Genomic DNA, 56,245 nt, shown 5'->3' with positions numbered 1-56,245 from the left:
GCCGGCCTGCTCGACCTGGCCGGCGAGGCGCTACGGCAGGTCCGGCGGGCCAAGTCCGACCGGAAGCTGTCGATGAAGGCCGAGGTGCCACTGGCCGAGGCGCTCGGCCCGGCGGCGATGCTCGACCGGCTCGCCCTGATCGAGGGCGACCTGCGCTCCGCAGGCCGGATCGGCAAGCTCGACCGCCTGCCCGACCGCACGCCCGAGCTGGTCATCGCCTGCGCGTTCTGAGGCACCCGCCCGGGTTCCGGCAAACACCGGAACCCGGGCGGCGCCGCGGGGCAGCATGAAAGGCATGTCGATCGCGCCCGAGCAGGTCGAGGCCCCGGCCACCGACGCCGTGCTCTTCCGGTCCTCACCGTGGCGAACGTTCATCGCCATCTTCCTGCTGCTGATGGTGTCCTTCGGGGCGGTGTCGCCGATCGTGGCGCTCGCCGTCGGCGGCACCGGCAACCCGTGGTGGCAGACGTTCACCGAGGCCGGCGTGATCAGCGCGCTGGCCGCCGGCGGTTACGCCTGGTCGACCCGCGGCTCCCTGACCACCTGGGTGCGGATCTCCTCGGGCGGCCTCGAGGTCGCCGCGCAGGACAGCGACCCGATCTTGCTCACCTGGCCGGACATCGAGACCGTGGTCGTGCGCCGGCAGGGCATCCGGGCCGTGCTCGAGGTCACCCCGATCGACCTCGACCGGGTGCACCCGGTCGACGACGAGGGCCCGGGCGCCCCGGCGATGACCGACACCGGCGACGGGCCGGCCTTCACCGCCGATCTGAGCGAGGTGTGGCCGGGCCCGCGCGCCCTGCGGCGCGAACTGGCCCGGCACATGCCCACCAAGCCGGTCGCTTAGCCCGGCAGTCCGGGCCGGCACCGGCCCCGTGCCGCAGCCATCGCGGCCGCCGGGACCCCGCTAGGTGCGGCCGCCAGGCCAGCGCCAGGTGCGACCAGGGGCTGAGCGCGGCTAGAAGTCGCCGCCGTCGAAACCGCCGCCGCCGTCGAAACCGCCGCCACCGTCGAAGCCGCCGCCACCGTCGAAGCCGCTGAAGTCGTTGTCACCGGCGAGGTCCTGGCCGGCGTCCTGGAAACCGTCCTGGTATCCGTCGCCGTAACCCATGTCGCCGAAGCCCGGTGAGAACAGCGCGTCGAAGATCAGCATGCCGCCGAGGACACCGGCGCCGGCGCCGAGCGCGGTCTTCCAGACGGGCGTCGAATACCACCCCGCCGGGACCGGGCGGCCCTGCACGCGGCCACCCGGGTAGTAATACGGGGTGTCGGCACCGGGCTGCGGGCCGGCCTTGTAGCTGTGCCCCTGCACGTTGACCTCGCGCTCCTGGGTCAGCTGCCCGACGCCCTGCGCACTGGCCAGCGGCGGCAGCTCAGGGCCGGGGTCGAGGCCCATCGCGACGCGGGCGGCCCGCACGTATTGCAAACCCTCCAGCGCCGACTCCCGGGCGAGCGCGAACTGGTTGACGGTGTTGGCCTGCTGCAACTGACCGCCGGCCGCGTTGTAACGCTCGCTCGCATCGGCCAGCGCCTGCCGGGCGGCCGCGTCGTCGGCGTGCAGGTTCATCACCTGGCCGCCGAGCCGCTCATACCACCGCTGTGCGTCGGCCCGGGCGTCCTCGAGCCGGGTGGCCTGCGACGCGGCACCGTTGCGGCGGGCGAGCAGGACAACGAGGAGGACGACGATGACGATGCCCAGGATCAGCAACACACTCATGTTCCAAAGGTACCCTCGCGGTTCTTGTCGTACCGGTCTGGCAGTCTTCGATGGTGACCGTCGCAACGCTGGCTGTAGTGCTCATCTGTCTGGCGGTCGGTGTCGCCCTCGGGTGGCTGGCGGCGCGCATGCGGGCGGCGGCCGACATCGCGCGGCTCGAGGCCACCGTGCAGGCCCACCGCGACGGGGAGGAGCGGCTCGAGCAGTCGTTGCGCGCGCTGTCCTACGAGTCGGCGGCGCAGTCGCAGGAGTCGGTGGCGCTGGCCGTGGCGCCGCTGCACGAGACGCTGCGCCGTTATGAGCGCCGGGTCGGTGAGCTCGAGCGCGACCGGATCGACGCCTATGCCGAGCTGCGCGAGCAGGTGCGGGCCATGGGCCAGGTCTCCGGCGAGCTGCGCACCGAGACGAAACAGCTGGTGGCGGCGTTGCGGGCGCCGCAGGTTCGGGGCCGCTGGGGTGAGCACCAGTTGCGCCGGGTGGTCGAGGCAGCCGGCATGCTGGAGCACTGCGACTTCGCCGAGCAGGTCACCGGCGTCACCGACCAGGCCGGTGTGCGGCCCGACCTGGTGGTCACGCTGCACGGTGGCCGCAGCGTGGTGGTCGACGCCAAGGCCCCGCTGGATGCCTATCTGACCGCCGCCGAGGCGCGCGACGAGCGCACCCGTGACACGCACCTCGCTCAGCACGCCCGGCATCTGCGCGGGCATGTCGACGCGCTGGCGAGCAAGGAATATTGGACCGCGTTCGACCAGTCCCCCGACTTCGTGGTGCTGTTCGTGCCGGCCGACCCGTTCCTCGACGCGGCGCTGCAGCAGGACCCGACGCTGATGGAGCACGCGTTCCGCCGCAACGTCGTGCTGGCCACTCCGGCCACGCTGGTGGCGATGCTGCGCACGGTGGCCTATTCGTGGCGGCAGGAGGAGCTGGCCCGCAACGCGGTCGAGGTGCACGCCCTGGCGCGGGAGCTCTACGGGCGGCTCACCACGCTCGGCGACCACGTCGGCAAGCTGGGCTCGGCGCTGGGCGGGGCGGTCACGGCGTACAACCGGGCGGTTGGCTCTTTGGAGTCACGCGTGCTGGTCAGTGCCCGCAAGCTGGCCGAGATGGGCGTCTCGCGTCAGGAGCTGCCCACCCCGCCGCAGGTCGAGATCGCGCCGCGCCAGCCGCAGTCCCCGGAGCTGTTCGAGCAGATCAAGCCTTAGCGGCGGCGGCTGCGGCCTTCATGTCGCGGCGCAGCTCCTGCGGCAGCGAGAAGGTGAGCCGCTCCTCAGCGGTGGTGTACTCGGTGACCTCGCCGAAACCGCGCGACGCCAGGTGCCCCAGCACGTCCATGACCAGGTCTTCCGGCACGCTGGCGCCGGAGGACACACCGACGGTGGTGGCGCCGGCCAGCCACTCGTCCTGGATCTCGGAGGCGTAGTCGACCAGGTGGCCGGCTCGGGCGCCGGCGTCGACCGCCACCTCGACCAGGCGCACCGAATTCGACGAGTTCTTCGAACCCACCACTATGACGACGTCGCAGTCCGGGGCGATCTCCTTGATCACGTGCTGGCGGTTCGACGTGGCGTAACAGATGTCGTCGCTCGGCGGCGACATCAGCAGCGGCAGCTTGGTCTTGAGCCGGGCCACCGTCTCCATCGTCTCGTCGACCGAGAGCGTGGTCTGCGACAGCCAGACGACCTTGGCCGGGTCGCGCACGACGACCTTGTCGACCGAGTCGGGGCCGTCGACCAGCTGGATGTGCGCGGGCGCCTCGCCGGCCGTGCCGACCACCTCCTCGTGGCCCTCGTGGCCGATGAGCAGGATGTCGTAGTCGTCGGCGGCGAACCGCTTGGCCTCGTGATGGACCTTGGTGACCAGCGGGCAGGTGGCGTCGATCGCCTTGAGGTTGCGCGCCTTGGCCTGCTCGTGCACCTCGGGGGCGACGCCGTGCGCCGAGAAGACGACGGTGGACCCCTCGGGGACCTCCTCGTTCTCCTCCACGAAGATCGCGCCGGCCGCCTCGAGCGTGCTCACCACGTGTTTGTTGTGCACGATCTGCTTGCGCACGTAGACCGGGGCGCCGTAGAGCTTCAGCGCTTCCTCGACGGTCTGCACCGCCCGGTCGACGCCGGCGCAATAGCCGCGCGGCTTGGCCAGCAATACACGCTTACGAGCTTCGGTCACCCGGCCATGGTACGTGGGTCTTCCACCCAAAGACCGGCGTGCGACCGGCGCCACAGCGGGGGCCGGAGCAGCGCGAGAGGACGATCGTCGATGAGAGAGCCATACTCGTCCGGTGGCGGACGACGTATTGACTGACGAGAAAGCCGGCCGCTGGACGGCCGCGGGGCGGCTGGCCCGCTGGCTGCTGGGGGCGTTCTCCCTGGTGGGCGGCCTGACCTGGATCCTGATCACCACGCACGGGGTGACCGACCTCGTGGTCGGCCTGGTGCTGGCGGTGGCCGGCCTGGTGCTGCTCATGCCGCATCGGATCCGGCTTCCGCGCCGGCTCACCGCACTGGTGATGATCGGCTTCGCAGTGATCGGCACGGTGGTCGGCCTGATCGTCCTGACCGAGCGCAGCGGATCGTTCGCCTACGCGGCCGACCGGGGCTGGCCGTTCACCTGGATCCAGCGGTACGCCGTGGCCGATGACGCCGCGACCGCACGCGGGCTGGCCGATTCCGCGAACTGGACGGTCGACTTCGTCTCGCTGACCGCGAATCTGGTGCTATGGGCGTACATAGGCATGTTGCTCGTGGTGATCGGTGTGCTGGTGCGGCGTGGCCGGAGCGGTCGGTAGGTGCCGCAGGCCTGATTCGGCCGAATTAGGCCGCTTTTGCGGCGATACTCGGTCGCATGCGCGACGCCCGGGCCGAAGAGGATGAACAGGGCCTGCCGTCCTATCTGATCATGGCTCGGCTGCTGTTCGGCTGGGCCCTGCTGGCGCTGGGTGTGCTGAACCTGGCGATGGGCCTCGCCGACGCCCGCTACCTCGTCTTTCACGTGGTCGCCGTGATCGGCGGCGGCACCCTGCTGTCGGCCGGGATGCTGCGCAAGCGGCCCGGGCCGGCCGCCTGGCTGGTCGGCGGCGCGGTCGCGGCGGCCGGCCTACTGATCAGCGCACTGCCGCGCACCTCGGCGGCGGTCTGCTGCCTGAGCGGCTACGACAAGCGGCACGGGTTTCCGTTCATCCTGCTGGCGGAAAAGTCCGGGCACTGGCACCTGGACGGGCTGCACATCGTCATCGATCTGATCTTCTGGGCGTGCATCGGGATGTTCGCGCTGCTCGGGTTCACCGCGGCCGCGCCGGAGCGGCAACCGGCTGCGGTTCCGGCGCCGCAGCCGACCACGATCGGCCGGCACGCGGAGCCGGCCGCGACCGCCGGCCACGCCGAGCCGGCCCCGGCTCAGCCGCCCGCCACCGCCCGGCACGCCGAACCGCAGCCCGGGACGGTGGACGGCGAGAATGTCAGAGGTCTTCCGTAGTCTGGCCGGGTGAGTGACCCCGATCCGACGCCGAAGAGCCCCGAAACACCGCGGAGCTCGGCCGACGAGCCGTGGCCGGTGCGCGTCGTCAGCCAGAAGGTCGGGGCCTGGATCGCGAAGCTCGGCTGGGTGTGGGTCGACGGCCAGGTCGCCCAGATCAGCCGGCGCCCCGGCTCGGCCGTGGTGTTCCTGACCCTGCGTGACCCGTCGGCCGACCTCAGCCTCACCGTCACCGCCCACCGCGACGTGCTCGACGCCGGCGCCCCCGAGCTGGCCGAGGGCGCCCGGGTGACGCTGCACGCCAAGCCCGAGTTCTATCCGGCCCGCGGCACGCTCAGCCTGCGTGCCGACGAGATCCGCCAGGTCGGCCTGGGCGAGTTGCTGGCCCGCCTCGAGCGGGTGAAAAAACTGCTGGCCGCCGAGGGTCTGTTCGCCCGCGAGCGCAAGCGCCGGCTGCCGTTCCTGCCGCAGCGGATCGGCCTGATCACCGGCCGGGCCAGCGCGGCCGAGCGCGACGTCCTGATGAACACGCGACGCCGCTGGCCGGCCGTCGATTTCCGGGTGATCAACGTGCCGGTCCAGGGCCCGACCGCGGTTCCGCAGATCATCGACGCGCTCAAGGTGCTCGACAACGACGACACCATCGACGTCATCGTGATCGCCCGCGGCGGCGGCAGCGTGGAGGATCTGCTGCCGTTCTCCGACGAGGCGCTGTGCCGGGCGGTCTTCGGCGCCCGCACCCCGGTGGTCAGCGCGATCGGCCACGAGACCGACGCCCCCCTGCTGGATTACGTCGCCGACCTGCGCGCCTCGACGCCGACCGACGCGGCCAAGCGGATCGTGCCCGACCTCGGCGAGGAGCGGCAACTGATCGAGTCGGCCCGGCGCCGGCTCGACCGCGCGGTGCTGACCCTCATCGACCGCGAGCAGCACCGCATCGAGGCGTGGCGCTCGCGGCCCTCGCTGTCCCGGCCGGAGCTGCTGATCGATCAGCGCGCGGCCGACGTGAGCGCGCTGCGCGACCGGGCCGTGCGCAACCTCGAGCACCGCGTGCGCCGCGCCGACGACGACCTGCGGCATACGGTGGCCCGGCTGCGCGCGCTGTCGCCGGCCGCCACCCTGCAGCGGGGCTACGCGATCGTGCAGCGCGCCGACGGCCACGTGGTCCGGGCGGCGAGCGATGTGAAGACCGACGACATCCTGCGGGTGCGGCTGGCCGACGGCGAGCTGCACGCGAAGGTCGAGGAGAGCTGATGAGTGACGACACGCTGAGCTACGAGCAGGCTCGCACCGAGCTGGCCGGCGTGGTGGAGCGGCTCGAGCAGGGCGGCAGCTCGCTGGAGGAGTCGCTGGCGCTGTGGGAGCGCGGCGAGAAACTGGCCGACGTGTGCCAGCGCTGGCTCGAGGGCGCCCGCGAGCGCATCGACGCGGCGAAGGCCGCCCGCGAGGTCGGCTAGCCGTTGAGCTTGGCGTAAGCGGAGGCCGGCAGGTCCTCGATCCGGCCGGCCGGCTTGGTCTGGGGCTTCTGCTCGTCGTAACCGGAGACGGTGAAGACCCATCGGCCGGCCAGCGCGTCGCCGGCCGCCGGTGCGTCGATGTCCAGCTCGGCGAGACGGCCCTTGCTGTCCAGGTTCGCGGTGAACGGGAGCGCCGAGGCGGCCTTGCCCATCGCCTTGATGGTGGCGTTGTCGAGGAACCCGTTCGGCGACTGCACCTTGCCGCCGTCGATGGTGCCGGTGACGGTCTTCGCGTCGCCCTGCGCATCGGTCACGGCGGCGAAGAGCGCGTCCAGGCCGACCACGTCCGGGTCGGTGAGCTCGAGATCGAGGTCGCCGCCCTCCTGGATCTCGCTGGAGTCGACGTGGAACCAGGTGTCCGCGCCGGCGCCCGGCACGATGCCGGCCGACGACCGCACCCAGCGGTCCGGCTCGGCCAGCACGATCTCGAACTTCTCGTCGTGGGCGTCGATGGTGACCTTGGCGCTTTCGCTGGGCAGGTGCACGAAGCCCTCGGCGGTGAAGGCCGGCGAGGCGACGACGAAGGTGTAGTTGCCGGTCTGCAGCACGGTCGCGGCGGCGACCAGGGCGTCCATCGCCTCGGCCGGCGGCCCCGAGCTGGCGATGCTCACCACCTCGGCGTTGTTCGTGTCCTTGCTACAACCGCCCAGCAGCAGGACGAGGGCAGCTGCGGCGGCAGCCGCCCGCAACGTCGTCATGTCGCGGCAGCGTAGATCTACCCCAGAGCCGTCGCCAGAGCCTGAAGGTTGGTCATGTCGGTCTTACCGACGATCACAATCGTCCGCTTCGGTGAGGCGAGCACCAGCGCCTTCTCCCCCGGCCGGGCGTCGTAGACGGTCCACACCCCGTCGTCGGTGCGGAAGTTGCCGAGCGCCTTGGCGTCGCCGCCGAGCTCGCCCGGCAGCAGCGAGGCGGCCGGCACGCTGCTCTCCACCAGCTGGATCGGGTCCTTGTCCGGGTCGGCATAGCCGATCCGGAGCGTGGCCCCGTCGGACTGCCGCCGGAAGTTCGCGCTGGAGGGGTGCCAGTCGTCGCCGAGGCCCTGCGGCGCGATGACCGGGAAGGCGCCGGCCTGCTGGGCCTCCTGGATGGCGGCGCTGGGGTCGATGGTGACCGGCGCGTCGCCGCTGAGCAGCGTGCGGTAGAGGATCAGCAGCAGTGCGATCGGAACGAGCAGGACGGCCAGCGACATGATCATGTCGCGCGGCGAGCGCTCCTCGCGGCGACCCAGCCGCGTGGGCTCGTCCGCTACTTCCGGTTCGACGTGCGATGCGGGATCCACGCACCCATTGTTAACCATGTCGCTGGAACGGGACTTTGCGCATCCGGACATGTGAGGATCGGATGATTACCAGCCCCGCAACGTCGCGAGGAGGCGTTTTCATGCCTGCCCGGTTTCCCCAGGATCTCGACCGCAACATCGCCCTCGACCTGGTCCGAGTCACCGAGGCGGCCGCCATGGCGGCCGGTCGGTGGGTGGGTCGCGGCGACAAGAACGGCGGTGACGGCGCGGCCGTCGACGCGATGCGCAAGCTGATCAATTCGATCCAGATGCGCGGCACCGTGGTGATCGGCGAGGGCGAGAAGGATGAAGCCCCGATGCTGTTCAACGGGGAGCGGGTGGGCGACGGCACCGGCCCCGAGGTCGACGTGGCGGTCGACCCGATCGACGGCACCACCCTGATGAGCAAGGGCATGCCCGGCGCGGTGGCGGTGCTGGCGGTCGCCGAGCGGGGCGCGATGTTCGACCCGAGCGCTGTCTTCTACATGGAGAAGATCGCGGTCGGCCCGGACTGCGCCGACGTGATCGACATCAACGCCGGCACGACTGAAAATCTGCGCCGCATCGCCAAGGCCAAGCGCTCGAGCATCTCCGACGTGACGGTCTGCATCCTCGACCGGCCACGGCACGCCGCGCTGGTCGAAGAAGTACGCCAGGCCGGCGCGAACATCAAGTTCATCTCGGACGGCGACATCGCCGGCGCGATCTCCGCGGCCCGGATGGAGTCCGATGTGGACGTGCTGATGGGCATCGGCGGCACGCCCGAGGGCATCACGGCCGCGTGCGCGCTGAAGTGTCTCGGCGGCATGATCCAGGCGAAGCTGTGGCCGCTCGACGACTCCGAGCGGGAGAAGGCGCTGGCCGGCGGGCACGACCTCGACCGGGTGCTGACCACCGACGACCTGGTGACCGGCGACAACTGCTTCTTCGTAGCGACCGGGGTGACCTCAGGCGACCTGCTCAAGGGTGTCCGTTACCGCGCCGGTGGCGCGCACACCCAGTCGATCGTGATGCGTTCCAAGAGCGGGACGATCCGGGTGATCGACTCGTACCACCGCCTGGAGAAGCTCGCGCTCTATTCCGCGGTCGACTTCGACGGCCACCTGCCGACCGTCCCGATGGGCGAACCGGTTCTCTAGACCGGCCTACGCGGGCGGGGAGGGCGCGGTCGCGCCCTCCCCCAGCGCGCGCCGCAGCAGCGCCTTGAGCTGCGCGATCTCATCAGGATCCAGAGCGGCCAGGGACTGCCGCTCCGCTTCCGCGTGCACCCGCGACCCGTCGCCGAGCACCTGCCGCCCATGCGCGGTCAGGTGCACCAGGTTGCGCCGGCGGTCCGCCGGATCGGGCCGGCGCTCCACCAGGTCTTTGCGCTCGAGCGCGTCGACGAGGTCGACCATGGTGGTGCGGTCGACGCCGAGCCGGCTCGCGGCCTGCTGCTGCGCGAGCGGCTCCGGGCCGCCCAGAACGGTCAGCACGGCCAACTCCCGCCCGGTGATGCCGAGCGGGGTGAGCGCCGCCCCGGTGCGCTCGGTGAGCGACGCCTGGACGTGTTTCAGCAGATAGCCGAGCCGGTCATGAAGCACCCGCACAGAATATCGCGCTGCGCGGATAGTCAGTCCGACTGATAATCAGCTAGCCTGCGGCTATGGGGAGACTGACGTTCGGCTGGAAAGCGTCCCAGCAACACTTCACCATCGACCGTTACCGCGAGCTGTGGATCGCCGTGGACCAGAGCGGCTTCGACAGCTGCTGGGTCTTCGACCACCTCCGCCCGATGGGCCGGGACCGCACCGGCGACCTCTTCGAGGCGTGGACGATCCTGGCCGCGATGGCGCAGGTCACGCGACGGGTGCGGCTCGGCACCCTGGTCACCGGAAACGGTTACCGGCATCCGGCGCTGCTCGCCAAGATGGCGTCGACCATCGACCACCTCTCGGCCGGCCGGCTCGATGTCGGCCTCGGTGCCGGCGGCGATCCGGTTGCCGATGCGATGGTGGGCCTGCCGGAGACGCCGGCCCGGGAGCGCATCGAGCGACTCGGCGAGGCGGCACAGGTGCTGCGGCTTCTCTGGGACACCCCGGCGGCCGACTTCGAGGGGAAGCATTACCGGCTCGCCGGCGCGATCTCCGACCCGAAGCCGGTGCAGCGGCCGCTGCCGTTGTGGCTGGCGAGCAACGGTGAGCGATTCGGCATGCGGGTGGTCGCCGAGCGGGCCGACGGCTGGCTCACCGCGACGTTCGACGAGGAGCCAGGCGATCTGGTGCGGCTGATGGCGGTGCTCGACCGGCATTGCGCGGACGTCGGCCGCGACCCCGCGACCCTGCGCCGGGGCGTGCAGTTCCCGGTCGGCGCGAGCCCGGACGACACGCTGCGCGCGGCCGGGCGGTTCGCCGCGGCGGGCTTCACCGATCTGATCCTCATGCCCCGAGCGGGCGGCCTCGACCAGGCGCTCGAGCTGCTGCCGCGGCTGCGGGAGCTGGGCTGACCATCCTCAAAGGTCGGTCAGCGTGGTGGTGGTCGAGCTGGGCGTGAACGGCTGAAGCTTCACGCGCTTCGGCCGCTTGCGGCGGAACAGGATGGCCGCGACCACGCCGCCGAGCAGGCCGAGCAGGTGACCCTGCCAGGAGATCGGCTGGTCGGTCGGCAGGATGTTGTAGAGCTGGTACCAGTACAGCAAGCCGATGAACGCGGACACTCCCAGGTTCCACCAGCTGCGCTCGACCAGGCCGCGGGCCACCAGCAGGCCGAGGTAACCGAAGATGACGCCGCTCGCGCCGACCACCACGCTGTTCGGGTCGCCGACGAACCAGACGCCCAGGCCGCTGATCAGCATGATGACGAAGGTCGACCAGATGAACCGCCGCACGCCGCCGGCCAGCGCGAACGTGCCGACCAGGATCAGCGGCACGGCGTTGCCGTAGAGGTGGTCCCACCCGGCGTGCAGGAACGGGCTGAACAGGATGCCGTCGAGGCCGTCGAGGCGGTGCGGGATGATGCCGCCGGCCATGTCGAGCTGGCCGGAGCCGATGCCCTGGTCGATCGCCTCGATCAGGAACAGAATCGGAATGACGGCACACATCGTCACAAAAGCGCGCCCCAGCGAGGCGTAGAACGCATCGGTCCCGAATTTCGCCGCTTCTGACTGAGGGTCGGTGCCGCCGTAACTCATCGTTCGATGGTCCCAGGCGACGGCAACCCTCGCCAATGAAGTCAGCCCAGTTTGCGGGCGGCCGCGCGGATGTCGTCCCGGAACGTAGAGACCTGGGTGTAAACGCCCGGATAGCCGTCGCGGGCACAACCCAGGCCCCAGCTCACGATGCCGATCTGCACCCAGTCGCCGTGCGCGTCCCGGCCGACCATCGGGCCACCGGAATCGCCCTGGCAGGTGTCCGCGGTCTTGGAGCCGGCACAGATCGACTCCCGGGCCACCAGCTTCACGCCGGCCTTCTTGTACTCCGTGGCGCACTTGTCGTCGGAGACCGTGGGCACGGACGCGTAGTGCAGCCGCCGTTCCTGCTTCATCGAGTCCTCGCGGATCTGCCCCCACCCCATCACGATGAACTCGCCCTGGTCGGCGTCGGTGCGGCTGAGCGGCAGCACCGGCACGTCCAGCGCGTGGTCCAGCCGGATCACCGCCCAGTCGTCGCCGCGCGTCTCGTCGCGGAAGCCGGGCGCCCGGTACACCTTCACCGAGTGAGCGACGAGCGCGTCGGGGGACTTGAGGTCGACCGAGCCCGCGATCACCTTGATCTTCCCGGTGCTGCCGGTGCCGTCCACGCAGTGCCCGGCGGTGAGCACCACGCGGGGCGCGGTCAGCGCGCCGCCGCAGCCCATCGAGAGCCGGACCATCCAGGGGAACTTCCCGGGCGGGGCGGGCACACCGCCCACCACCTCGGTGACCGGTCGCGAGTCGCTGTCGGCGTGGGCCACACCGGCGACCGCGGCCAGCGCGGTCACGATGACACCAACAAGCAGTCGAGATGCGACATTCCGGAACATGCAGACATTTGATCACAGCGAAACGGGCCGCGCGGTTTGCCGCGCGGCCCGTTTCGTCAGACTTGTCTACTTTGTACGGAAGATGAGCAGGTCAGTACCAGCCCGTGCTCTCCGAGTGCGACCAGGCGCCACATGGGGTGTTGTAACGACCCTCGATGTAGTTCAGGCCCCACTTGATCTGCGTGGCCGGGTTGGTCTTCCAGTCCGAGGCGATCGACGCCATCTTGCTGCCCGGCAGGGCCTGCGGGATGCCGTACGCGCCGGAGCTGCTGTTCGTCGCCCGGTAGTTCCACCCGCTCTCCCTCTTGAAGAGCTTGTCGAGGCAGGGGAACTGGTCGAGACCGAAGCCGGCGTCGAGCATCAGGGCACAACCGACACCGCGGGTGCCGCTGTACTCGCTGCAGGAGCTCGGGATGTCGCCGGTGTAGGCCACCGGGCCGCCGCTCTCCTCGGCCTTCTTCTTGGCCGTCGCCTCGGCTGCCGCCTTCTTCTCGGCGATGGCCTTGGTCTCGAGCGTGTGCGCCTTGGAAGCTGCTGCCTTGGCCTCGGCGGCCGCCTTCTCGGCGGCGTCACCCTCAGCCTGGCGCTGGTACGCACGGGCCGCGGCATGCTGGCTCTGCCGCTGCTTGAGCAGCTGCATGTCGTCCACGTCCACCTGGACGACGTTCGACGCTTCGGAGCTCCGCTGCTGCGCCTGGACCACGTGGTCCTGTCCGAGGTACACACCTGCGATCAGACCCGCCACCAGCAGGCCGACCGACGCGACACGCACTCCGACCCGGCTCGCAAGCCGATTCACGAAGTATCCCTTCGTCGGGGGCAATGACGCGGCACGTCCGGCCACCGAAATGGTGGTTGGCCGTGCCGCGAGCACCGCGACCACTCGGGCCGACATCTCGATCTGCATCGATCGGGATGGTGGCCCGACGTCGATCTCCGACGAAGATGACCACGCGATGGCGCTCGCCGAACACCATGGCGCAGAGTGAAGTGGATGTGAAACGGTGGCGCGCTCTTGTGACTTTGCTCACACTAAATTTGCGCGTAAACCGGGCGATAGTTCCCCGACACGAGTGTCACCTCAAAGGGGAATTTCCTCCAGCAGATCGGTGACCACCTCGGCGATCGGGGACCGTTCGGACCGTGTCAGCGTGACGTGGGCGAAGATCGGATGGCCCTTCAAAGCCTCGATCACGGCAGTTACGCCGTCGTGCCGGCCGACGCGCAGATTGTCCCGCTGGGCGACGTCGTGGGTCAGCACGACCCGCGAGCCCTGACCGATGCGGGAGAGAACGGTGAGCAGCACGTTGCGTTCCAGCGACTGCGCCTCGTCCACGATCACGAAGGCGTCGTGCAGGCTCCGGCCGCGGATGTGGGTCAGCGGCAGCACCTCGAGCAGGCCGCGCGCCATGACCTCTTCCATGACGTTGGCGTGCACCACCGAGCCGAGCGTGTCGAAGACCGCCTGGGCCCACGGCGACATCTTCTCGTTCTCGCTGCCGGGAAGGTAGCCGAGCTCCTGGCCGCCGACCGCGTACAGCGGGCGGAAGACGATCACCTTCTTGTGGCGGTTGCGCTCCATCGTCGCTTCGAGGCCGGCCATCAGCGCCAGCGCGGACTTGCCGGTGCCGGCCCGGCCACCCAGCGAGACGATGCCGATCGACTCGTCCAACAGGATGTCCAGCGCCACCCGCTGCTCGGCGGACCGGCCGCGCAGGCCGAATGCCTCCCGGTCACCACGCACCAGCCGGACCGTCTTGTCCGGGTTGATCCGGGCGAGCGCCGAACCACGTGTGGAATGAATCACCAGACCGGTGTGACAGGGCAGATTTTCCGCCTCCTCGACCGCGAGCTCCTCGCCCGCGTACAGCGAGGCGACCTGCTCCTCGCCGAGCTTGAGGTCGGCCATGCCGGTCCAGGTCGGGTCGCTGGCCTGACCGTGGCGGTATTCATCCGCCGTCAGACCCACCGCGGCTGCCTTCACCCGCAGCGGCATGTCCTTGCTGACCAGGGTGACATCGCGCCCCTCGGCGGCCAGACCCAGCGCCACGGAGAGGATGCGGGTGTCGTTCGAGTCGTTGCGGAAGCCCTGTGGAAGCACGCTCTGATCAGCGTGGTTGAGCTCGACCCGCAGCGTGCCGCCCTCGTCGTTGCAGAGCACCGGCTGGTCGAGCCGGCCGTGCTTGATCCGCAACTCGTCCAGCATGCGCAGCGCCTGCCGCGCAAACCAGCCCAGCTCAGGATGGTGCCGCTTGCCCTCCAACTCCGAAATGACCACGAGGGGAACAATCACCTCATGATCGGTGAACCGGCGGAACGCCGCCGGGTCGGACAGCAGGACCGAGGTGTCCAGAACAAAAACACGGCCCGCTGGGGCCGGCTCCGCATCAGCGTGACGATCACGGGAGGTGCGTCCCGTGGCAGCGCGGTTGCTGGAATTGGTGCCCTCGGCGTCAGATCGGCGTGGTGTCACAGGCCTGCTCCAGGGGCGGGCGTGCAACCCGTCGACGCCCGCGGTCCGCACCTCCGGCCGCCCGTCACATACACGGGGTCGGATTGCGGGCCCCGTGGCGTACTTGTCGCAGGTCCGGGCCTACCGTCTGGCTCGGGATGACCCCGCGCCATGACTAGAACGCTAGCGGTCAACTACGAAACGCGGAAGTACGCAAAACCGGGCTCGCGGTAAATTCTCCGGCACGCAACCGGACGTACGGCAGGTAATCTGACGACGTGGCTGAGACTCCGCGTCCGAACCGTCCGCTGAGCACCGCCGACGCCTGGGCCGTCACGGCCGGGCGTGCGGCCGATACCAGCTTCTTCTTCGACTTCGACGGCGTGCTCTCGCACGTCACCGACGACCCCGACTCGTCGCAGCCGGTCGACGCCGTGCCCGGCGTGCTCGAGCGGCTCGCGAGCGCCGTCCGGCGGGTGGCGATCGTCTCCGCCCGGCCGGTCAGCTTCCTGCGGTCGCGGTTCGCGTCGCTCGAGCGGGTCGACCTCTACGGTCTCTACGGCCTGGAGGTCTGGCACAACGGCGAGATCGTGACCGAGCCGGCCGCCCTGCCGTGGATCCCGGCCATGCAGGACCTGGCCGAGCGCGCCCGCACCGAGCTGCCCGGGCAGATCCTGGTCGAGTTCAAGCGGCTCTCGGTGGCTCTGCACTACCGCACCGCACCGCAGCTCGCGCCCGAGGTGGAGCGCTGGGGTCACGAGCAGGCCGAGCGGCACGGGCTCAAGATCCAGGGCGGCCGCATGGTGATCGAGCTGAAGCCGCCGGTCGACCAGGACAAGGGCATGGTCATCACCGAGGGCGTCCGCAACGCGGGTTGCGCGTGGTATTTCGGGGACGACATGTCCGACATCAAGGCGTTCGACGCGTTGCGCGCCCGCGAGGCGGTCGACCCCGGCTTCTTCGGTGTCGCGGTCGCGGTCGCCAACCCGGAGACCGGTGCCGAGGTGTCCAACGCCGCCGACCTCACGCTCGAGTCACCCGACGCGGTGGCTCAGTTCCTCACCGACGGCCTGCAGCGACTCCAGGCCCGGTAGGTCAGGCTCCGTAACGGCGCTGGCGGTTGGCGTAGGACCGCAGCGCCCGGAGGAAGTCGATCCGCCGGAAATCGGGCCAGTTGGCGTCGTGGAAGTAGAACTCCGAGTGCGCCGACTGCCACAGCAGGAAACCGGAGAGCCGCTGCTCCCCGCTGGTGCGAATGACCAGGTCGGGGTCGGGCTGCCCGCGGGTGTAGAGGTGCTCGGCGATGTGCTCGACGTCGAGGACCTCGGCGAGCTCCTCGAGCGTGCCCCCACGGGCCGCGTGCTCCTGCATCATCGACCGCACCGCGTCGGCGATCTCGCGCCGGCCGCCGTAACCGACCGCCATGTTGACCTCGACACCGACGGTGCGGTCACGGGTCTTCTCCTGCGCGGCCTTCAGCGTGGTCGCGGTCTCGGCCGGCAGCACGTCGAGCGCGCCGACCATGCGCAGCCGCCAGGGATTTCCGTCCTCGGCCAGCTCGGTCGCGAGGTCCGCGATGATCTTCACGAGCGGGTCGAGCTCGACCGACGGCCGTCGCAGATTGTCGGTGGCGAGCAGATAGAGCGTGACGTGCTTGATGCCGGCCTGATCACACCAGGTGAGCAGTTCCTTGATCCGGGCGGCGCCGACGCGATGCCCGTCGTTCGGGTCGACGAAGCCCATTTCCTTGGCCCAGCGCCGATTGCCGTCGCACATCACACCGACGTGCTGCGGCACCGGCTTGCCGGCCAGCTTTCCGGCCAGCCGCCGCTCATAGAACGAATAGACCAACGACCGGAGACTCATCGCCCGCAACCCTAGACCCCTTATCAGGGAGCGGCGTCGTCCGGAGGGCTAAACCTTTGGTCACGGTAGGCGATGAGTTGCGGTCATTCAGATATACGGGCACAGACGTCCCGCGCCGGGCAGGCCCGTTCCGTGGCGCACGTCCACGCGAGCTTCCGACCTCGGTTGCGCTCGGTGCGGCGGGTGCGCCTGGTGCGTACCCGCCGCCTTCCGTCAGGCGTCGGCCAGGCGGGCGCGCAGGGCGTCGAGTTCGGCCCAGAGGACTGCCGGGAGCTTGTCGCCGAACTTGGTGAACCACTCCGTCACCTGGGGGATCTCGGCCAGCCACTCGTCGCGGTCGACCTTGAGCACGGCGGCCAGGTCGTCCTCGGTGATGTCGAGACCGGTCACGTCCAGGGCGGTCGTGGTCGGCACGTGGCCGATCGGGGTCTCGACCGCCTCGCCCTTGCCGTCCAGGCGCTCGACGATCCACTTGAGGACCCGGCTGTTCTCGCCGAAGCCCGGCCACAGGAACCCGCCGTCGTCGCCGCGCCGGAACCAGTTGACGTAGAAGACCTTGGGCAGCTTGGCGGCGTCGCCGGACGCACCCTTGGCCATGTCGATCCAGTGCTGGAAGTAGTCGCCGGCGTGGTAACCGATGAACGGCAGCATGGCCATCGGGTCGCGGCGCACCACCCCGACCTGGCCGACCGCCGCGGCCGTGGTCTCGCTGGAGAGGGTGGCTCCCAGGTAGACGCCATGCACCCAGTCGCGGGCCTCGGAGACCAGCGGAATCGTGGTCTTGCGGCGACCGCCGAAGAGAATCGCGTCGATCGGCACCCCGCGCGGGTCGTGGTATTCGTCGGCGAGGATCGGGCACTGCTCGATCGGCGTACAGAATCGGCTGTTGGGGTGGCTTGACGGGTTTTCCGAATCCGGGGTCCAGTCGTGGTTCTTCCAGTCGGTCAGATGAGCCGGCGGCGAACCCATGCCCTCCCACCAGATGTCGCCGTCGTCGGTCAGCGCCACGTTGGTGAAGACCGAGTTGCCGCGGGCCAGCGTGCGCATCGCGTTCGGGTTGGTGTGGAAGTCGGTGCCGGGCGCGACGCCGAACAGCCCGAACTCGGGATTGGTGGCCCAGAGCCGGCCGTCCTCGCCGAACCGCATCCAGGCGATGTCGTCGCCGACCGTCTCGACCTTCCAGCCCGGCAGCGTCGGCTCGAGCATGGCGAGGTTGGTCTTGCCGCAGGCCGACGGGAACGCGCCGGCGATGTACCGGACCTGGCCCTCGGGCGAGGTCAGCTTCATGATCAGCATGTGCTCGGCGAGCCAGCCCTCATCGCGGGCGGCCACACTGGCGATGCGCAGCGCGTAGCACTTCTTGCCGAGCAGCGAGTTGCCGCCGTAACCGGAGCCGAACGACCAGATCTCCCGGGTCTCCGGGAAGTGCGAGATGTACTTCGTCTCGTTGCACGGCCAGGCGGCATCTTCCTGACCGGGCGCAAGCGGCGCGCCGACCGAGTGCAGCGCCGGGACGAAGTCTGTCTCGTCGCCCAGCGCTTCCAGGACCTCGGCCCCCATCCGAGTCATGATGCGCATGCTGGCCACGACGTACGGGCTGTCGGTGAGCTCGACCCCGAACATCGGCGTCGGCGCGTCCAGCGGACCCATGCAGAACGGCACGACATACATCGTCCGGCCCTTCATGCAGCCCCGATAGAGCTCCGTCATCGTCGACTTCATCTCGGCCGGCGCCATCCAGTTGTTGGTGGGACCGGCGTCCGCCTCGTCGACCGCGCAGATGTAGGTGCGCTCCTCGACGCGGGCCACGTCCCCGGGGTCGGTGCGGGCCCAGAACGAGTTGGGCTTCTTGGCCGGGTCGAGGCGGACCAGGGCGCCCGATTCGACCAGGGCATCGGTGATGCCGGCCCATTCGGACTCCGAGCCGTCGCACCAGACGATCCGGTCGGGCGTGGTCAGGGCGGCTACCTCAGCGATCCAGGCCAGCAGGCGCGGGTGCGAGGTGGGGGCGTCGTCAAACAAGGCGATCTCCTTCGGTCGGCACTGACCAATGACCTGCCAGGTCACGGGAGTCACCTCAGATTAGGCGGGCTGAGGGTGCTGTTCATCGGTTGTTCCTGTGGATAACCGCACAATCAACGGAAGCTTTGCTTGCAGACGATCGATCCTTCGCCGCAAAGCGCAGATCTGCGCAGCATCGCCAATTTGACCAACCGGCACCGGGCCGTTCGGATGGCTTCCGCAAACCGGACTAAACCCCCTAAACTGCGGGTATCTGGTCTTTCCTCCCACTCCCGCTACAGGAGGCAGGAATGACGATGCCGGCCACCGAACCGGACTCGGACACCGATCTGCTGACCGCGGTCCGCGCCGGCGACACTGCCGCCTACGGGACGCTCTACAAACGGCACCGGGCCGCGGCCCGGCAGCTCGCGTACGGGCTCACCCGCGACCCGGCCGACGCCGACGATCTGGTCGCCGAGACGTTCGCCAAGGTGTTCGCATCGCTGCGGGCCGGTCGTGGACCGCTCGTCGCGTTCCGCGCCTACCTGAACACGACCATGCGGCACGTCTGCTATCACCGGGCCCGGCGCGACCGGCGGCTCGAGTTCACCGACGACCTGACCCGCTACGACGAGGGGCAGCCGTTCACCGACCCGGCGCTGGACCGGCTCGAGCGGGCGTACGCGGCGGCGGCCTTCAAACAGTTGCCCGAACGCTGGCGCGACGTGCTCTGGCAGACCGCGGTCGAGGGAAACACGCCCGCCGAGGTGGCCGGCATGCTCGGCATGACGCCGAACGCGGTGGCGGTGCTCGCCCATCGGGCCCGGGAAGGCTTGCGCAGCCTCTATCTCCAGCAGCACGTGACGGTTGCCGAGCATCCGGAGTGCCGCTGGGCCGGCGACCGGCTCGGCGGTCATCTGCGTGGCCGGCTCGCGCCGCGGGACGCCAACCGGATGCGCAGCCACCTCGGCTGGTGCGGCGAATGCCGGGGACGAGTCGCCGAAATCAGCGAAATCGACAGCCTCCGTCACCGTCCGTATCGCCAGCGTCACCACGCGGGCTCCACCGGTTAAGACTCGCCAACGAAAACAGCGGTCCGTGACTGCCGCCGGTACTCTCGGGACGTGCCCGAAAACTCGACACCGCAGCCACGCGGTCTGCGGACCAAGCTTCGGGCACTAGTTCACGAGCTGAGCAAGTTCGGCACGGTCGGTGCTATTTCGTTCGCCATCGACCTCGCGATCTTCAACGTTCTGCTGCACGCCGGCTTCGAGACCCTCTCCGCCAAGACGATCTCGACCGTGCTCGCGACGACGGTCGCGTTTACCGGCAACCGGTTCTGGACCTGGCGGCACCGCGCCCACGACAACATGGCCCGGCAATACACCATGTTCTTCGTGCTCAACGCGATCGGCCTCGGCATCGGCCTGGCCTGCCTCGCGATCAGCCACTACGGCCTCGGCCAGATCTGGCCGTCACTGCAGACGCCACTGGCCGACAACATCTCCGGCCAGTTGGTCGGCACCGCGGTGGGCACGCTCTTCCGTTTCTGGTCCTACCGCCGGTTCGTGTTCCGCGACACATCTCCCCCCGATCAAGCCGACACGGGGATGACCCCCGGCCGTCACGCGACTAACGTGGCGTCGCCTTCTCCCATCCGTGACTCGGCGTGACCGCCCTTCCCTCGTAAGGTTGCCCAAATGCCCTCAGCAAGTCCGCTGACGGAACGCTTGCGCCGTCTTGCTCCTGAAGCCATCGCGTTCGCCGTCATCGGTGCCGGAAACACGCTGCTCTACATGGCGATCACCTGGGCCGCCCTGGGCATCGGCGCGGTCAAGGCGAGCATCGTCGCGACGGTCGTGACCACCACGCTGGCGTACTTCGCGAATCGGTACTGGACCTACCGGCATCACACGCGCACGGCGCTGCGTCGGGAGTACGCGCTGTTCTTCGGCTTCAACCTGGTCGGCATGGTCATCCAGTCCGGCGCGGTGGCGATCGGCAAGTACGGTTTCGGCCTCACCGAGCAGCACGACGAGCTGTCGTTCATGGCGGTGACCCTGGTCGGCATCGTGATCGCCACGGTGTTCCGCTTCTGGGCGTACCGCACGTTCGTCTTCCTCAAGCCGCCGGTCGACGGCCACGAGGCCGACCTGGCCGAGCTCGACGCGATGGCCGGCCTGGCCGAGCTGAGCGCGGCCGAGCCCGAGCCCACCCGCTAGCGCCGGAACAACCCGCCGCGTCTGCGCTGGGGCGGCAGCTCCGGCTCCTCCTCGGGCTCGTCGTCCTCGTAATCCTCCGGGTTGTGCAGGCGATCCTGCTCGATCACCTCGTAGAGCGCCGTCTGCACGTGGTTCGCCTGCGGGATCGCGGCGAGCACGGCCGCCTGGTCGCCGATCGAGTCGATGGTCAGCGTCCCCGAGCCGAACAGCCGGTCCAGGAACGACTGTGTCATCAGGTGGTTGTCGATCCGGTTGAGGGGCAGGTCGCGCCGCTCCCGGGCGATCACGCCGTTCTGCAGCAGGACCCGTTGGGTGGTCACCACGTAGTGGGTGCAGCGCCAGATCACCAGTGGGGCCACCCCGTACCGGATGCCGTAATAGCCCATGATCAGCGCGACCACGCCGAAGGCCAGATAGCCGCCGTTGTTCTGCGGCAGCATCACCCAGGACAGGGCCGCCGTCACCACCGCCAACACCACGACCGCACCGGGGCGGATCGTCGTCTTCCAGTGCGGATGCAGGTGGAGGACGACTTCCTCCTCGTCGGTGAGTACCTCGTCCGGGAACGCCACGCGGTCAGCGTACGTGCAGCACGTCACCCGCCGAGACGCGATGGGTGGCGCCGTCAGCCGTACGGATCACCAATTGGCCGTCGCCGTCCACCGAGGTCGCCTCGCCCCGCAGCTCACCGCCGCCGGGCAGCAGCACCCGCACCTCGCGGCCGATCGTCGAGCACCCCCGCCGGTACGCCGCGAGCAGCCCGCACAACTCCGCGTCGCCACCCGCCTCGCGCCATCCGCCGTACCACCCGGCGATGCCGCGCAGCAGGGCCCGCAGCAGCGGGTCGCGGTCGGCCGCGGCCGAGCCGGCCACCTTCAGCGAGGTCGCGGGCAGGCCGTTCGTCTCGGGCAGCTCGTCGGCACGGGTGGTCACGTTGAGTCCGATCCCCACCACCACGGCGTCGCCGGCCACCTCGGCCAGGATGCCGGCGCATTTCCGGTCACCCACCAGGAGATCGTTCGGCCACTTCAGGGCGGCGTCCACCTCGGCCACCCGCTGCACCGCCTCCAGCAGCGCCACCCCAGCCAGGAGCGGCAGCCAGCCGAACGCGCCGGTCGTAAGGGCCGGCCAGTCCGCCTCGGGCTTGGCGGCGGCGGGGCGCAGCAGCACACTCAGCGTGAGCCCGGCCCGCGGCGGTGACGTCCACTGCCGGTCGCGGCGGCCCCGGCCGGCGGTCTGCTGCTCGGCGACCACCACCAGACCCTCGGGATCACCCCGCAGCGCGGCCGCGGCGGCATCGGCGTTGGTGGAGGCGGTCTGGGCGCGAACGTCGATGTGCGTCCACAGACTCTCCGGCGTGACCAGGGCCCGCTCCAGCGAGCGCTGCGAGAGCGGCGGGCGGTCCAGGTCGGTGTAGGGGGACGCGGGCATTCGTCGACTGTAGTACCGACCTGATCACCACCCGGTGCGGATCAGCGCGGCGGCGGGTCGGCGGCGTGCCGGCTCACGTACATCGTGCTGGGGTGCACCGCGCTGGGGTTCACCGGACCGGGGTTCACCGGCGGCTCGGTCATCGAGATGGCCGGGCGGGGCCGCGGCCGCGGGCGGCGGCGCTCGACGGGCCGCGCGGGTTCCGGGGTGGCCGGTTCCGGGGTGGGTGGCCATTCGGCCGGCGTCTCGTCCTTGTCGTTGCGCGACTTCCACGAGCGGGGCAGGCGGATCCGGCTGGCTCGCTCGCCGTTCATCGGCCAGATCTGGACGACCTCGGTCGGCTCGGCCGGGACCGGGGAGAGGTTGAAGCCGGTGGCCGGCTCGTAGTCGGGGACGGCGGGGAGCCGCTCCACCGGGAGCGGCCAGCCGTATCCCTTGGCCGACGGCTCCGGGTCCGGGTTCAGGTCGACCGGGATCGGGGTCCAGTACTCGCCGGGGCGGGGCTCCTCCACCGACTCCCGGTGTTCGGGCCGGACCCACCCCGCGACGCGGTCGCCGTAACGGTCAGCGCGCGGCGGCCGGCCCTCGTCCTTGCCGCCGGCCTCGTCGGCCTCGGCCGCGCTGACCCGACCGCGCCGCGCCCGGTCGCCTCCCGGCAAGAATGTCCCCGGGCCTGCGCCGAAGCTGCCGGCACCCGTGCCGAAAGCGTCGACCGGCTCGAAGGTGCCCGGCTCGAACGCCCCGGGGTCGAACGGGGCCGCCGGATCCAGGGCGTCGTCGGTGGCGAACGGGTCGAAGGCCGGGCCCGGATCACGAGCCTCCCGGGCGTCGAGCTCCTCCAGCGCGGCCAACGCGTCAAGGGCATCATCGGTGCCGGAGTGCTCGAATCGCACCTCTTCGGCCCGCCGCACCGCAGGGTCGAACAGCATCGGCTCCTCCGGGTCCGGCCGGAGCCGGCGTCCTCGGCGGCGTCGCGTGGCCGGCGCCTCCGGGGCCTGGATCGGCTCGTTCTCGGCCTCGGGAAGGTCGAAATCCCTCTCCTCGTCGGCGGCGAACCCCAGCGACGCGAGGCTGCCCCGCTCGTCCTCATCGGGGGCGCTGGGCACGACGTACGTCGTATTCCTGCTGCCGGGAGGCGAGATCATTCCGCGTCGCCGCCCTCGCCGGGTCCGGCGGGATCTCGCGAGCGGTTCCCCGGCCTCTTCCTCCTCGACCACCGATTCGCTCGGGCCGGCCCCGAAGGGTGGGTCGGCGTCAAAGGCCGCCCCGGCCGCCGGCTCGAAGTCCGAGCCGATCTCGAGCACGGCGTCGGCCTCAGCCACTGGCCCGGCATGCAGTACCTGACCGGCATGAAGGGCCGGAAGTGCCTGGACGGCTACCGCGGGCTCGTCAACCACCGGTGGGCGGCCGGACGCCAGGGCCGGACGTTGCCGGGGTGCCTCGATCGCCTTTCGTCGCCGGGAGCGACGTTCGCCGCCGCCGTCCCCTCCGAAGAGATAGGCGCGGAAGCTGATCAATGTGGCGAGGCCACCGGCGATGAGGGCAAGCCCGGCCGCGGTCATCCAGTTCGTCACGCGGGTAGTAACGAATCGGGCATTGGGTGCGAAACGCGCCCGAAGCGACGCCCACCCACTCCCGCATTACGATCACCGAAGGAATACTCGCCGGTAGCCACAGCCCGTGAGGAGCACCGTGACCACGCAGCCGGAAACGGTCCAGGCCGACATCCACACCACGGCCGGGAAACTCGCCGATCTCGAACGCCGCACCGACGAGGCGGTCCACGCCGGTTCCGCGCGCGCGGTCGAGAAGCAGCACGCCCGGGGCAAGAAAACCGCCCGCGAGCGCATCGAACTGCTGCTCGACGAGGGATCCTTCGTCGAGCTGGACGGGCTGGCCCGGCACCGCACAACGAATTTCGGGCTGGCGGAGAACCGGCCCTACGGCGATGGCGTGGTGACCGGCTACGGCACTGTCGACGGCCGGCAGGTGTGCGTGTTCTCGCAGGACTTCACGGTCTTCGGCGGCTCATTGGGCGAGGTCTTCGGCGAGAAGATCGTCAAGGTGCTCGACCTGGCCATGAAGATCGGCTGCCCGATCGTCGGGATCAACGACTCCGGCGGGGCGCGCATCCAGGAGGGTGTGGTCGCGCTCGGCCTCTACGCCGACATCTTCTTCCGCAACGTGCGGGCCAGCGGCGTCATCCCGCAGATCTCGCTGATCATGGGCCCGTGCGCGGGCGGCGCGGTCTACTCGCCGGCGATCACCGACTTCACCGTGATGGTCGACCAGACCTCGCACATGTTCATCACCGGCCCCGACGTGATCAAGACCGTCACCGGCGAAGAGGTCGGGATGGAGGAGCTGGGCGGCGCCCGCACGCACAACTCGCGCAGCGGCAACGCCCACTATCTGGCCTCCGACGAGGACGACGCGATCGACTACGTGCGCGCGCTCCTGTCCTATCTGCCGTCGAACAACCTGGACGAGCCGGTGGTGTTCGAGGAGCTCTCGGACCTTTCCCCGAACGACGCCGACCAAGAACTCGACACGTTGATCCCCGACTCGGCCAACCAGCCCTACGACATCAAGACCGTGGTGGAGACCGTCGTCGACGACTTCCTCGAGGTGCAGCCGCTCTACGCGCAGAACATCGTGGTCGGCTTCGGCCGCGTCGAGGGCCGGCCGGTCGGGGTGGTCGCCAATCAGCCGATGCACTTCGCCGGCACGCTCGACATCGCGGCCAGCGAGAAAGCCGCCCGCTTCGTGCGCACCTGCGACGCCTTCAACGTTCCGGTGCTGACCTTCGTCGACGTCCCCGGCTTCCTGCCGGGCACCTCCCAGGAATGGGACGGCATCATCCGGCGCGGGGCCAAGCTGATTTACGCATACGCCGAGGCCACGGTGCCCAAGGTCACAGTCATCACGCGCAAGGCGTACGGCGGCGCCTACGACGTCATGGGCTCCAAGCACCTCGGCGCCGACCTGAACTTCGCCTGGCCGACCGCGCAGATCGCGGTGATGGGCGCCCAGGGCGCGGTCAACATCCTCTACCGCGGGGAGATCGACTCGGCCGAGCGCCGGGCCGAGCTTATTCAGGAGTACGAGGACGCGCTGGCCAACCCGTACATCGCGGCCGAGCGCGGTTACGTCGACGCGGTGATCGCGCCGTCGCAGACCCGGGCGCAGGTGACCCGGGGGCTGCGGACGCTGCGCACCAAGCGGGAGACCCTGCCGCCGAAGAAGCACGGCAACATCCCGCTCTGACGTCTGTCCTCAGGCGTCGTGCCGCAGGAGGAGCACTCCGCCATAGACGAGAGCGGCCATCGAGCCCAGCCAGAAGAGCGCGACGAAGAACGCGGTGGACAGACCCGTCTTGCCGGAGAGAGCGCCGGTGTCGGGTTCGCCGCCGCTCGTCCAGCTCTTGTACAGCTCCGGGATCTGCCGAACACCGCCCATCAACAAGAACCAGACCCAGATGTACGCGAAAACCAGCTGCACCTCCTCGTTCGACCGCATCGCCACCACCCAGATCAGCGCCCCGGTCAGCGGCACCACGAACAGGCCGAACACGTTGCGCACCATGACCAGCAGCAGCGCCATCAGGACCAGCGTCATGAGCAGAATCGAACGCGGCGAAACGCTGTGCACCAGCATCCAGGCGCCGGCCAGGCCGAACAACGACGGGCCGAGATAGCCGAACAGGCCCGCCATCAGGGTTTCCAGCAATCCCAGATCTTTGATCGCCTTGCTGAAGCCGGTGCTGCCGTCACCGCCACGATCGATCCGGATCTTCTTCACGAACAGCCCGGCCAGCGAGCCGAACATCGCGTGACCGCCCTCATGGGCGATCGTGATCGCGTGGGTCGTGTACCTCCACAGCGGGACGGCGGCGACGAACGCCACGACGCCGGTGGTCCACGCCATCCCGGTATCCGCCATGCACGGAACGTATCGACGATGGTGTTACCGCTCCATCACCTGATCCGGTGATGCTCGCCGGTCGTCAGGCCGACTGCGGCAGCCATTGGCCGGCCAGCATGAAGCCGCCGATCACCAGAGCGGCCACGTTGACGATCAGGAACACACCCACCCAGAACAGCGCCGGTACGTGGGTGAGGTGCGCGAGTTGGTCGGCGTCCGACTCCCGCATGCGGCCGCGGCGGCGCAGGCTCTGCAGCTCGAACACCGGGCGAACCCCGCCGAAAAGCAGGAACCAGACGCCGGCGTACGCGAAGACGGCCTGCACCTCGGGACTGGCGAACCAGGACACGATGAACACGATCGCGCCGGTGATCAGCACCGAGACGACCCCGAACGCGTTCCGGATGTTGATCAGCATGAGCAGCAGCAGAACGATCGCGAGCCAGAGCAGCAGCGTGATCCGGTTGCCACCCAGCAGCCAGGCGCCGAGCACGCCGATCAGCGACGGCGCGATGTAACCGCCAAGCAGCGTCAGCATCATGCCCGGGCCGGTCGGCTTGCCCGACGACAAGGTCAGGCCGGACGTGTCGAACTCCAGCCGGATGCCGCGCAGACGCCGGCCCGTCAACAGAGCCATCAGCGCGTGACCACCCTCGTGGGCGATCGTCACCGCGTTGCGGGCCACCCGCCACACCGGGCGGAAGGCGACCGCCAGCACGCCGGCCAGCGCGGTGAGCAGCACGAGCAGGCCGGGGGGATCCGGCTGAGCGCCGAGCAATTGATCCCAGAGGTCAGACACGCTGTCGATCGACACGCGGGCGACTGTATCCGATCACCCTAAGCGCGACGTCGGGCGCTGTCCGCTCGTTCCTTCTGGGCCACTGCCAGGGGGTTCGACTTCTGCTGGGCCAGCAACTGCCGCCCGGCCACAAAACCACCCGCGATGATCGCCAGACTGGCAGCGATCAGCACCAGAGCGACCAGGCCACCGGTGGCGACCAGGAGCGCCACATCGGCGACTGCGACCAGCATCCAAAGGGCGATTGTCGGCTTCTTACCGTGCCGTCGGCGGCTCATGACCAGCACCTCCATCAGTGATAACCGATCAAGTACCCACTTGACGGCATTCACTCACATCGGTGCTTGACAAATCCTACTGCGGCTGGAACGACTGGTAGAGCAGCTTTAGATCCGCCTGGGAGGCCGCCCAGTCGCTGGTCGAGACGTACCAGTTGAGGGAGAACGCCGCGCTGCTGTCCACCCGGATGTTCCGCCGGATCACGTGCTGCGGGTTCCCGCTGTCCGTGGTGTAGGTGAACTCCCAGTCGGCGACCGACTCGTAGTTGCGCCAGGTCACCGGCTTGAGGCTGATCCGGTTGTAGTCGCGGTAGCTCCCCCGGCGCGAACTCTCCTGGTTCTGCCAGTCCGCGTAGGCGTCCTTCTGCGGCGACTTGGTGCGGCCCAGGATCAGCAGCCGGTTGTTGTAGGTGATCCGCATCTCGGTGCCGCCACCGTTGACACTTGCGCCGGCCGGCAACGCGATCTTGAAGGCGGGCGCACTGCCGGTGGCCCCGAACGTGCGCATCGTCCAGCCCTTAGGCAGGGTGACCGCGCCGGGGTCGGCGGGCGCGCTGCTCGCCGGGGTCGACGGCGTCGTGGTCGTCGGCGTGGCCGATGACGGAGCGGCACTCGGTTGCGTCGAGACGGCGGCACTCGGCTGGGTGGCCGGGGCCGTCGCGGTGGCCGTGGTCGCGGCCGGGCCCGGGGCGCCGGTCGACTTGTCGTCGCTGCCGAACGCCTGCGCGATCAGGGTGATCACCAAGACCAGGACCAGTAGGACGATGCCCGCCGCGATCGCCGCCTGACGGTAGGTCAGCCGGGTGCCGAAGACCGTCACGCCACCTGGCGCCGGGCGCGGCTCCATCGGCTGCCAAGCCGGGCGGTTGGATCGGTTGATGGCCGGGACCGGCGAGACCGGGGCGACTTCCTCGCCCGGCTTCTCGTCGGTTGTCGCCTTTGCGGCCGGCTCCGCGGCGGGAGTCGGCGCCGCGGCGGCGGCCACCGGCTCCGGCTCGGCCACCTTGTCCGCCGGCTCGATGACCTCGGCGGCTTCCACCGGCTCGGCCTCGGGTTCCGACGTCTTGACGTCGGTGGGAGCGGACTCCGCCGCAGCCTCAGGTTCCGAGGTCTTGACGTCGGCGGGAGCGGCCTCGGCCTGTTCCGCGGTGGCGGCCGCCGCGGCCGCGGCCCCGGCTGCCGTGGGCTCGGCTGCCGTGGGCTCCTCGGTCTTCTCCGGTGCGGCGGGTTTTTCGTCCTTCTGGGGGACGGCCTTCGTCGCGGGAGCCTTGGCCGGGCCCTTCTTCTTCGGAGTCGGCCTCGGCGGGGCCGGCTTCGTCGGCGGGACCACCGTGGTGGCTTCCGCGGGCGGCGGCGGGACCATGGTGGTGGCATCGGCCTGCGCCGGGGCGGCCACGACCGTGGTCTGGTCGGCCGGCGGGGCGACGACCGTGGTCTTGTCCGCCGGCGGCGCCACGACCGTGGTCTTGTCGGCCGGCGGGGCCACGACCGTGGTCTTGTCGGCCGGCGGGGCCACCACCGTCGTCCGGTCGGCGGTCGGGGCGGCCGGACTCACCAGGGCGGTCGCGTCGGCCAGGGACTGCTCGTGCTCGGGCGCGGCCTGGCGCCGGCGGTGCGCGGCGACGTCGGCCGCGGTCAGGCCGCCCTGCTCGCCACGACCCGTGCGCGTCGACGGAGCCGCCGGGGCCGCGCTGGTCTGCCGAGTAGCAGGGGGCTGCCCGGGTGCGGTTGTGGACCCGCCACGCGTACCCATGGCGGTGGTTTTGTCGTCTTTGACCGGAGGGGTGTCGAGGCGCGTGGCGTCGAGCGGCTTGGCCTTAGGCCCGTCGACCTTTGTCGGCGTGTCGGAGCGCCCGACCGGCGCCTTGCCCGGCACAAAGATCGGCGGCCGGCCCTCGCCGGCCGCCGGGCGGCCACCCGACACAGACGGACGACCCGGCGGATCAACCGGACGGGCGGGCGCAACCGGCGGACGCGGACCCGGCACCACCGGCGTCGAACCCGTCGGCGCGACCAGCCCGGAGCGGTCCCGGCCCGCGCCCGGACGACGCATCGTCGGGCTCATCGGGAAGGTCAGCTTCGAACGGCGGCCGGTCGCCCGATTGAGCAGGCGTTCCGCTTCCTCGGCGTTGATCCGGTGCGTCGGGTCCTTGCGGAGCAGGCCGTTGAGCACCGGCTTCAGCGGGCCCGCGTTGCGAGCCGGCGGCGGGTTTTCGGTGGCCAGCGCGGCCAGCGTGGCGATCGCCGAGGGCCGGGCGAACGGCGAGGAGCCCTCCACCGCGGCGTAGAGAGTGGCGCCGAGCGACCAGAGGTCAGCGGCCGGCCCCGCGGTGCCGTCCCGGGCCCGCTCCGGCGCAATATACGCCGGCGAGCCCAGCACCAGACCCGTCCGCGTCACGTTGGGGTCACCCGGCACGGTGGCCAGGCCGAAGTCGGTCAGCACGACCCGCCCGTCGGCACCGATCAGCACGTTGCCCGGTTTGACGTCCCGGTGCACCACGCCGGCCCGGTGGGCGGCGCGCAAGGCACCCAGCACACCCAGCCCGATCTCGGCCGTGCGAACCGGCGAGAACGGCCCGTCGGCCGCGATCGTGTCCTGCAGCGAGCGGGACGGCACGTACTCCATGACGATCCACGGGTCGGCGTCCGTCCGCAGCACGTCGAAGACGCGGACCACGTTGATGTTGTTGAGCCGGGCGATCGCACGCGCCTCACGCAGCGAGCGCTCGCGCATCTCCTGCCGCTCCCCCGGAGTCAGCCCCGGCGGCGGGACAAGCTCCTTGATGGCGACCTCACGGTGCAGGACGACATCGGTCGCCCGCCAGACGCGACCCATCCCGCCCTGACCGAGCGGCGCGACAAGCCGGTAACGGTCAGCGACTACGGCTGGGGGAGAAGAAGACATCAGGAGGAAAATACCCGGTCATGTCCAGCGGCAGCGAATCGATCAGCCGAGTGTGGGATGCGTGTCACCGAATATCCCTCGAAACGTCGTACGCTCGGTCGATGGATGAGGAACCCCTGGTCAGCGTCGTCCGGGGCAACCCGACCGATCTGGAGCTGGCCGCCCTGGTCGTGGTAATGGCCGCCAGATCCACCTCGGCGAATGCGGCCGCCCCCACCCCCCGCCCGTCGACCTGGGCCCGATCCGCACGCCCGTCGATGCCACGGCCGGGCTGGCGCAACTCATCGCTCCCCCGATAGCGACCGTCCACAGGCGGTAGTGTGGGGCCCCCGGAGCTGGCGGCGAACGACTACTCTCATGGATGTTTAGCCGGTTTGCGCCGGTGTCCGAGAGGCTCGTTCGGGGGAGGCCACGCATGATTCCGGAGGACGACCGCGGGCCAGCTTGGCTGCGCGATTACGGCTACACAGACTTCGGCCAGATCGAGGCCGACATCGAGGCAATGGAACATTTCGCCTCAAAGCTGTCGGCCAACGTGAAGGACGAATACGCTCCGCACCTCTCCACCGTGACGACCGCGATGTCGACCCGGCTGCCGAACCCGCCGAGCGAGTTCATCGAGCTGCTGACCTTCATGTTCGCCCACCACGAGGCAGCGGACGTCGCCCACCAGAACGTGTACAACTTCGCGAACGGCACGCGAAACTTCGCCGTGGCGGCGGAGGACATCAGCCAGAAGTACGACGGCTCGGACGCCTTCGCCCGGGCCAAGGTCGCCGACGTCAACGACGTGTTCGGCAACGTCGACGTTCCCGGCTCGGCGACCAACGGCGGAGGCGATCTCTGATGCTCGATGCACCCGGTGGCGGTGGCGGCACCCCGTGGGAGTCGATGACGATCGACAAGATGCAGGAGCTCATCCGCAATCCCAACACCGACAAGCAGTGGGAAATCGTCGATGGTTGGAAGAAGTCGGCGGATCTGATCCTGGAGCACCGCTTCCAGGTGGAGGGCTACAAAAGCAACCTCATGGCGGCCTGGCCACCGGACAAGAGCGCCGCGTCCAAGGCATACGTGGATCGCCTGGACAATCTGATCGCCCATCTCACCGAGACTTATGAGGCGTCGCTCGCCAACTACCAGGCCTTCTCGTCGGCGACCGGGGCGATCTACCAGGCTCAGGTCGCGATGGAAAAGATCTACCAGGAGTACAAGAGCAACGAAACCCTGCTGACCAACTTCACGGCCCAGCAGCAACAGGCCAAGAGCAGCTCGACTCCCACCCCGAGCCCGAGCCCGAGCGGGGAGCAGCCGCCGGTTGCGCCGGGCCGGCAGGCCGAGTTGCAGGTGCAGGCGGCCAAGATGCTGAGCGGAGTGAGCACGGAGCTTGCGCAGGCTCAACTCAGCATCGTCAAGCCGGCCCTCTATTCTCCGCTCGTTCTCCGGAACGACAAGCCGCACCCGTCGGACGACAACCCATACGTCGCTCCCCCGATCCCGCCGATCACCACGGCTTTCGCTAGCGACGAATCGACGTCCACGAGCTCGAACAGGCCCTCGGCCAGCTTTCCGACCTCGAACGGCTCGACCGGCACCACGACTGTCCCCGGTCTTACCGGGAATCTGAGCCCCATCACGCCGGCCCCGACCACCTCACAACCTGGCCTGGTCCTGGGGGGAACGCAGACGCCGGTCCCGACACCGTCGAACACCGGCCTGAGCCCGCTCTCACCGACGCTTCCCGGCGGCACGGGTGGGCCGATCTCGAGCACGGGCCTGACGCCAACGACCGCCTTCGCTCCCAGCACCGGGACCTCGGGTCCGTTGCCCAGGTCGACCGGAATCGGGCGCGGCAGTGCGGGCGCTCGTGAAGGGGTTCTCCGTCCGAACAGCTCCCTGCCGGAGGGAATGCGCGGTCTGCCAGAGGGAATGCGCGGCGCACCGACCAACGGCGTCATCGGCGGCACGCCGGGCGGGCTCGGCCAGCCGGGGGCCGGCCGCGCCGGCACGCGGCGAGTTAATCCGGTTGGCGGCGTCATCGGCGAGGGCGCGGGCGGGCACGGAACCTCGCGCGGCACGGGAGCCGGGCGTGTCGCCGGATCCGGCGGCATGATGGGCGCCGAGCACGGCAATGGCCTTTACGGGGGGCCGAACGGCGGCCGCAAGTCGGGCCGCCGCGAGGAGTCCGACGGCACGCACTGGGATCCGGACAACCCGTGGGAGACCGCCGAGGGTGTCGACCCCGTTGTGCTGCCTTCCCGCGAGCAACGCATCGACCCAGGACCAGCGATCGGCCTCAGTTGATCAGACATCGTGCGCTGGGTGCGGCGGCAGGAGCTCTGGCTCTCACTGCCGCCGCCGTGATTCCAGCATCTCCCGCGTTCGCTGACAGCGTTCGTGACCGGCAGTGGTACCTGCAAAGCCTGCACGTCGCGGAGGCCCACGCCATTACGACCGGCAACGGGGTCACGGTTGCCGTCGTCGACTCCGGCAGCTACCCACACCCGGACCTCAAGAGCAACCTTCTGCCGGGGCTCGACGAGACGGATGCGGCCGGCGGAAACGGCCAGAACGACACCGTCGGTCACGGCACCGAAATGGCGGCACTTATCGCCGCGCAGGGCAGAGGTTCGAACACCGGGGTCCAGGGCATTGCTCCCTCCGCCAAGATCCTTCCTGTTCGGATAACGAAGACGAAGATCAGCTTCGACGGCACGACAGTGGCGCTGGCCAAGGGCATTTCCTGGGCCACCAGCCAAGGCGCCAAGGTCATCAACGTCTCCGTCGGGGCAGGCCCGGCCTTCGACCTCGAGGACGCAGTCACGGCCGCCCTCGACAAAGACGTGGTCGTTGTCGCCGCGGCGGGAAACGCGTCGACCGATGCGGTTATCGGCTATCCGGCCGCCATCGACGGCGTCCTGGCTGTGGGCGCCAGTGGACGCGACGGAAAACATGCATCGGGTTCGCTTCCCGACGCCAAGATTCAGATCTGCGCCCCTGGCGTCGAAATCGTCTCAGCCTCGCCGCAGGACAAATACACCTCGTCCGATGGCACGTCGAGTGCAACGGCGATCGTTTCCGGTGCGGCCGCGCTTGTGCGGGCCAAGTTTCCGCAACTGTCGGCCGAAGATGTCGTCAAGCGGCTGACCTCGACCGCTGACGACATCGGGCCGCCGGGGCGCGACGACGAGTGCGGATTCGGCCGGCTGAACATCGTCAAGGCGCTCACCGCCGACGTGCCGACGACCGGAGGGGGCGCCACATCGGTTCCGGCGTCCTCCACTCCGTCGACCGCTCCGGGTTATATCGACCCGGCCGCGACCACCGCTGCTCCGCAGGCCGACAGTGAGCCTGCCTCCAGCAGCACGCCGCTTGTTCTTGGTGGGGTTCTGGTTGGGCTGATCGTCGCCGGCGGGCTTGTCGCGGCGCTTGTTGTTCGGCGGCGGCGCGGGGTCTGAGTGGAAGTTCGGCAGGCTTCGGGCTGAAACGCGGCGTTCTGTGCACCTTTGGTGGCGGTGGGGCTTGTAACCTCGGGGGCGTGCAGAACGACATCGTGTATCGGCTGGTCCTCGCGTCGGCTAGTCCGGCTCGGCGTGCCCTGCTCTCCGCCGCCGGCATTGACGCCGAGGTGCTGGTCAGTGGCGTTGACGAGTCCGCTGTGGAAGCCGCGGACGCCTACTCCCTGTGCCTGGCCCTGGCGCGCATGAAGGCTCGCGCGATCGCCGCCGACCTGCCGGCCGACCCGGGCATTCTGGTGCTCGGGTGCGATTCGGTGCTGGCGTTCGAGGGGGAGATCTTCGGGAAGCCGGCCAACGCCACCGAGGCCGCCAAGCGGTGGTCGATGATGCGCGGGCGCTCGGGTGTGCTGCACACCGGCCACCACCTGACCGGGCTGGTCAGCGGCAAGCAGGCCGAGGCGGTCGGCACGACCACGGTGCATTTTGCCGATGTCACCGACGAGGAGATCGCGGCCTACGTCGCCACCGACGAGCCGCTCAACGTGGCCGGGTCCTTCACGCTGGACGGGCGCGGCGGTGCGTTCGTCGAGCGGATCGAGGGCGATCCTGGCAACGTGATCGGGCTTTCCCTTCCGCTGCTGCGGAAGCTTCTCATCGAGATGGGCGTCTCGATCACCGCGTTGTGGCGGGCCTGAACCGACAGGCCCGCCACCACAGGGCGGTCAGCGGACGCTGCGGGAGAACTCCCTCGCGGCCCAGGCGACGGCGAGGAAGGCCAGCACGGCCATGATCAGCAGGCCCTGCCAGACGGCGGGGGCGCCCAGGTCGCCCCGGAACAGTGCCCGCGTGCCGTTCACCGCCCAGGAGAACGGGTTCCAGTCGGCGACGCCCTGCAGCCAGCCGGGGGCGAACGTCAGCGGCAGCAGGATGCCGGAGAGAAGCAGCACCGGCTGGGCCACCGTGTTCATCAGCGGGGCGAGGGCGTCCTCGCTCTTGACCACGAGTGCGATGCCGTAGCTGAGCGCCGAGGTCATGAGTGAGATCAGCGCCAGCATGAGGTAGGCCAGCAGCAGGTTTCCGATGAACACGCGCAGGTCGAAGATCAGGGCCAGGAGCGTGATGATCACGGCCTGGGCGATGAGCGAGACGACGTCGCGCAGGGAGCGGCCGAGCAGCAGGGCGAGGCGGCTGACCGGGGTGACCCGGGAGCGCTCGATCACGCCGGCCCGCAGTTCGGCGATCAGGCCGAAGCCCTGGAACAGGCCGCCGAAGATGGCGAGCAGAACCAGAAGACCGGGGACGAAGATTTCGTACGCCTCGGCGTTGGAACTCACGCCGAGCGCGGGCTTGAGCAGCGGGGCGAACAGCAGCAGGTACATGACCGGCTGGAAGACGCCGACCAGGATCCACACCGGGTTGCGAAGCAGCAGTTGGGCCTGGCGCTGGAAGATCAGTGAAGTGTCGCGAAGCAGCTTCATGTCTCAGCTCTCCCGCAGGGATCGGCCGGTCTTGGTGAGGAACACGTCGTCGAGGCTGGGGCGGTGCAGCTCGATCCCGGCCAGCGGCACGTCGGCGGCGTCGAGGGCGCGCAGGATCTGCGGGATCGCCACCGCGCCGTCCTCCACGTAGAGCCGCACGTTGTCGTCGTACGTCTCGATCTTGTAGGAGTCCAACGCCTGCACGGCGGCCGAAACCGAGGTCGGCGGCAGATCCACCCGGACCACGTCGCCGGAGATCTCTCGCTTCAAGTCCGCGGGCGTGCCGGACGCGACGATCTCGCCGTTGTCCATGATGGAGATCCGGTCGCAGAGCGCGTCGGCCTCGTCGAGGTAGTGCGTGGTGAGGAAGACCGTCATGCCCTCCGCACGCAGACGGCGCACCTCGTCCCACATGTGTGCCCGGCTCTGCGGGTCGAGGCCGGCGGTCGGCTCGTCGAGGAACACCACTTTGGGCGCGTGGATGATGCCGAGCGCGATGTCGACCCGGCGGCGCTGGCCGCCGGAGTAGGTGCTGCACTTGCGATCCGCATACTCCGACAGCTGGAACGCGTCGAGCACCTCGGTGGTGCGGGCCTGGGCGGCGACCTTCGACGCGCCGTAGAGCCGTGCCTGGAGCACCAGTTCCTCGCGCGCGGTGGAGCCGTCCCAGGTGCTGCCGCCCTGGGCGACATAACCGATCCGGCGGCGCACCTCGCCCGGGTCGCTGCGCAGGTCGGCGCCTGCGATGGTGGCCGAGCCGCCGTCCGGCTCGATGAGGGTGGCGAGCATCCGCAGCGTGGTGGTCTTGCCGGCCCCGTTCGGACCGAGGAATCCGAAGATCTCACCCTCGGCGACGTCGAGGTCGACACCGCGTACCGCATCGATTTTCTTTTTCTCGCGCCCCTGGCGCGACGTGAACGACTTGCGCAACCCGCGAGTCTCTATCATGCGGGCAGCGTAGGTTATTCAAGTTTTACTAGTCAAACTTGATTAAGAGGCGGGCCACTCTTTCTCGATCGGCACGCCAGGCAGGTACCGCTCGCCGGACTCGATCTTCTTGGCCGTGCGCTCGCACCAGGCGATCTCCGCCTCGGCCCGGACGATCGAGAGCTCCCACATCCAGCCGACGTAGACCGGTTTCTGCGTGGTCCACTCGGCCTGCATCACCGCCTCCAACTGCAAGACCCCCGCCCGTAACTGCATGGCCCGGTTGCGCAGGGCCGCGGCGGCCTCCTCGCGCGACAGGGCCGGCAGGAACGCGAAGGCCGCCATGAACGGGTCGGGGCCCGCACTCACGTTCCACCAATTCCCGCGCAGCAGCGTCTGGAACTCGGCCTTACCCTTCTCGGTGATCTCGTAGGTGGTGCGGGCCGGCCGCCCGGCGATCTGCTCGGTGGAGACCTCGCGGAGCAGGCCCTCCTCGGTGAGCTTGCGCAACGCGTGATAGATCGACCCCGGCTGGATGTTGGCCCACTTGTCGGCGCTCCAGCTCAGCAACTCACGACGCACGTCGTAACCGTGCACCGGCTGCATCCACTGGACCAGGCCGAGAATCATCATGCGCGTCGCAGACACAAGTCACAGGGTAGATCTGCCGTTAACTTTCGTTAGGCTCTGCCTGTGCGCAAGGTATTGATCGCCAACCGAGGCGAAATCGCCGTCCGGGTGATCCGGGCCTGCCAGGACGCCGGCTTGGCCAGCGTCGCCGTCTACGCCGACAGCGATCGCGACGGCCTCCCGGCCCGGCTCGCCGACGAGGCGTTCGCGTTAGGCGGGGAGACCGCCGCCGACACCTACCTCCGCATCGACAAGCTCCTCGACGTCGCGGCCCGCAGCGGCGCCGACGCGGTGCACCCGGGCTACGGCTTCCTCTCGGAGAACGCCGAGTTCGCCCAGGCCGTGCTCGACGCCGGGCTGACCTGGATCGGCCCGACCCCGCAGGCGATCCGCGACCTCGGCGACAAGGTCACCGCGCGGCACATCGCCCAGCGTGCCGGCGCCCCGCTGGTCGCGGGCACCGCCGAGCCGGTCCAGGACGCCGAGGAGATCATCTCCTTCGCGCGGGAGAACGGCCTGCCGGTGGCGATCAAGGCGGCGTTCGGCGGCGGCGGCCGCGGTCTCAAGGTCGCGCGCACGATCGAGGAGATCCCGGCCCTGTTCGAGAGCGCCACCCGCGAGGCGGTCGCGGCTTTCGGGCGGGGCGAGTGCTTCGTCGAGCGCTATCTCGACCGGCCACGCCACGTCGAGGCGCAGGTCCTGGCGGACACGCACGGCAACGTCGTGGTGGTCGGCACCCGCGACTGCTCGCTGCAGCGCCGCCACCAGAAACTGGTGGAGGAGGCGCCCGCGCCGTTCCTCACCGACGCGCAGCGGGCGCAGATTCACGAGAGTGCCAAGGCGATCTGCCGCGAGGCCGGTTACCACGGCGCCGGCACGGTGGAATACCTCGTGGGCCAGGACGGCACGATCTCCTTCCTCGAGGTCAACACCCGGCTCCAGGTGGAGCATCCGGTCAGCGAGGAGACGGCCGGTCTCGACCTGGTGCGCGAGCAGTTCCACATCGCCGACGGCGCGCCGCTGGCCGTCACCGAGGACCCGATTCCGCGTGGGCACGCCATCGAGTTCCGCATCAACGGCGAGGACGCGGGCCGCAACTTCCTGCCGGCGCCGGGCACGGTCACGGCCCTGACCTGGCCGCTCGGGCCGGGCGTGCGGGTCGACTCGGGCGTCGAGGCGGGCAGCGTCATCGGCGGCAACTTCGACTCGATGCTCGCCAAGATCATTGTGGTCGGCGCGACCCGGGCCGAGGCGCTCGAGCGGGCCCGCCGGGTGCTCGACGAGACCGTGGTCGAGGGCATCGCGACGGTGCTGCCGTTCCACCGGGCCGTGGTGCGCGATCCGGCCTTCACCGCCGAGCCCTTCACGATCCACACCCGCTGGATCGAGACGGAGTGGGCGAACGACGTCGAGCCGTTCGGCGCGGCCGCGGCAACCGCGGCGCCGGCCGACCGGGAAACCGTGGTGGTCGAGGTCGGCGGCAAACGGCTCGAGGTGAGCCTTCCCAAAACCCTTTTGATGGGTACGGGTGGGACCGCGGCCCAACCGCAGCGTGCGCCGAGCCGCCGAGCGGCAGGCGCGGCCACCGCGGCCGGTGCCGGTGGTGCCGCGCTGACCGCACCCATGCAGGGCACGATCGTCAAGGTCGCCGTCGCCGACGGCGACGAGGTGCAGGAGGGCGACACCATCGTCGTGGTCGAGGCCATGAAGATGGAGCAGCCACTGCAGGCGCACAAGGCCGGCACCGTCTCGGGCCTGTCGGTGGAGGTCGGCGGCACAGTCACGGCCGGCGCGGTGATCTGCTCGATCGACTGACCGCCACCAGGCGGCGCTACGGCGCTAAGGCGCGTAGTCGCGGGTCAGTTCGGCGAACAGGCTCCGGGCCGCCTCGGCCGGGTCCAGGTCGCGGTCGGGAAAGGCGCCGCTCAGCCACAGCGTGGCGAAGCCGTGCGCCATCGACCAGGCGGCCAGGCCAGCCCGGCGCACCTCGGGCGGGGCCGCCTCGGCCGTGCCCGCTCGGGCAGGGCGGACCGGGCCGTCCGGAGCGTCCGCGGCGAGCAGCCCACCGGGCAGCTCGGACACCGCGGCATAGAGCGCGTCGGCCGCCTGCGCCCGCGCGGCCAGCAGGCCAGGGTCGTCGGCGTGATAGAGATCGGTACGGAACATGACCTCGAACAGCGAGCGCCGGGTGGTGGCGAACCGGATGTAGGTGACGCCCAGCTCGATGAAGCTGTTGCTGGCCAGCCGCGAGGTGGCCAGCGCCTTGGCGAGCTGCTCGAAGCCCGCCGTGGCGAACGCGGTGAGCAGGCCGGCCTTGTCTCCGAAGTGGTGGGTCGGCGCCGCGTGCGAGACACCCGCCCGGCGAGCCAGGTCGCGCATGCTCAGGGCGGCCACCCCGTGCTCGGTGATCGCCTCGTCGGCCGCCTGGAGCAGGGTCCGACGCAGGTCACCATGGTGATAAGCCATGATCCAATTCTAACTTTACGGCGTCAAGATGCCGTCGGCAGCCAGTACCTCAGCTTCTCGTCCATCTTGTCGTGCAGGACGCCGCCGTTGCGCTCGATGGTGCGGCGCGAGGCATCGTTGGTGTCGTCGCAGGTGATCAGCACCCGGGGCAGGCCCAGCGCGGCGGCGATCGGCAGGGACGCGGCCAGCATCGCGGTCGCATGACCCTTCCGGCGCGCCGACGGCCGTACGTCATAACCGATGTGCCCGTTGCGCTCGCCCATCCGGCCCGGCGCCAGCCGGTGCCGGATGCCCAGCCGGCCGAGGTATTCGTCACCGTCGACCCACCACAGTGACGTCGTCGGAACATACGTCGCCGGCCTCGGGGTGTCTTCCCGCTCCTGCGCGCGCAGGCTGTCGACGAACCGCTGGAACTCCGGAAGCGACGACCACACCTTGCCGAACTGCCGGATGTACTGCCCCACGTTGCTCGAGTCGCCGGGTTGCGCCCGCCCCTCGGCGATGTGCTCATCCATCGCGATGAGGTAGGAGGCGTGGACGTCGACGGTGGGGGGAATCAGCTCGGGCACGACCCTCAGCGTAGGCGAGTGATCGTTACCTCGACGCCCTGGCCGGTGCTCTTCGGTCCGGCGTAGACACCTTTGAGGGGCGGCACATCGCCGTACTCCCGTCCGCGGCCGACCACGACGTGGCGTTCGCCGACCGGCACGCCGTTGGTGGCGTCGAAGGCCGTCCACCGGCCCACCCACCACTCGACCCACGCGTGCGATTGACCGACCACCGACTCGCCGATCGCGGCCGACGGCCGCGGGTGCAGGTAACCGGAGACGTACCGGGCCGGCATGCCCATCTCGCGCAGCATGCCCACGGTCAGGTGGCTGATGTCCTGGCAGACGCCCTTGCGCTGTTGCCAGGCGTGCATCGCGTCACTCTGCACACCGGTCGCGCCGGGCTGATAGGTGACCTCGCCGCGCACGAACTCGCAGACGGCCAGGGCCGCCGCGTGCGGGGTGGCGTGGGCCGCCTTGATGTCGGCCGCGATGCCGCTCAGTTCGTCGTCGAGGCCGGTGCGTTTGGTCGGCAGGATCAACTCGTACCACCGGTCGACGCTTTCCGGTTGGGTCAGCGCCTCCCACGAGCAGCCTTCGCTCGCGTCCAGGAGGTCGCCGGGCGGCAGCGTCTCCACCGTCGAGGTCGCGGTCACGGTCATCGCGTCGTGCGGCGCGTGCACGTCGAACGCGGTGACGACCGTGCCCCAGTAATCCTCGTAGCGGTAAGTGCGGGCCGGCGGCCACACCTCCACCCGGGCGTCGAGCACCGCCTGCCGGGCGTCGTTGCGGGGCCACATCCGGGCCTCGTTGTACGAGGACGAGGCCGGCCCCGCATAGTCGAAGCCGGTCTTGTGCTGAATGCGAAGCCGCCAGGAATCCACCGTCACGCTGAGCCCTCCTTAGGCATGCCCTTCTGGCCCTCGCCTGCGAGGCCGTCGGCAGCTGCGGCTGGGTGCCGCTCGGCGCAGGCGGTCATGCCACCGCCCCTCGCACCCAGTTGACCGCGGTCGTCTGCCGGAAGTACCTACGTGACACCGCGTCGTTCACCTGCGAACACGTCTTCTCGAGGCTGGCCAGCACCGGCGACAGGTCGCCGATCAGCTCGTCCGCGCCACGGAACTCGAGGTTGGTGCGGGCCCGCCCGACGATCCGCTGGGCGTCGGTGGCCACACCGGCCCGGCCCGGATCGGGTTCGAGCTCGGCCAGGCAACTCTCCGCGGTGGAGAGCGCCGCGAACACCGAGCGCGGGAACAACCGGTCGAGCAGCAGGAACTCGGCCGCGTGCCGGTCGTCGAGCGAACCACGATAGGTGCGCAGGAACGTCTCCCAGGCCCCGCTGGACCGCAGCAGGGTCATCCAGGTCGGGATGCTGCCGCCGGCCCGCTCGTGGGTGCGCAGCAGCCGGGCGGTCATGTCGGCCCGCTCGACGCTGCGGCCGAGAACCAGGAACAGCCAGCCCTCGTCGCGGCTCATGGTGGCGTCGGTGAGCCCGGCCATCACGGCGCAGCGCTCCCGCACCCACCGGAAGAACGCGTGCACGCCCTGCTGCTCGACCCGGCGCCGGGCGTTGGGCAGGCCGTGCCAGGTGGAGTTGAGGCACTCCCACATCTCCGAGGAGACGGTCTCCCGGGAGCCGCGGGCATTTTCCCGGGCGGCGGCGAGCGCGCCGACCACCGAGGAGGCGTTGCGGTCGTCGAGGCCGAGCAGGCCGACGATCTGGGCCGAGGTGAACGGGCCGTCGGTGGTGGGCATGCCCATCACAGCCAGCAGCGACCGGCAGGCCTGGTCTTCCCGGGTCCACGGGTCGGCGAGCATCCGCTGCAGGTGCACGTCGAGGATGCGGGCGGTGTCCTCGGCCCGCTCGACATAACGGCCGATCCAGTAGAGCGACTCGGCTATCCGGCTCAGCACGCCAGCCTCCCCTGTTGCTGTTGTTGCTGCTGCTCCTCCGAACCGGACGCACCGGGGCCCACATCCGGCGAAGCCGCCGGCGGCAACGGCGAAGGTGCGGCCGGCAGATGCGGCACCTCGAACGGGGTCAGGTCGTCCTCGGCGGCGAGCACCCAGGTGTCCTTGGAACCGCCGCCCTGGCTGGAGTTGACCACGAGCGCGCCCTCGGGCAGCGCCACCCGGGTCAGCCCGCCCGGCAGCACCCAGATCTTCTCGCCGTCGTTGACCGCGAACGGCCGCAGGTCGACGTGCCGCCCACGGAGCCGGTTCCCGATCAGGGTGGGAACCATGGAGAGCTTCACCTCGCGCTGGGCGATCCATCCGCGGGGATTTGCCACGATCTTTTCCCGTACGTCGAAAAGCTCCGTCGACGAGGCCTGCGAACCGATCACGATCCCCGCGCCCCCGGCCCCGTCGACCGGCTTCAGCACGAGCTCGTCGAGGCGGGGCAGCACGTCGTCGAGAACCCCCGGTTCGTCGAGGCGGTAGGTGTCGACGTTGGGGAGCAGCGGCTCCTCGTTCAGGTAGTAACGGATCAGGTCGGGAACGTAGGTGTAGAGCAGCTTGTCGTCGGCGACGCCGTTACCGACCGCGTTGGCGATCGTGACCCGCCCGGCCCGGGCCGCGTTGAGCAGCCCGGCCACCCCGATCACCGAGTCGGCCCGGAAGTGCACCGGGTCGAGGAAGTCGTCGTCGATGCGCCGGTAGATGACATCGACCCGCTGCTCGCCGGCGGTGGTGCGCATCGCCACGTCGTTGCCGACGCAGACCAGGTCACGCCCCTCGACCAGCTCGACGCCCATCTCCCGGGCGATCAGCGAGTGCTCGAAGTAGGCGGAGTTGTAGACGCCCGGGCTGAGCACCACCACGGTCGGATCGTTGACCCCGATCGGCGCGGCCGCCCGCAGCGCCCGCAGCAGCATCGCCGGGTAGGACTCGACCGGCAGGATGCGGGTGGCGGCAAAGACCTCGGGCAGCACCTGGGCCATCGCCCGCCGATTTTCCATCACGTAGCTCACCCCGGACGGGATGCGCACGTTGTCCTCCAGGACCCGGAAGGTGCCCTGCTCGTCGCGGATCAGGTCGACCCCGGAGACGTGGATGCGAACGCCGTTGGGCGGGTTGATGCCGGCCGCCGCGCGCAGGAAGTGGGCGCTGGTGGCGATGATCCGCCGCGGCACCACGCCGTCGGCGAACACCTGGCCGGCGCCGTAGACGTCAGCCAGGAACGCCTCGAGCGCCCGGATGCGCTGGGCCACCCCGATCTCGACCTGCCGCCACTCCGCCGCCGCGATGATGCGCGGCACGATGTCCAGCGGAAACGGCCGCTCGACGCCCTTAAGCGCGAACGTGATGCCCTGGTCGAGGAATGCCCGGGCCAGCACCTCGGCACGAATGCCCAGTTCCGCACTCGACAGCGGCTGGAGAGTCGCGTGCAGGGCCTCGTAGCTTTCCCGGGGCATGCCTAGCTCGCTGAACATCTCGTCCCAGCCGGGGCCGAGGCGGTACTCCTCGAAAAGATCCGCCATGCCAGGAATCTACGGTCGGCTCGTTGCGTGCGAGTAACGAACGAAACGCAGCTGTTCGCATTAGCGGGCGGGCCGTCGGAACGGGACCTTCCGACGGCCCGGGCCGGTACACCGAGAACGGGGGACCCGGCGTCTCCGGCAACGCTCACGGTACGCCGGAGGAGGGCATGCGAAAAACCCGTGGGACCAGCGAGGATGAAATAAAGGGAAATAACCGGCGCGGACCGACTCCGGATCGTATCGCGTGCGGCGACAATACCGTGTCAGGTATCACCGTCCCGGGGCCCTGATCAGGGCGCATGCTGGAGCACAGCGCATTCTCAGGTACGCCCATCGACAATGTGGCAAGCCCTGATGCCGTGAGGTGGCCGAACCGATGACCGAACTGCTGACCATGATGGCCACCCCGGTGTGGGCCTATCTGGCGCTGTTCGGCTTCCTGACGGTCGACGCCGTGGTTCCGGTGGTGCCGATCCAGGCGATCATGATCACCACCGGCGCGCTCACCGTCTACGGCAACCTCGACCTCGCCCCGGTGATCGCGATCGGCGCGCTCGGCATGTTCACCGGCGACTCGATCGCCTTCCTGCTCGGCCGCACCACCGGTCACGTCGGCCGCGGCCGGCTCGCCCGGCTTCGCGCCCGCTACTCCCCCCGGCACGACGACACCCCGCGCGCGCAGTCCAAGACGCGCAAGGCCGCCGCCCGCTTCACCCGTGGGCTGCGCCGGCCGGGGCCGCTGGTGCTGCTGCTGTGCCGGTTCGTGCCGGGCGGGCGGATGGCGGCCGGCTTCCACGCCGGCCGCACCGGTTACCCGATCAAGCTCTTTGTGCTCTACGACGGCCTGGCCGCGCTGTGCTGGGCCGGTTACGGCGGCCTGGTCGGTCACATCGGCGGCACCGCGATCACCCAGTCGGCCTGGCGGCTGTTCGCGATTGCCGCCACGGCCGCCGTCGTCTTCGGCACGGCCGGCTGGATCCTGGCTCTTTTCGGGGGCCGGAAAGAGGCCGAGGAAGCCAAACAGGCCGGTGCCGACGACGTCACTGAAGCTCGTGCTGCATCAACTGGCGTGCCGCCTCGGCAATCGAGCCCGACAACGACGGGTAGATAGTGATCGTGTGGGCCAACTGGTCCACCGTCAGGTTGTTCTCGATCGCCATCGTTATCGGCAGGATCAGCTCGCTCGCCTTCGGCGCCACCACCACGCCGCCGATGACCTGACCGGTGGCCGGCCGGCAGAACAGCTTCACGAAACCGTCCCGCAGATCGGACATCTTGGCCCGGGCGTTGCCGGTCAGCGGCAGCATGACCTGCCGCGCCGGGGTCCGGCCGGAGTCCACCTCGTTCTGCGAGACGCCGACGGTGGCCAGCTCGGGGTCGGTGAAGACGTTCGCCGAGACGGTGCGCAACCGCAGCGGCGCCACCGCCTCACCCATCGCGTGCCAGATCGCGATCCGGCCCTGCATGGCGGCCACGCTGGCCAGCGGCAGCACGCCGGTGCAGTCGCCGGCGCCGTAGATGCCGGGCACGTTGGTGCGCGACACCCGGTCGACCGTGAGGTAGCCGCCGTCGCCGACGTCCACGCCGTACTCCCGCAGGCCCAGCTGGGCCGTGTTGGGGATCGCGCCGACCGCCATCAGGGCGTGCGAGCCCTCCACGGTGCGGCCGTCGGAGAGCGTGACCAGCACGCCGTCGCCGGTGTTGACCACCGAGTCGGCCCGGGACTGGTTGAGGATCGTCATGCCGCGCTCGCGGAAGACCCGCTCGATCGCCATCGCGGCGTCGGCGTCCTCGTGCGGCATGACCCGCTCGCGGCTGGAGACCAGCGTCACCTTCGAGCCCATCGCCAGATAGGCGCTGGCGAACTCGGCGCCGGTCACACCGGAGCCCACCACGATCAGGTGCTCGGGCAGCTCGGTGAGGTCGTAGACCTGACGCCAGTCGAGCACGCGCACGCCGTCCGGCTTCGCGGTGGCCAGCACCCGCGGGGTCGCCCCGGTGGCGAGAAGCACGGTCGACGCCTCGATCGAATACATCTCGCCGCCCTCAGGAATCACCAGCACCTGATGGGTGTGACCGAGGGTGTCCTCGCCGAGCAGCGCCCGGCCGTGGATCACGTCGACGCCGGCCTTGACCAGCTTGGCCTGGATGTCGCCGGACTGCGCCAGCGCCAGCTTCTTGACCCGCTCGTTGACCGCCACCGCATCGACGGTGACGCCCTCGAGGCCGGCCGAGCGGATGCCGAACCGATCGTTGTTGCGATAAGCGGTCATCACCTCGGAGCTGGCGATAAAGGTCTTGGACGGCACACAGTCGGTGAGCACGCAGGCGCCGCCGGGCCCTTCCGCTTCGACGAGGGTGACCTCCGCGCCGAGCTGCGCGGCGACCAGGGCTGCCTCATAGCCGCCCGGTCCCCCACCGATGATTACGATCCGGCTCACTACGCTCCGCCTCCATGCTCTAAGTGGTTCTTGTGCCGACACGCACTCCCTGTATTCTCCACCACCGCTCGATACGGCTATCGTCGTCGCCGTGCGTCATTACGCCGCGTATGGCTCAAACCTGGACCCGGCCCGCATGCGGGCCTACTGTCCGCACTCGCCCATGGTGGGCGTGGGGTGGATAGAAGGCTGGCGCCTGACCTTTGCCGGTGAGGGGGAAATGGGCGGAGAAGGCGCGGTCACGACGATCGTCGAGTCCGACGGCGACCGCGTCTTCGTGTCGCTCTACGACGTGCACCCGTGGGACGCGGCGCAGCTCGACGAGGTCGAGGGAGTGACCGCGGGGGCGTACCAGAAGCTGACCGTGCGTGTTTCCACGCTCGAGGGCGAGTTCAGCGCGTGGGTCTACGTCTACGACGGTTACGAGGGCGGCCTGCCGACCGCGTGGTACATCTCCGAGATCGCCAATGCCGCCGAGAAGGCCGGCGCGCCGGACGATTACGTCGGGGATCTGCGAAACCGCCCGAGCGCCACGGCCCCGCCGGAGGTCTGAGTCAGCGGGCGCGAGCCGGCACGTAGGTGCGGTAGACGTTCGCCCGGTACTGCGGGGTCATGCCGACCGCGTAGTACAACCTCGCGGCCTGGGTCGGGTTGGCAAGATCAACACCGAGACCGGCCTTCGTGCGGCCCTTGCCGGCATAGACCGCGAAGGCCCGGCGCAACAAGGCCTCACCCACACCCCGCTTACGGTACGGACGGAGCACCCCCAGCCGTTTCACCCAGCCCTCGTTGTCGTCGAGACCGGCATCGGACGACTGGAGCGCCCCGACGACCCGCCCGTCGGCCTCGGCCGCGAACCACTCGTCGAACGAGAGCGACTTCTCGTTGCTCAGTTGCGTGCGCCACGAGTCGTAGTCGTTGCTGGTGTGGTCGGTGTCGGCGAACGCCTGGAAGATCACCGAGTGGACTGCCCGCATGTCGTCCTCGTCGTCGCCGCGCACCTCGCGCACGGTCACGCCGGGCGGCGGCTCGGGAGCGGTCAGCGGCACCCCGTCGAGCGACATCTGCATGCGCGCGTGCTGCTTGAGGAAGACGAAACCGGCCTCGGTCAGCGCGTCGATGAGGTCCTGCTCGGTGGGGATGGCGCCGGCGCGCACCTCGTACGGGTCGTGGCCGAACCGGGCCGCCCGCTCGGACATCCGCCCCATGAGCAGGGCGAGCAGCGGGCGCAGGGCCGGCGTGCCGCGCTCCGGCCAGGTGTAGACGTCGGCGAAGTCGCGGCTGCCGCCGTTGGCGTTGCGCGGGTAGGCCCAGCCGACGATGCGGCCCTCGTCGTCGAGCGCGAGCCAGCAGTCACGGGCCATGTCCGTGTTCGGCTCGGTGAGCATCTCGCGCACCTCGTCGAGGGTGTAATCGGGCTCGCCGATCGACGCCATGTCGCACGCGTGCACCAGGGCCAGGATCTCGGCGGCGTCGTCGAGCTTCGGCCGGCGGGTGCTCCAGCCCTCGGGCAGCGTGGTCATGGCCAGCATGATGACGGCGGAACCCACCGCCGTCGACCGATTTCTATCCGGTCCTCATCTCGCCAGTCGCTGGCTCAGCGACTCGAGCAGCCCGACGAACTCGATCCGCTCGCCGATGTCGAGCGCCAGGTACGCCTGACCGGCCAGCGCGTCACCGACCGAGTCGGCCCACAGCAGCCGCCGCACGAACGGCCCGGCCGGCGGATAGGGCGGCTGCCAGCCGAACGCGACCGCGCCGGTCTCCCCCTCCGGCCCCGCGATGATGGCCTGCAACGGGCTGAGCCCGCTGGCCCGCACCGCGACCAGGTGCACCCCGAGCCGGTGCTCGTGCAACAGGTGCAGGGCCACCGCGGCCCGGGCGCCCGGCGCCTGGTCGGGCACCGGCATGGCCCGCCACGCAGCGAACAACGGCAGCCCGGCGTGCTCGACCGCGTCCACCACCCGGCCGGCCAGCTCCAGCAGCCGGGCGATGCGGGGGAAGCCGCCGATCTGCTCGATGCCCCACTTGCACAGCTCATGCAGATGCCAGTTGGCCACTTCCATCGGCGCCGACGTCTTGGCGGTCGCCTCCCAGCCGTCGATGACGGCCTCGGGGGCGATGAAGCCGATGGCCGCGGCCACCGTCTCGGGTCTCACTTCGCCGAGCGCACCGGCCCTCGCGGACACGTGATAAGCCCAACCCGATAAGCCCAGCAGACGCGCGCGGCGAAGCGTCTGTGGCGACTCGGCAAAGGCGCCCACGATCGTTGCGAGTCCCGTTTTGGCGTTGGCGGCAGCCTGTTCGGGGGTCACGCGCCGATTGTGCTCTCCCGCGCCCGATCTGGAAAATATTCCTCCTGTCTGGTCACGCAAGCCGGATTAATCCGGCTCGTCCGATTCAAGATCTTCAAGCGCAGCCTGTACGTCGCCGACGCGGCGCCGGGCTACGGCGGTTTCCCGTTCAGCCGCACGCCTGCCCTGCTTGCGCCGGGCCACATCGGCCTGTGCCTCGGTGCGGCGCCGCTCCAGCTCGGCCAGCTCCGCGTCGAGGTCCTCGACCAGGTGCTCGGCATCCCGCTCGGCCGCCTCGGATTTCTCCAGTCGCTCGTCCGCGCGCTTCTCGTCGGCCTGCGCGGTGCCCAGCTCGCGGCGCAGCTCCCGGCGCTTCTGCTCGAACTCACGGCGACGGCGCTCGTCCCGCGCCGACTGCTGCGGAAAGTCGACGACCTCGGCGTCGTCCGGGCCTTCGGATCCTTCGGCGGATTCGTCCTCATCGGTCACCAGCCGCAACCGCGGCCGCGGCACCTCGCCGAAACCCGCGTAGGACGCGGCCCGGATCAGCCGGCCGGTCCGCACCTGGGCCGCGACCGTCGGCTCGGCCAGCGCCGCGGTCAGCGTCGCCTCCACCTCGCCGAGCGGCAGCTTCGCCCCGGGCCCGGAGGCTTCCATCGCCAGCCGGCGGGCGGCATCGACCAGCGCCGCCACCACCTGCCGCCGTTGCGCGGTCAACTCCCGCAGTTGGTCGCCCTTGAGGCCGCGCTGCGCCTCGCGCAGCTCCGCGGACAGCTCGACCAGGTCGTCGATGAGCTCCGGGCGGCGCAGCGCCAGCAGGTTGACCACCCAGGCGGCCACGGTCGGCTTCTTGAGGGCGGCCAGGCGCTTGGCCGCATCGCGGTCGCCGGACTCCTTGGCCTCGTTGATCGCGGCGGTGCGGGCCGCCACGAAGCCGTCCGGCGGTTCTTCGTACAGCCGCTGGATCAGTTCGTCGGTCACGCTCGGCACGTCAGATCGTGGTCCCGGGCGCCACGTGCGCGTATTTGGTGCCGGAGAACCGGGCCAGGTGACCGTCGGAGATCTTCGCGCCGGTCTCGGTCAGCAGTGAGTCGTGCAGCGCGAAGGCGCGGCCGGGCTTCACCGCCCGGGCGAAGTCGATCGATTCCATGAGCTTCATCCAGGGAGCATTCAACGGAACGAAGAGCGTGTCCACGACCGTGTCCTCCGGAACGGTGAACGAGTCGCCCGGTGTGTAGAGGTTCGTCTCGTCGTCGGCGATCAGATAACCCAGGTTCGCGATCCGCGGGATCTCCGGATGAATCACCGCGTGCTGGCCGCCGTACGCCCGTACGCGATAACCGGCCGCCTCGAATTCCTCTCCCGGGGCCACCGCGGTGGCGATGTCGCCGAAGGCGGCGAGCTTGGGCAGCACGTCGGCGTGCGCGAAGACCCGCAGAGCCGGATTGCGCGCCGCGGTGTCGGCGATCGCCGCCAGATCCAGATGGTCCATGTGCTCGTGGGTGATCAGCACCGCGTCGGCGCCGTCGAGCGCGGACCGCTCGCTGAATTCGCCCGGATCGACCACCAGCACTCCGCCGCCGTCGATCCGCAGACAGGAATGCGTGTACTTCGTGATGCGCACGGGACCCCTCCGCTGCCGATTCGTAATCGCCCAACACGCAGTCTGCCGGAACCGGGATGTGCGTGCGCACGTCCCAGGTGGCACGCCTCCAACGGGGATCGGAGAAGACATGCGTGCACGACCAGCTCTGCTCATTACCACGGCATTGGCCGCGGGAATCATTTTGTCGGGTTGCGGGGCCGACAGTTCGAACGACTCCGCCAGTTCGGCCGGGATGTCCGCCGACGGCGGCGGCGAGAAAGTGGCCGCCGCTCCCGCCCAGGTCGAGGCCCAGGCGGCCGATCCGGCCCAGGGCAAGGACACTCCGGCTCAGGCGCCGGATCTCGGCGTCGACCAGCGATCGATCATCTATCGCGGCTCCATCGCGGTGCGGGTGAAGGACATCAACGCCGCAGCCGGGTTGTCCACCGGCATCGCCCAGACCGCCGGCGGTTTCGTCGGCGGCGACAACCGCAACAGCAGCAACACCGGCTCGGGCACCGCCACGCTCACCCTCCGGGTGCCGGCCGAGAAGTTCGCCACCACCGTCGACGGGCTGTCCAAGCTGGGCACCGAGGAGTCCCGCGAGATCAACACCGAGGACGTCACCGAGCAGACCGTCGACCTGGACGCCCGGATCGCGGTGCAGGACGCCCGGGTGGCCAGCGGCCGCAAGCTGCTCGGCCAGGCCAAGTCGCTCGACGACCTGGTCATGCTCGAGAAGGAGGTGGCCACGCGGGAGTCCGACCTGGCGTCGTTGCAGGCCAAGAAGCGGCGGCTGGCCGATCTCACCGCGCTGTCCACGATCACCGTGACGTTCCTCGGGCCCGAGTCGCCGGGGCCGAAGCCGAAGGACGACGATCCGGCCGGCTTCATCGGTGGCCTGTCGTCCGGGTGGCACGCGCTGCTGGCCTCGCTCAAGGTGCTGCTGACCGTGCTGGGCGCGCTGCTGCCGTGGATCATCGCGATCGGCCTACCGGTGTGGGCGATCTGGTGGTCGTACAAGCGCTGGCAGCGCAACCGGGCACCGCAGCCGGCGTTTGTGCCGGCCGGCGGCGGTCCGCTGCCGGCGCACCCGCCCGCTTCACCTGCCGCCGACGAGAAGCCGACGGACTGAGAATGCGGAACGCCCCGGCCACGTCGTGGCCGGGGCGTTCTCGAACGGATCAGAAGGCGCCGGTCGACAGCGCCGCCAGCGCGGTGTGCACGAACACCCGCAGGCCGTGGTCGATGCAGCTCTCGTCCACGTCGAAGTCACCCTGGTGCAGGTCGTGCCGCTCGTCCGAGCCGGGCACCCCGGTGCCCAGCCGGATCATCGCGCCCGGCACGTGGTCGAGATAGAACGCGAAGTCCTCGCCGCCCATGCTGATCTCGGCCTCGACCACCCGGTCGGCGCCGAGCGCGGCGCCGGCCGCCCCGGCAATGACCGCCGCCGCCATCCGGTCGTTGATCACCGGCGGGACACCCCGCTGGTAGGTGACCTCGACCTCGGCGCCGGTCGGCGCGACCACGTCCTTGATCAGCTTGGTGATCAGCTCCGGCGCCGCACGCCACGCCTCCCGGTTGAGGATGCGCACCGTGCCGGAGGCCTCGCCGACGCTGGGGATCGCGTTGAACGCCTTGCCCGCGTGCACCGAGCCCCAGACCATCGAGACCCCGGCGCGCGGGTCGATCCGGCGCTCGAGCAGCGCCGGCACGTCCACGATGACCCGGCCCAGCGCGTGCACCAGGTCGGCGGTCAGGTGCGGCCGGGCGGTGTGCCCGCCGGGGCCGGTCAGCTTGACGCTGACCGTGTCGGCCGCGGCCGTGAACGGGCCGGAGCGGACCCCGACCAGGCCGGCCGGCAACTGCGGGTAGCAGTGCAGCGCGTAGATCGCGGACACGTCCTTGAGCGCCCCGGCCGCGATGACCTGCGGCGCGCCGGACGGGATCGCCTCCTCGCCGGGCTGGAAGATCAGCCGGACCCGGCCGGGCAGTTCGCCCCGCTCGGCCAGCTGCGCGAGGGCCAGGCCGAGGCCGAGCAGCACGGTGGTGTGCACGTCGTGCCCGCAGGCGTGGGCCACCCCGTCGACGGTCGACTTGTACGGCACGTCCTTGAGGTCGGCCAGCGGCAGCGCGTCGAGGTCGGCGCGGAACGCGATGACCCGGTCACCCTCGCCGATGTCGCAGACGACGCCGTTGGCCTTGGGCAGCATGCGCGGCGAGAGACCGGCCACGGCCAGCTCGCGGGCGATCATGGCGGCCGTCTCGAACTCGTGGAACGAGCGCTCCGGGTGAGCGTGAATGCGTCGACGAATGGCTACCAGCTCCGTGCCGTGCAGGGCGAGCCAGCGGTCGAGCTGGCCGGGCAGGGGCTCGGCGCCGGGCAACGGCCCGGGCCACTCCTGCTGAACACCCGAAGAGGGCCGTGTCAGAGCAGTAGTCACGTCGGCTTCCGAATCGCTCTCGAAGGTTTGTCGGGTTTTCGCAACGCGCGACAGCTTAAACCCATATTCGTAACGCTGTGCAACGCCAATTCCGTGCGCAATGGATCGCGCAGGGTCACGTATGCCCTGATTAAAGCTACGCTCGCCGCCCCGGGGATCGTCCCGGCCAGGCATTGTGCTTCTCGCCTCCTACAACGGGTGACCGTCGGGGAGGTGACTATTCAGAACCGCTCCACCGGGTGGTAGACCCCCCACACGCCACGCAGCGTGTGGCATACCTCGCCAACAGTGGCACGCAGTCGCAATGCGTCTTTCATCAAAGGTAGAACGTTCTCAGTTCCCTGCGCGGCCTTCGCCAAATCCCCGAGGGCGGCCTCGACCGCGACCGAATCGCGATCGGCGCGCAGTTTTGCCAGCCGGGCGACCTGACCGGCCTCGATCGCCGGGTCGACCCGCAGCGGCTCGTAACGCTCGGAATCGTCGATGGTGAAGCGATTGACGCCCACCACGACCCGCTCGCCGGCGTCGATCTCGTTGGCGATCCGGTAGGCGGAGGTCTCGATCTCCTCCTTCTGGAAGCCCTGCTCGATCGCGTCCACCACCGACCCGTACGAGAAGACCCGCTCGATCAGGGCGGTCGCCTCGCGCTCCACCTCGTCGGTCATCGCCTCGATCGCATAGGACCCGGCGAACGGGTCGACCGTGCCGGTCAGGCCGCTCTCGTAGGCCAGCACCTGCTGGGTGCGCAGGGCCAGCCGGGCCGACTTCTCGGTGGGCAGCGCGATCGCCTCGTCGTAGGCGTTGGTGTGCAGCGACTGGGTGCCGCCGGCGATCGCGCCGAGCGCCTGGATTGCGACCCGGACCAGGTTGACCTCGGGCTGCTGGGCGGTCAGCTGCACGCCCGCGGTCTGTGTGTGGAAGCGCAGCATCAGCGACTTCGGGTCTCTCGCGCCGAACTCGTCGCGCATGATCCGGGCCCACATCCGGCGGGCGGCGCGGAACTTGGCGATCTCCTCCAGCAGCGTGGTGCGGGCGACGAAGAAGAACGACAACCGGGGCGCGAAATCGTCGACGGCCAGACCGGCGGCGAGCGCGGCCCGGACGTACTCGATGCCGTCGGCCAGAGTGAATGCGATCTCCTGCGCGGGCGAGGCGCCGGCCTCGGCCATGTGATAGCCGGAGATGGAGATCGTGTTCCATTTCGGGATCTCGGTCCGGCAATACGCGAATGTGTCGGCCACCAGCCGCAGCGACGGTTTCGGCGGGAAAATATAGGTCCCGCGGGCGATGTATTCCTTGAGAATGTCGTTCTGGATCGTGCCCTGCAGCGCAGCCCCGGGCACGCCCTGCTCCTCGGCCACCAGCTGATAGAGCAGCAGCAGGACCGACCCCGGCGCATTGATCGTCATCGAGGTGGAGACCTGGTCGAGCGGGATGCCGGCGAACAGCTGCCGCATGTCGTCGAGCGAGTCGATCGCCACCCCGACCTTGCCGACCTCGCCGTGCGCGATCGCGTCGTCGGAGTCGTAACCCATCTGGGTGGGCAGGTCGAACGCCACCGACAGGCCCATCGTGCCCGCCTTCAGCAGTTGGTGGTAGCGGGCGTTGGACTCGGCCGCGGTGCCGAAGCCGGCATATTGCCGCATGGTCCAGGGGCGTTTCGTGTACATGGTCGGGTAGACGCCCCGGGTGTACGGGTATTCACCCGGCTCGCCGATCGGGGCGTCCGGGGGGACGTCCTCCGGCCGGTACACCGGCTTGACCTCGAAACCCGATTCCGCGTCCACACGCGTGATCCTAAGGCTTCGTTCAGTGCACAAGCGTGAGGTGTTTTGCACACAGCGTCCGAAGATCGGAACTCCGTGCGGTTTTTTGGTCACGGTTGGTCGACTTCCGGTAAACACCGGCCCCGTGACTTTCAAATAGGGGTGCGCGACAGGCAAGATAGCGGGGTTGGTCGACGGCCCCCTAGACCCCCTCGGTGGCATCCTCAGTGACTCAGATTCCGACGTGGAGTGGCGGCAATACGGCTCCCACCAGCGGACGCGCAGCCCCGGGCACGCTCATCGGCGGGCGGTACACACTCCGTGCCGCGGTGGGCCACGGTGGCATGGGCACGGTCTGGCGCGCGGCGGACACGCTGCTGCGCCGCGATGTGGCGATCAAAGAGGTCGTGCTGCCGCCGGGCCTGGCGCCCAGCGACCGCGACTCGATGTACGAACGGACCATGCGCGAGGCCCGGGCCGCGGCCGCGCTGCAACACCCCGCCGTGGTCCAGGTCTACGACGTCGTGCACGAGAACGGCCGGCCGTGGATCGTGATGGAGCTGCTCGACGCGCGCAGCCTCGCCGACATGGTGATCGAGGACGGGCCGGTCTCGCCCCGCGTCGTCGCCAAGATCGGCATCGCGCTGCTCGGCGCCCTCGAGGTGGCGCACGCGCACGGCGTGCTGCACCGTGACGTCAAGCCGGCCAACGTGCTGATCTGCTCCGACGGCCGCTGCGTGCTGACCGACTTCGGCGTGGCCCGGATGCCCACCGACATTCAGCTGACCACCCCCGGCATGGTGCTCGGCTCACCGCACTTCATCTCCCCCGAGCGGGCCATGGGCAGCGACTTCGGGCCGCCGAGCGACCTGTTCTCGCTGGGTGTGACGCTGTTCACCGCGGTCGAGGGCCGGCCGCCGTTCGACAAGGGCGACCCGATCGAGACCATGCACGCCGTGGTCGAGGACCCGCCGGCCCCGGCGGTGCGGGCGGGTTCGCTCGCTCCGGTGCTGCTGGGTCTGCTGGAGAAAGACCCGGCCCGGCGGATGGATGTGCAGACCGCCCGGACGATGCTGCGTCAGCAGCTGGCCGGGCCGCTGGCCAGCAAGGCCCCGCCGCACATGACGACCGACCCCTATTCGGTGGTTCCGGCTCAGCGGCCGGCGGCCGCGCCGGCCGAGACGCAGCCGATCCCGCCGCAGCCGTCCAGCCAGATCGGCGGGCGGGCCATGCTCGCCCCCGGCCAGTCGCTGACCGACCACCTGGCCAATCTTCAGCAGGCCAACAGCCCCGGCGTCGGCCGCCGGCGCGCCCCCGAGTCGGACGAGACGCAGATGGTCGGCGCGCCGACCGGCGTGATGCCGTCCGCCCGTGGCGCCGACCCGACCAGCGTGATCCCGCCGCGGGATGCCTGGAACGGCGCCCGCGCCGCCCACGACCCGATGCCCGGCACCGTGGTGACCACCCGCAAGGCCCAGCTCAACAAGGTGATCGGCACCGCCAAGGACACCACCGCCCGGGCGGTCGAGACGGTCAAGGGCTGGCCGCGCAACAAGCAGCTGATCGCCGGCGGTGGCGGTCTCGCCGTCCTGATCCTGCTGATCGTGATCTTCTCGCTGGTCGGCGGGCCCGGCGGCACGACCCCGCCGCCGCAGGCGCAGGAGCAGGCCAGTGAACCGGCCGCTCCGGCGATCGAGACGCAGGAATACAACGACCGCGGCATCACGGTGCAGGTGCCGAAGGGCTGGACCCGCAAGGCCGCCGGCAGCTACGTCGACTACGCCGACCCCAAGGACGCCAAGCGCAAGGTGCGCATCCTGGTCGAGAAGTCGTCGGGCACGCCCAGCTCGTTCCTCGGCGTCGCGGAAAACACGCTGAAGACGAAGTCGACGAACTGCCCGAAGCCGTACACCCGGGTCAGCCTGGACAAGACCACGATCTCCGGCAAGGACGGCGCGGTCCTGGAATACCAGTGCGGCAGCGGCGACGACGGCCGGCACGGCCTGTGGGGCGCGGTCGTGACCGGCGGCAAGGCGTACTCGTTCTTCATGACCTCGACCGAGGCGCAGTTCACCGACAGCAAGCCGATCTTCGATGAGATGATCAAGACTTACACCCTCCAGGACGCCTGACCCTCGGCCGCGTGCTATCAACACCTGGTGGCTGACGAACTCAGAACAATCGCTGAAGCATGGCTCGCCGACGACCCCGACCGGGCCGCCCGTGACGAACTCCGTGCGCTGATCGACGGACTGCCGGGCACCGCGGCCGAGTTGCGCGACCGGTTCGCCGGCCCGCTCACCTTCGGCACGGCCGGGCTGCGCGGGCGGCTGCGCGCCGGCCCGAACGGCATGAACCTGGCGGTCGTCACGCGGGCGGCGGCCGGGCTGATCGCCTGGCTGGCCGAGCAGGGCGGCACCGGCCCGCTGGTGATCGGGTACGACGCCCGGCACGGCTCCCGCGACTTCGCCGAACGCACCGCTCAGGTCGCCACCGGCGCCGGGCGCGAGGCACTGCTCATGCCGTCGACGCTGCCCACCCCGGTGCTCGCCTACGCGGTGCGCGCGCTCGACGCGGTGGCCGGGGTGATGGTCACGGCCAGCCACAACCCGCCGCAGGACAACGGCTACAAGGTCTACCTCGGGCAGCAGCTGGGCGGTCCGGCCGGGGACGGCGCGCAGATCGTGCCGCCGGCCGACGCCGGCATCGAGGCGGCCATCCGGGCGGTCGGCCCGATCGACGGGGTCCGGCTGGGCGCGCCGGGCACGGTTCTCGACGAGAAAATCATTGCTGGGTACGTGTCGAACGCCGCTGCCGTGCTCGACCCGGACGGTCCGCGTGACCTCGTGGTCGCCTACA

57 protein-coding genes and 1 pseudogene (2 of these 58 cut by a window edge) are annotated in these 56,245 nt (G+C 69.9%); 25 read left to right on the top strand and 33 right to left on the bottom strand.

Features of this window, described 5'->3' with window-relative positions:
* Together valS and AB0E90_RS11390 are read left to right on the top strand one after the other, a co-directional pair.
* A protein-coding gene (valS, locus tag AB0E90_RS11395; RefSeq protein WP_360402777.1) for a valine--tRNA ligase crosses the window boundary here: on the top strand, positions 1-231 show its 3' end. It extends 2,313 nt beyond the left edge of the window; the window shows 231 of its 2,544 coding nt (coding positions 2,314-2,544); the start codon falls outside the window, past its left edge; it ends in the stop codon at positions 229-231.
* 64 nt (positions 232-295) lie between these two features.
* Positions 296-847: a hypothetical protein gene (locus AB0E90_RS11390; protein WP_360402775.1), complete on the top strand. Its 552-nt coding sequence runs from the start codon at positions 296-298 to the stop codon at positions 845-847.
* 111 nt (positions 848-958) lie between these two features.
* Here the strand turns inward: AB0E90_RS11390 and AB0E90_RS11385 are convergent, their stop codons facing one another.
* Positions 959-1,717, bottom strand: a complete 759-nt coding sequence (locus AB0E90_RS11385; protein WP_360402773.1) for a hypothetical protein — start codon at positions 1,715-1,717, stop codon at positions 959-961.
* Between the two features lie 50 nt (positions 1,718-1,767).
* Here AB0E90_RS11385 and rmuC point away from each other — a divergent pair, with 50 nt between their 5' ends.
* Positions 1,768-2,919: a DNA recombination protein RmuC gene (gene rmuC / locus AB0E90_RS11380; protein WP_360402771.1), complete on the top strand. Its 1,152-nt coding sequence runs from the start codon at positions 1,768-1,770 to the stop codon at positions 2,917-2,919.
* Here rmuC and AB0E90_RS11375 read toward each other — a convergent pair.
* A complete protein-coding gene (locus tag AB0E90_RS11375; RefSeq protein WP_360402769.1) occupies positions 2,909-3,913 on the bottom strand; it encodes a 4-hydroxy-3-methylbut-2-enyl diphosphate reductase in 1,005 nt (334 codons plus the stop codon). The two genes, rmuC and AB0E90_RS11375, sit on opposite strands and share 11 nt — an antisense overlap.
* 82 nt (positions 3,914-3,995) lie before the next feature.
* Here AB0E90_RS11375 and AB0E90_RS11370 point away from each other — a divergent pair, with 82 nt between their 5' ends.
* Genes AB0E90_RS11370 through AB0E90_RS11355 form a run of 4 tightly spaced genes read left to right on the top strand, consistent with a single transcriptional unit; the run spans position 3,996 to position 6,645 of the window.
* Positions 3,996-4,502 (top strand): hypothetical protein, encoded by a 507-nt coding sequence (locus AB0E90_RS11370; RefSeq protein WP_360402767.1) that lies wholly within the window; start codon positions 3,996-3,998, stop codon positions 4,500-4,502.
* Between the two features lie 56 nt (positions 4,503-4,558).
* The gene (locus AB0E90_RS11365) at positions 4,559-5,188 is read left to right on the top strand and encodes a hypothetical protein (RefSeq protein WP_360402765.1); all 630 of its coding nucleotides are present in this window, start codon (positions 4,559-4,561) and stop codon (positions 5,186-5,188) included.
* Between the two features lie 9 nt (positions 5,189-5,197).
* Positions 5,198-6,442 (top strand): exodeoxyribonuclease VII large subunit, encoded by a 1,245-nt coding sequence (xseA, locus tag AB0E90_RS11360; RefSeq protein WP_360402763.1) that lies wholly within the window; start codon positions 5,198-5,200, stop codon positions 6,440-6,442.
* A complete protein-coding gene (locus AB0E90_RS11355) occupies positions 6,442-6,645 on the top strand; it encodes an exodeoxyribonuclease VII small subunit (RefSeq protein ID WP_360402761.1) in 204 nt (67 codons plus the stop codon). The genes xseA and AB0E90_RS11355 overlap by 1 nt, the downstream gene beginning before the upstream one ends.
* On the opposite strand, the gene AB0E90_RS11350 is transcribed toward AB0E90_RS11355, so the two are convergent.
* Positions 6,642-7,403: a hypothetical protein gene (locus AB0E90_RS11350; RefSeq protein WP_360402759.1), complete on the bottom strand. Its 762-nt coding sequence runs from the start codon at positions 7,401-7,403 to the stop codon at positions 6,642-6,644. The two genes, AB0E90_RS11355 and AB0E90_RS11350, sit on opposite strands and share 4 nt — an antisense overlap.
* 17 nt (positions 7,404-7,420) lie before the next feature.
* A complete protein-coding gene (locus AB0E90_RS11345; RefSeq protein WP_360402757.1) occupies positions 7,421-7,987 on the bottom strand; it encodes a DUF4245 domain-containing protein in 567 nt (188 codons plus the stop codon).
* 101 nt (positions 7,988-8,088) lie between these two features.
* Here AB0E90_RS11345 and glpX point away from each other — a divergent pair, with 101 nt between their 5' ends.
* Entirely contained in the window at positions 8,089-9,126 is a 1,038-nt protein-coding gene (gene glpX / locus AB0E90_RS11340) for a class II fructose-bisphosphatase (protein WP_360402755.1), read from the top strand.
* A gap of 6 nt (positions 9,127-9,132) precedes the next feature.
* Here glpX and AB0E90_RS11335 read toward each other — a convergent pair whose 3' ends face one another.
* Positions 9,133-9,570: a MarR family transcriptional regulator gene (locus tag AB0E90_RS11335; protein WP_360402753.1), complete on the bottom strand. Its 438-nt coding sequence runs from the start codon at positions 9,568-9,570 to the stop codon at positions 9,133-9,135.
* Positions 9,571-9,632: 62 nt separating this feature from the next.
* Between AB0E90_RS11335 and AB0E90_RS11330 the strand changes: the two genes are divergently transcribed.
* Positions 9,633-10,472, top strand: coding sequence for an LLM class flavin-dependent oxidoreductase (locus AB0E90_RS11330; protein ID WP_360402751.1), 840 nt, complete (start codon positions 9,633-9,635; stop codon positions 10,470-10,472).
* Positions 10,473-10,478: 6 nt separating this feature from the next.
* Here AB0E90_RS11330 and AB0E90_RS11325 read toward each other — a convergent pair whose 3' ends face one another.
* The 4 genes from AB0E90_RS11325 to AB0E90_RS11310 form a co-directional block, all read right to left on the bottom strand.
* Positions 10,479-11,156, bottom strand: coding sequence for a rhomboid family intramembrane serine protease (locus tag AB0E90_RS11325; RefSeq protein ID WP_360402749.1), 678 nt, complete (start codon positions 11,154-11,156; stop codon positions 10,479-10,481).
* A 41-nt stretch (positions 11,157-11,197) separates the two neighbouring features.
* Positions 11,198-11,944: a serine protease gene (locus AB0E90_RS11320; RefSeq protein ID WP_360402747.1), complete on the bottom strand. Its 747-nt coding sequence runs from the start codon at positions 11,942-11,944 to the stop codon at positions 11,198-11,200.
* Positions 11,945-12,077: 133 nt separating this feature from the next.
* Positions 12,078-12,785, bottom strand: a complete 708-nt coding sequence (locus AB0E90_RS11315) for a lytic transglycosylase domain-containing protein (protein WP_360402745.1) — start codon at positions 12,783-12,785, stop codon at positions 12,078-12,080.
* A 282-nt stretch (positions 12,786-13,067) separates the two neighbouring features.
* A complete protein-coding gene (locus AB0E90_RS11310; protein ID WP_360402743.1) occupies positions 13,068-14,459 on the bottom strand; it encodes a PhoH family protein in 1,392 nt (463 codons plus the stop codon).
* Between the two features lie 257 nt (positions 14,460-14,716).
* Between AB0E90_RS11310 and otsB the strand changes: the two genes are divergently transcribed.
* Positions 14,717-15,532: a trehalose-phosphatase gene (gene otsB, locus AB0E90_RS11305; protein WP_360402741.1), complete on the top strand. Its 816-nt coding sequence runs from the start codon at positions 14,717-14,719 to the stop codon at positions 15,530-15,532.
* A 1-nt stretch (position 15,533) separates the two neighbouring features.
* Here otsB and AB0E90_RS11300 read toward each other — a convergent pair whose 3' ends face one another.
* Together AB0E90_RS11300 and AB0E90_RS11295 are read right to left on the bottom strand one after the other, a co-directional pair.
* Positions 15,534-16,304, bottom strand: coding sequence for an isoprenyl transferase (locus AB0E90_RS11300; RefSeq protein ID WP_360402739.1), 771 nt, complete (start codon positions 16,302-16,304; stop codon positions 15,534-15,536).
* 213 nt (positions 16,305-16,517) lie between these two features.
* Positions 16,518-18,332 (bottom strand): phosphoenolpyruvate carboxykinase (GTP), encoded by a 1,815-nt coding sequence (locus AB0E90_RS11295; protein WP_360403328.1) that lies wholly within the window; start codon positions 18,330-18,332, stop codon positions 16,518-16,520.
* 284 nt (positions 18,333-18,616) lie between these two features.
* Between AB0E90_RS11295 and AB0E90_RS11290 the strand changes: the two genes are divergently transcribed.
* Genes AB0E90_RS11290 through AB0E90_RS11280 form a run of 3 tightly spaced genes read left to right on the top strand, consistent with a single transcriptional unit; the run spans position 18,617 to position 20,530 of the window.
* Positions 18,617-19,381: a sigma-70 family RNA polymerase sigma factor gene (locus AB0E90_RS11290; protein ID WP_360402737.1), complete on the top strand. Its 765-nt coding sequence runs from the start codon at positions 18,617-18,619 to the stop codon at positions 19,379-19,381.
* A gap of 51 nt (positions 19,382-19,432) precedes the next feature.
* A complete protein-coding gene (locus AB0E90_RS11285; protein WP_360402735.1) occupies positions 19,433-19,981 on the top strand; it encodes a GtrA family protein in 549 nt (182 codons plus the stop codon).
* A 27-nt stretch (positions 19,982-20,008) separates the two neighbouring features.
* Positions 20,009-20,530 (top strand): GtrA family protein, encoded by a 522-nt coding sequence (locus AB0E90_RS11280; protein ID WP_360402733.1) that lies wholly within the window; start codon positions 20,009-20,011, stop codon positions 20,528-20,530.
* On the opposite strand, the gene AB0E90_RS11275 is transcribed toward AB0E90_RS11280, so the two are convergent.
* From AB0E90_RS11275 to AB0E90_RS11265, 3 genes are read right to left on the bottom strand one after another with little or no spacing between them, the layout of a single operon-like run.
* Positions 20,527-21,102 (bottom strand): PH domain-containing protein, encoded by a 576-nt coding sequence (locus AB0E90_RS11275; RefSeq protein WP_360402731.1) that lies wholly within the window; start codon positions 21,100-21,102, stop codon positions 20,527-20,529. The two genes, AB0E90_RS11280 and AB0E90_RS11275, sit on opposite strands and share 4 nt — an antisense overlap.
* 4 nt (positions 21,103-21,106) lie before the next feature.
* Positions 21,107-21,961, bottom strand: coding sequence for a biotin--[acetyl-CoA-carboxylase] ligase (locus AB0E90_RS11270; RefSeq protein ID WP_360402729.1), 855 nt, complete (start codon positions 21,959-21,961; stop codon positions 21,107-21,109).
* Positions 21,962-22,002: 41 nt separating this feature from the next.
* Positions 22,003-23,535 carry a hypothetical protein gene (locus AB0E90_RS11265; protein WP_360402727.1) on the bottom strand — a complete coding sequence of 511 codons (1,533 nt, stop codon included), beginning with the start codon at positions 23,533-23,535 and terminating at the stop codon, positions 22,003-22,005.
* A 118-nt stretch (positions 23,536-23,653) separates the two neighbouring features.
* Between AB0E90_RS11265 and AB0E90_RS11260 the strand changes: the two genes are divergently transcribed.
* Positions 23,654-25,228 (top strand): acyl-CoA carboxylase subunit beta, encoded by a 1,575-nt coding sequence (locus tag AB0E90_RS11260; protein WP_360403326.1) that lies wholly within the window; start codon positions 23,654-23,656, stop codon positions 25,226-25,228.
* Between the two features lie 9 nt (positions 25,229-25,237).
* On the opposite strand, the gene AB0E90_RS11255 is transcribed toward AB0E90_RS11260, so the two are convergent.
* The 4 genes and pseudogenes from AB0E90_RS11255 to AB0E90_RS11240 form a co-directional block, all read right to left on the bottom strand.
* Positions 25,238-25,903 (bottom strand): M50 family metallopeptidase, encoded by a 666-nt coding sequence (locus tag AB0E90_RS11255; RefSeq protein WP_360402725.1) that lies wholly within the window; start codon positions 25,901-25,903, stop codon positions 25,238-25,240.
* 64 nt (positions 25,904-25,967) lie between these two features.
* On the bottom strand, positions 25,968-26,699 hold the full coding sequence (locus tag AB0E90_RS11250) for a M50 family metallopeptidase (RefSeq protein ID WP_360402723.1): 732 nt from the start codon (positions 26,697-26,699) through the stop codon (positions 25,968-25,970).
* A 23-nt stretch (positions 26,700-26,722) separates the two neighbouring features.
* Positions 26,723-26,962: a hypothetical protein gene (locus AB0E90_RS11245; protein WP_360402721.1), complete on the bottom strand. Its 240-nt coding sequence runs from the start codon at positions 26,960-26,962 to the stop codon at positions 26,723-26,725.
* Positions 26,963-28,901: 1,939 nt separating this feature from the next.
* A pseudogene (locus AB0E90_RS11240) lies at positions 28,902-29,867 on the bottom strand (serine/threonine-protein kinase); the annotation flags it as partial.
* A gap of 101 nt (positions 29,868-29,968) precedes the next feature.
* On the opposite strand from AB0E90_RS11240, the gene AB0E90_RS11235 reads away from it, so the two are divergent.
* The 5 genes from AB0E90_RS11235 to AB0E90_RS11215 all read left to right on the top strand — a co-directional run bounded on the left by AB0E90_RS11235 (position 29,969) and on the right by AB0E90_RS11215 (position 34,020).
* Positions 29,969-30,166, top strand: a complete 198-nt coding sequence (locus tag AB0E90_RS11235; protein WP_360402719.1) for an acyl-CoA carboxylase subunit epsilon — start codon at positions 29,969-29,971, stop codon at positions 30,164-30,166.
* 116 nt (positions 30,167-30,282) lie between these two features.
* Positions 30,283-30,714 carry a hypothetical protein gene (locus tag AB0E90_RS11230; RefSeq protein WP_360402717.1) on the top strand — a complete coding sequence of 144 codons (432 nt, stop codon included), beginning with the start codon at positions 30,283-30,285 and terminating at the stop codon, positions 30,712-30,714.
* Entirely contained in the window at positions 30,714-32,171 is a 1,458-nt protein-coding gene (locus AB0E90_RS11225) for a hypothetical protein (RefSeq protein WP_360402715.1), read from the top strand. Before AB0E90_RS11230 ends, AB0E90_RS11225 begins: the two co-directional genes overlap by 1 nt.
* On the top strand, positions 32,168-33,325 hold the full coding sequence (gene mycP, locus AB0E90_RS11220; RefSeq protein WP_360402713.1) for a type VII secretion-associated serine protease mycosin: 1,158 nt from the start codon (positions 32,168-32,170) through the stop codon (positions 33,323-33,325). The genes AB0E90_RS11225 and mycP overlap by 4 nt, the downstream gene beginning before the upstream one ends.
* A gap of 80 nt (positions 33,326-33,405) precedes the next feature.
* Positions 33,406-34,020, top strand: a complete 615-nt coding sequence (locus AB0E90_RS11215; RefSeq protein WP_360402711.1) for a Maf family protein — start codon at positions 33,406-33,408, stop codon at positions 34,018-34,020.
* A gap of 27 nt (positions 34,021-34,047) precedes the next feature.
* Here AB0E90_RS11215 and AB0E90_RS11210 read toward each other — a convergent pair whose 3' ends face one another.
* The 3 genes from AB0E90_RS11210 to AB0E90_RS11200 are packed head-to-tail and all read right to left on the bottom strand — an operon-like array spanning position 34,048 to position 36,363.
* A complete protein-coding gene (locus tag AB0E90_RS11210; RefSeq protein ID WP_360402709.1) occupies positions 34,048-34,803 on the bottom strand; it encodes an ABC transporter permease in 756 nt (251 codons plus the stop codon).
* A gap of 3 nt (positions 34,804-34,806) precedes the next feature.
* Entirely contained in the window at positions 34,807-35,751 is a 945-nt protein-coding gene (locus AB0E90_RS11205) for an ATP-binding cassette domain-containing protein (RefSeq protein ID WP_360402707.1), read from the bottom strand.
* Between the two features lie 42 nt (positions 35,752-35,793).
* On the bottom strand, positions 35,794-36,363 hold the full coding sequence (locus AB0E90_RS11200) for a PadR family transcriptional regulator (protein ID WP_360403324.1): 570 nt from the start codon (positions 36,361-36,363) through the stop codon (positions 35,794-35,796).
* Between the two features lie 60 nt (positions 36,364-36,423).
* Here AB0E90_RS11200 and AB0E90_RS11195 point away from each other — a divergent pair, with 60 nt between their 5' ends.
* Positions 36,424-38,175 (top strand): biotin carboxylase N-terminal domain-containing protein, encoded by a 1,752-nt coding sequence (locus tag AB0E90_RS11195; RefSeq protein WP_360402705.1) that lies wholly within the window; start codon positions 36,424-36,426, stop codon positions 38,173-38,175.
* Between the two features lie 24 nt (positions 38,176-38,199).
* Here the strand turns inward: AB0E90_RS11195 and AB0E90_RS11190 are convergent, their stop codons facing one another.
* The 5 genes from AB0E90_RS11190 to AB0E90_RS11170 all read right to left on the bottom strand — a co-directional run bounded on the left by AB0E90_RS11190 (position 38,200) and on the right by AB0E90_RS11170 (position 42,856).
* Positions 38,200-38,826, bottom strand: a complete 627-nt coding sequence (locus tag AB0E90_RS11190; protein WP_360402703.1) for a TetR/AcrR family transcriptional regulator — start codon at positions 38,824-38,826, stop codon at positions 38,200-38,202.
* A 23-nt stretch (positions 38,827-38,849) separates the two neighbouring features.
* Complete coding sequence (locus AB0E90_RS11185) at positions 38,850-39,395, bottom strand: GNAT family N-acetyltransferase (protein ID WP_360402701.1); 546 nt, start codon at positions 39,393-39,395, stop codon at positions 38,850-38,852.
* Between the two features lie 5 nt (positions 39,396-39,400).
* Positions 39,401-40,264, bottom strand: coding sequence for a transglutaminase family protein (locus tag AB0E90_RS11180; RefSeq protein ID WP_360402699.1), 864 nt, complete (start codon positions 40,262-40,264; stop codon positions 39,401-39,403).
* Positions 40,265-40,349: 85 nt separating this feature from the next.
* Positions 40,350-41,288, bottom strand: a complete 939-nt coding sequence (locus AB0E90_RS11175; protein ID WP_360402697.1) for an alpha-E domain-containing protein — start codon at positions 41,286-41,288, stop codon at positions 40,350-40,352.
* Positions 41,282-42,856 (bottom strand): circularly permuted type 2 ATP-grasp protein, encoded by a 1,575-nt coding sequence (locus tag AB0E90_RS11170; RefSeq protein ID WP_360402695.1) that lies wholly within the window; start codon positions 42,854-42,856, stop codon positions 41,282-41,284. The genes AB0E90_RS11175 and AB0E90_RS11170 overlap by 7 nt, the downstream gene beginning before the upstream one ends.
* 376 nt (positions 42,857-43,232) lie before the next feature.
* On the opposite strand from AB0E90_RS11170, the gene AB0E90_RS11165 reads away from it, so the two are divergent.
* The gene (locus tag AB0E90_RS11165) at positions 43,233-43,967 is read left to right on the top strand and encodes a DedA family protein (RefSeq protein WP_360402693.1); all 735 of its coding nucleotides are present in this window, start codon (positions 43,233-43,235) and stop codon (positions 43,965-43,967) included.
* On the opposite strand, the gene AB0E90_RS11160 is transcribed toward AB0E90_RS11165, so the two are convergent.
* Positions 43,897-45,297: an NAD(P)H-quinone dehydrogenase gene (locus AB0E90_RS11160; protein ID WP_360402691.1), complete on the bottom strand. Its 1,401-nt coding sequence runs from the start codon at positions 45,295-45,297 to the stop codon at positions 43,897-43,899. The two genes, AB0E90_RS11165 and AB0E90_RS11160, sit on opposite strands and share 71 nt — an antisense overlap.
* Positions 45,298-45,388: 91 nt before the next feature.
* On the opposite strand from AB0E90_RS11160, the gene AB0E90_RS11155 reads away from it, so the two are divergent.
* A complete protein-coding gene (locus AB0E90_RS11155) occupies positions 45,389-45,850 on the top strand; it encodes a gamma-glutamylcyclotransferase (RefSeq protein WP_360402689.1) in 462 nt (153 codons plus the stop codon).
* A 1-nt stretch (position 45,851) separates the two neighbouring features.
* Here the strand turns inward: AB0E90_RS11155 and AB0E90_RS11150 are convergent, their stop codons facing one another.
* From AB0E90_RS11150 to AB0E90_RS11135, 4 genes are all read right to left on the bottom strand, one after another.
* Positions 45,852-46,820 carry a GNAT family N-acetyltransferase gene (locus AB0E90_RS11150; RefSeq protein ID WP_360402687.1) on the bottom strand — a complete coding sequence of 323 codons (969 nt, stop codon included), beginning with the start codon at positions 46,818-46,820 and terminating at the stop codon, positions 45,852-45,854.
* A 54-nt stretch (positions 46,821-46,874) separates the two neighbouring features.
* Entirely contained in the window at positions 46,875-47,456 is a 582-nt protein-coding gene (locus tag AB0E90_RS11145) for a hypothetical protein (RefSeq protein WP_360402685.1), read from the bottom strand.
* 222 nt (positions 47,457-47,678) lie between these two features.
* On the bottom strand, positions 47,679-48,581 hold the full coding sequence (locus AB0E90_RS11140; protein WP_360402683.1) for a hypothetical protein: 903 nt from the start codon (positions 48,579-48,581) through the stop codon (positions 47,679-47,681).
* A gap of 1 nt (position 48,582) precedes the next feature.
* On the bottom strand, positions 48,583-49,215 hold the full coding sequence (locus AB0E90_RS11135) for an MBL fold metallo-hydrolase (RefSeq protein WP_360402681.1): 633 nt from the start codon (positions 49,213-49,215) through the stop codon (positions 48,583-48,585).
* 109 nt (positions 49,216-49,324) lie between these two features.
* Between AB0E90_RS11135 and AB0E90_RS11130 the strand changes: the two genes are divergently transcribed.
* Complete coding sequence (locus AB0E90_RS11130; RefSeq protein WP_360402679.1) at positions 49,325-50,311, top strand: DUF4349 domain-containing protein; 987 nt, start codon at positions 49,325-49,327, stop codon at positions 50,309-50,311.
* A 49-nt stretch (positions 50,312-50,360) separates the two neighbouring features.
* Here AB0E90_RS11130 and AB0E90_RS11125 read toward each other — a convergent pair whose 3' ends face one another.
* Complete coding sequence (locus tag AB0E90_RS11125; protein WP_360402677.1) at positions 50,361-51,620, bottom strand: amidohydrolase; 1,260 nt, start codon at positions 51,618-51,620, stop codon at positions 50,361-50,363.
* A gap of 221 nt (positions 51,621-51,841) precedes the next feature.
* Positions 51,842-53,407 (bottom strand): acyl-CoA mutase large subunit family protein, encoded by a 1,566-nt coding sequence (locus tag AB0E90_RS11120; RefSeq protein ID WP_360402675.1) that lies wholly within the window; start codon positions 53,405-53,407, stop codon positions 51,842-51,844.
* 206 nt (positions 53,408-53,613) lie between these two features.
* Between AB0E90_RS11120 and AB0E90_RS11115 the strand changes: the two genes are divergently transcribed.
* Positions 53,614-55,518, top strand: coding sequence for a serine/threonine-protein kinase (locus AB0E90_RS11115; protein ID WP_360402673.1), 1,905 nt, complete (start codon positions 53,614-53,616; stop codon positions 55,516-55,518).
* Positions 55,519-55,545: 27 nt separating this feature from the next.
* Positions 55,546-56,245, top strand: partial view of a phospho-sugar mutase gene (locus AB0E90_RS11110; protein ID WP_360402671.1) — the start only. 941 nt of this gene lie beyond the right edge of the window; the window shows 700 of its 1,641 coding nt (coding positions 1-700); it begins with the start codon at positions 55,546-55,548; its stop codon lies beyond the right edge, outside the window.

The organism is Actinoplanes sp. NPDC026619 (assembly GCF_040638295.1).
Classification (GTDB): domain Bacteria; phylum Actinomycetota; class Actinomycetes; order Mycobacteriales; family Micromonosporaceae; genus Actinoplanes.
This window is presented reverse-complemented; position numbering and strand designations above follow the sequence as displayed.

What these genes read in the sequence shown, in the direction of transcription:
- AB0E90_RS11390 (WP_360402775.1), top strand. Translation starts at nt 296, where the DNA reads ATGTCGATCGCGCCCGAGCAGGTCGAGGCCCCGGCCACCGACGCCGTG.
- AB0E90_RS11385 (WP_360402773.1), bottom strand. Translation starts at nt 1,717, where the DNA reads ATGAGTGTGTTGCTGATCCTGGGCATCGTCATCGTCGTCCTCCTCGTT.
- rmuC (WP_360402771.1), top strand. Translation starts at nt 1,768, where the DNA reads ATGGTGACCGTCGCAACGCTGGCTGTAGTGCTCATCTGTCTGGCGGTC.
- AB0E90_RS11365 (WP_360402765.1), top strand. Translation starts at nt 4,559, where the DNA reads ATGCGCGACGCCCGGGCCGAAGAGGATGAACAGGGCCTGCCGTCCTAT.
- AB0E90_RS11355 (WP_360402761.1), top strand. Translation starts at nt 6,442, where the DNA reads ATGAGTGACGACACGCTGAGCTACGAGCAGGCTCGCACCGAGCTGGCC.
- AB0E90_RS11350 (WP_360402759.1), bottom strand. Translation starts at nt 7,403, where the DNA reads ATGACGACGTTGCGGGCGGCTGCCGCCGCAGCTGCCCTCGTCCTGCTG.
- glpX (WP_360402755.1), top strand. Translation starts at nt 8,089, where the DNA reads ATGCCTGCCCGGTTTCCCCAGGATCTCGACCGCAACATCGCCCTCGAC.
- AB0E90_RS11330 (WP_360402751.1), top strand. Translation starts at nt 9,633, where the DNA reads ATGGGGAGACTGACGTTCGGCTGGAAAGCGTCCCAGCAACACTTCACC.
- AB0E90_RS11325 (WP_360402749.1), bottom strand. Translation starts at nt 11,156, where the DNA reads ATGAGTTACGGCGGCACCGACCCTCAGTCAGAAGCGGCGAAATTCGGG.
- AB0E90_RS11300 (WP_360402739.1), bottom strand. Translation starts at nt 16,304, where the DNA reads ATGAGTCTCCGGTCGTTGGTCTATTCGTTCTATGAGCGGCGGCTGGCC.
- AB0E90_RS11290 (WP_360402737.1), top strand. Translation starts at nt 18,617, where the DNA reads ATGACGATGCCGGCCACCGAACCGGACTCGGACACCGATCTGCTGACC.
- AB0E90_RS11280 (WP_360402733.1), top strand. Translation starts at nt 20,009, where the DNA reads ATGCCCTCAGCAAGTCCGCTGACGGAACGCTTGCGCCGTCTTGCTCCT.
- AB0E90_RS11270 (WP_360402729.1), bottom strand. Translation starts at nt 21,961, where the DNA reads ATGCCCGCGTCCCCCTACACCGACCTGGACCGCCCGCCGCTCTCGCAG.
- AB0E90_RS11255 (WP_360402725.1), bottom strand. Translation starts at nt 25,903, where the DNA reads ATGGCGGATACCGGGATGGCGTGGACCACCGGCGTCGTGGCGTTCGTC.
- AB0E90_RS11245 (WP_360402721.1), bottom strand. Translation starts at nt 26,962, where the DNA reads ATGAGCCGCCGACGGCACGGTAAGAAGCCGACAATCGCCCTTTGGATG.
- AB0E90_RS11235 (WP_360402719.1), top strand. Translation starts at nt 29,969, where the DNA reads ATGGATGAGGAACCCCTGGTCAGCGTCGTCCGGGGCAACCCGACCGAT.
- AB0E90_RS11230 (WP_360402717.1), top strand. Translation starts at nt 30,283, where the DNA reads ATGATTCCGGAGGACGACCGCGGGCCAGCTTGGCTGCGCGATTACGGC.
- AB0E90_RS11225 (WP_360402715.1), top strand. Translation starts at nt 30,714, where the DNA reads ATGCTCGATGCACCCGGTGGCGGTGGCGGCACCCCGTGGGAGTCGATG.
- AB0E90_RS11210 (WP_360402709.1), bottom strand. Translation starts at nt 34,803, where the DNA reads ATGAAGCTGCTTCGCGACACTTCACTGATCTTCCAGCGCCAGGCCCAA.
- AB0E90_RS11205 (WP_360402707.1), bottom strand. Translation starts at nt 35,751, where the DNA reads ATGATAGAGACTCGCGGGTTGCGCAAGTCGTTCACGTCGCGCCAGGGG.
- AB0E90_RS11200 (WP_360403324.1), bottom strand. Translation starts at nt 36,363, where the DNA reads ATGATGATTCTCGGCCTGGTCCAGTGGATGCAGCCGGTGCACGGTTAC.
- AB0E90_RS11190 (WP_360402703.1), bottom strand. Translation starts at nt 38,826, where the DNA reads ATGGCTTATCACCATGGTGACCTGCGTCGGACCCTGCTCCAGGCGGCC.
- AB0E90_RS11170 (WP_360402695.1), bottom strand. Translation starts at nt 42,856, where the DNA reads ATGGCGGATCTTTTCGAGGAGTACCGCCTCGGCCCCGGCTGGGACGAG.
- AB0E90_RS11165 (WP_360402693.1), top strand. Translation starts at nt 43,233, where the DNA reads ATGACCGAACTGCTGACCATGATGGCCACCCCGGTGTGGGCCTATCTG.
- AB0E90_RS11150 (WP_360402687.1), bottom strand. Translation starts at nt 46,820, where the DNA reads ATGACCACGCTGCCCGAGGGCTGGAGCACCCGCCGGCCGAAGCTCGAC.
- AB0E90_RS11130 (WP_360402679.1), top strand. Translation starts at nt 49,325, where the DNA reads ATGCGTGCACGACCAGCTCTGCTCATTACCACGGCATTGGCCGCGGGA.